General features: G+C 54.4%; 52 protein-coding genes and 1 other RNA gene (2 of these 53 cut by a window edge). 35 read left to right on the top strand and 18 right to left on the bottom strand.

Features of this window, described 5'->3' with window-relative positions:
* The 3 genes from RAC65_RS15795 to metK form a co-directional block, all read right to left on the bottom strand.
* On the bottom strand, nt 1-138 hold the 5' portion of the coding sequence (locus tag RAC65_RS15795) for a methyl-accepting chemotaxis protein (protein WP_162285981.1). Its footprint begins 1,797 nt before the window's first position; only the first 138 of its 1,935 coding nucleotides appear in the window; its start codon is at nt 136-138; its stop codon lies beyond the left edge, outside the window.
* Nucleotides 139-372: 234 nt separating this feature from the next.
* Entirely contained in the window at nt 373-1,764 is a 1,392-nt protein-coding gene (locus tag RAC65_RS15790) for a sugar porter family MFS transporter (RefSeq protein WP_006120845.1), read from the bottom strand.
* A 444-nt stretch (nt 1,765-2,208) separates the two neighbouring features.
* Nucleotides 2,209-3,360, bottom strand: coding sequence for a methionine adenosyltransferase (gene metK, locus RAC65_RS15785; RefSeq protein WP_006120844.1), 1,152 nt, complete (start codon nt 3,358-3,360; stop codon nt 2,209-2,211).
* An 801-nt stretch (nt 3,361-4,161) separates the two neighbouring features.
* Here metK and speA point away from each other — a divergent pair.
* Entirely contained in the window at nt 4,162-6,141 is a 1,980-nt protein-coding gene (gene speA, locus RAC65_RS15780; protein ID WP_033739647.1) for a biosynthetic arginine decarboxylase, read from the top strand.
* A gap of 160 nt (nt 6,142-6,301) precedes the next feature.
* Nucleotides 6,302-7,222, top strand: coding sequence for an agmatinase (speB, locus tag RAC65_RS15775; protein ID WP_033739645.1), 921 nt, complete (start codon nt 6,302-6,304; stop codon nt 7,220-7,222).
* Between the two features lie 42 nt (nt 7,223-7,264).
* On the opposite strand, the gene RAC65_RS15770 is transcribed toward speB, so the two are convergent.
* Entirely contained in the window at nt 7,265-8,020 is a 756-nt protein-coding gene (locus RAC65_RS15770) for a M48 family metallopeptidase (RefSeq protein ID WP_006120841.1), read from the bottom strand.
* Nucleotides 8,021-8,289: 269 nt separating this feature from the next.
* Here RAC65_RS15770 and tkt point away from each other — a divergent pair, with 269 nt between their 5' ends.
* The 7 genes from tkt (at nt 8,290) to RAC65_RS15735 (ending at nt 16,871) form a co-directional block, all read left to right on the top strand.
* Nucleotides 8,290-10,284: a transketolase gene (gene tkt / locus RAC65_RS15765; protein WP_054633204.1), complete on the top strand. Its 1,995-nt coding sequence runs from the start codon at nt 8,290-8,292 to the stop codon at nt 10,282-10,284.
* 307 nt (nt 10,285-10,591) lie between these two features.
* Nucleotides 10,592-11,611, top strand: coding sequence for an erythrose-4-phosphate dehydrogenase (gene epd / locus RAC65_RS15760; RefSeq protein WP_033739643.1), 1,020 nt, complete (start codon nt 10,592-10,594; stop codon nt 11,609-11,611).
* A 51-nt stretch (nt 11,612-11,662) separates the two neighbouring features.
* The gene (gene pgk / locus RAC65_RS15755) at nt 11,663-12,826 is read left to right on the top strand and encodes a phosphoglycerate kinase (RefSeq protein WP_033739641.1); all 1,164 of its coding nucleotides are present in this window, start codon (nt 11,663-11,665) and stop codon (nt 12,824-12,826) included.
* 109 nt (nt 12,827-12,935) lie between these two features.
* Nucleotides 12,936-14,015, top strand: a complete 1,080-nt coding sequence (fbaA, locus tag RAC65_RS15750) for a class II fructose-bisphosphate aldolase (RefSeq protein WP_039339288.1) — start codon at nt 12,936-12,938, stop codon at nt 14,013-14,015.
* A 361-nt stretch (nt 14,016-14,376) separates the two neighbouring features.
* Nucleotides 14,377-15,252, top strand: coding sequence for a small-conductance mechanosensitive channel MscS (gene mscS / locus RAC65_RS15745; RefSeq protein ID WP_006120836.1), 876 nt, complete (start codon nt 14,377-14,379; stop codon nt 15,250-15,252).
* 122 nt (nt 15,253-15,374) lie between these two features.
* On the top strand, nt 15,375-15,998 hold the full coding sequence (gene argO, locus RAC65_RS15740; RefSeq protein ID WP_375096869.1) for an arginine exporter ArgO: 624 nt from the start codon (nt 15,375-15,377) through the stop codon (nt 15,996-15,998).
* Between the two features lie 141 nt (nt 15,999-16,139).
* A complete protein-coding gene (locus tag RAC65_RS15735; protein WP_006120834.1) occupies nt 16,140-16,871 on the top strand; it encodes an oxidative stress defense protein in 732 nt (243 codons plus the stop codon).
* A gap of 456 nt (nt 16,872-17,327) precedes the next feature.
* Here RAC65_RS15735 and RAC65_RS15730 read toward each other — a convergent pair whose 3' ends face one another.
* Nucleotides 17,328-18,230: a LysR family transcriptional regulator ArgP gene (locus tag RAC65_RS15730; RefSeq protein WP_006120833.1), complete on the bottom strand. Its 903-nt coding sequence runs from the start codon at nt 18,228-18,230 to the stop codon at nt 17,328-17,330.
* Nucleotides 18,231-18,411: 181 nt separating this feature from the next.
* On the opposite strand from RAC65_RS15730, the gene rpiA reads away from it, so the two are divergent.
* Both rpiA and serA read left to right on the top strand, forming a co-directional pair.
* Nucleotides 18,412-19,071 carry a ribose-5-phosphate isomerase RpiA gene (gene rpiA, locus RAC65_RS15725; protein WP_375096868.1) on the top strand — a complete coding sequence of 220 codons (660 nt, stop codon included), beginning with the start codon at nt 18,412-18,414 and terminating at the stop codon, nt 19,069-19,071.
* A gap of 279 nt (nt 19,072-19,350) precedes the next feature.
* Nucleotides 19,351-20,589 carry a phosphoglycerate dehydrogenase gene (gene serA / locus RAC65_RS15720; protein ID WP_006120831.1) on the top strand — a complete coding sequence of 413 codons (1,239 nt, stop codon included), beginning with the start codon at nt 19,351-19,353 and terminating at the stop codon, nt 20,587-20,589.
* A gap of 42 nt (nt 20,590-20,631) precedes the next feature.
* Here serA and RAC65_RS15715 read toward each other — a convergent pair whose 3' ends face one another.
* From RAC65_RS15715 to zapA, 3 genes are all read right to left on the bottom strand, one after another.
* A complete protein-coding gene (locus RAC65_RS15715; protein ID WP_033739632.1) occupies nt 20,632-21,228 on the bottom strand; it encodes a 5-formyltetrahydrofolate cyclo-ligase in 597 nt (198 codons plus the stop codon).
* Nucleotides 21,229-21,305: 77 nt separating this feature from the next.
* A non-coding RNA gene (ssrS, locus tag RAC65_RS15710) (6S RNA) lies at nt 21,306-21,489 on the bottom strand.
* 39 nt (nt 21,490-21,528) lie between these two features.
* Nucleotides 21,529-21,858, bottom strand: a complete 330-nt coding sequence (zapA, locus tag RAC65_RS15705) for a cell division protein ZapA (RefSeq protein WP_006120829.1) — start codon at nt 21,856-21,858, stop codon at nt 21,529-21,531.
* Between the two features lie 170 nt (nt 21,859-22,028).
* On the opposite strand from zapA, the gene RAC65_RS15700 reads away from it, so the two are divergent.
* From RAC65_RS15700 to RAC65_RS15665, 8 genes are all read left to right on the top strand, one after another.
* Nucleotides 22,029-22,607, top strand: a complete 579-nt coding sequence (locus tag RAC65_RS15700; protein ID WP_006120828.1) for a YecA family protein — start codon at nt 22,029-22,031, stop codon at nt 22,605-22,607.
* A 33-nt stretch (nt 22,608-22,640) separates the two neighbouring features.
* Nucleotides 22,641-23,963: a Xaa-Pro aminopeptidase gene (pepP, locus tag RAC65_RS15695; protein ID WP_375093934.1), complete on the top strand. Its 1,323-nt coding sequence runs from the start codon at nt 22,641-22,643 to the stop codon at nt 23,961-23,963.
* Nucleotides 23,960-25,138: a 2-octaprenyl-6-methoxyphenyl hydroxylase gene (gene ubiH, locus RAC65_RS15690; RefSeq protein WP_375093933.1), complete on the top strand. Its 1,179-nt coding sequence runs from the start codon at nt 23,960-23,962 to the stop codon at nt 25,136-25,138. Before pepP ends, ubiH begins: the two co-directional genes overlap by 4 nt.
* A 13-nt stretch (nt 25,139-25,151) precedes the next feature.
* Entirely contained in the window at nt 25,152-26,354 is a 1,203-nt protein-coding gene (ubiI, locus tag RAC65_RS15685) for an FAD-dependent 2-octaprenylphenol hydroxylase (RefSeq protein ID WP_006120825.1), read from the top strand.
* A gap of 431 nt (nt 26,355-26,785) precedes the next feature.
* Nucleotides 26,786-27,883, top strand: a complete 1,098-nt coding sequence (gcvT, locus tag RAC65_RS15680) for a glycine cleavage system aminomethyltransferase GcvT (RefSeq protein ID WP_375096867.1) — start codon at nt 26,786-26,788, stop codon at nt 27,881-27,883.
* A 24-nt stretch (nt 27,884-27,907) separates the two neighbouring features.
* Entirely contained in the window at nt 27,908-28,294 is a 387-nt protein-coding gene (gene gcvH / locus RAC65_RS15675; RefSeq protein ID WP_033739626.1) for a glycine cleavage system protein GcvH, read from the top strand.
* 81 nt (nt 28,295-28,375) lie between these two features.
* On the top strand, nt 28,376-31,249 hold the full coding sequence (gcvP, locus tag RAC65_RS15670) for an aminomethyl-transferring glycine dehydrogenase (RefSeq protein WP_033739624.1): 2,874 nt from the start codon (nt 28,376-28,378) through the stop codon (nt 31,247-31,249).
* A gap of 59 nt (nt 31,250-31,308) precedes the next feature.
* Nucleotides 31,309-32,052, top strand: a complete 744-nt coding sequence (locus tag RAC65_RS15665) for an SDR family oxidoreductase (protein ID WP_033739622.1) — start codon at nt 31,309-31,311, stop codon at nt 32,050-32,052.
* 34 nt (nt 32,053-32,086) lie between these two features.
* Here the strand turns inward: RAC65_RS15665 and RAC65_RS15660 are convergent, their stop codons facing one another.
* Together RAC65_RS15660 and RAC65_RS15655 are read right to left on the bottom strand one after the other, a co-directional pair.
* Nucleotides 32,087-33,514, bottom strand: a complete 1,428-nt coding sequence (locus RAC65_RS15660; protein WP_375096866.1) for a 6-phospho-beta-glucosidase — start codon at nt 33,512-33,514, stop codon at nt 32,087-32,089.
* A 114-nt stretch (nt 33,515-33,628) separates the two neighbouring features.
* Complete coding sequence (locus RAC65_RS15655; RefSeq protein WP_205950725.1) at nt 33,629-34,348, bottom strand: MurR/RpiR family transcriptional regulator; 720 nt, start codon at nt 34,346-34,348, stop codon at nt 33,629-33,631.
* Between the two features lie 163 nt (nt 34,349-34,511).
* Here RAC65_RS15655 and RAC65_RS15650 point away from each other — a divergent pair, with 163 nt between their 5' ends.
* The gene (locus tag RAC65_RS15650) at nt 34,512-35,165 is read left to right on the top strand and encodes a hemolysin III family protein (protein ID WP_033739618.1); all 654 of its coding nucleotides are present in this window, start codon (nt 34,512-34,514) and stop codon (nt 35,163-35,165) included.
* Between the two features lie 32 nt (nt 35,166-35,197).
* Here RAC65_RS15650 and ygfZ read toward each other — a convergent pair whose 3' ends face one another.
* Entirely contained in the window at nt 35,198-36,184 is a 987-nt protein-coding gene (gene ygfZ, locus RAC65_RS15645; RefSeq protein ID WP_162285990.1) for a tRNA-modifying protein YgfZ, read from the bottom strand.
* Nucleotides 36,185-36,408: 224 nt separating this feature from the next.
* Between ygfZ and sdhE the strand changes: the two genes are divergently transcribed.
* Together sdhE and RAC65_RS15635 are read left to right on the top strand one after the other, a co-directional pair.
* On the top strand, nt 36,409-36,675 hold the full coding sequence (gene sdhE / locus RAC65_RS15640; RefSeq protein WP_006120816.1) for an FAD assembly factor SdhE: 267 nt from the start codon (nt 36,409-36,411) through the stop codon (nt 36,673-36,675).
* Nucleotides 36,650-37,066: a protein YgfX gene (locus RAC65_RS15635; protein ID WP_375096865.1), complete on the top strand. Its 417-nt coding sequence runs from the start codon at nt 36,650-36,652 to the stop codon at nt 37,064-37,066. The genes sdhE and RAC65_RS15635 overlap by 26 nt, the downstream gene beginning before the upstream one ends.
* A gap of 10 nt (nt 37,067-37,076) precedes the next feature.
* Here RAC65_RS15635 and fldB read toward each other — a convergent pair whose 3' ends face one another.
* Entirely contained in the window at nt 37,077-37,595 is a 519-nt protein-coding gene (fldB, locus tag RAC65_RS15630; protein WP_006120814.1) for a flavodoxin FldB, read from the bottom strand.
* Between the two features lie 102 nt (nt 37,596-37,697).
* Here fldB and xerD point away from each other — a divergent pair, with 102 nt between their 5' ends.
* The 6 genes from xerD (at nt 37,698) to RAC65_RS15600 (ending at nt 44,504) form a co-directional block, all read left to right on the top strand.
* Nucleotides 37,698-38,591, top strand: a complete 894-nt coding sequence (gene xerD / locus RAC65_RS15625; protein ID WP_033739613.1) for a site-specific tyrosine recombinase XerD — start codon at nt 37,698-37,700, stop codon at nt 38,589-38,591.
* 21 nt (nt 38,592-38,612) lie between these two features.
* Nucleotides 38,613-39,326 carry a bifunctional protein-disulfide isomerase/oxidoreductase DsbC gene (dsbC, locus tag RAC65_RS15620; protein ID WP_039338429.1) on the top strand — a complete coding sequence of 238 codons (714 nt, stop codon included), beginning with the start codon at nt 38,613-38,615 and terminating at the stop codon, nt 39,324-39,326.
* A gap of 3 nt (nt 39,327-39,329) precedes the next feature.
* Nucleotides 39,330-41,069, top strand: coding sequence for a single-stranded-DNA-specific exonuclease RecJ (gene recJ, locus RAC65_RS15615; protein WP_375096864.1), 1,740 nt, complete (start codon nt 39,330-39,332; stop codon nt 41,067-41,069).
* Nucleotides 41,070-41,259: 190 nt separating this feature from the next.
* Nucleotides 41,260-42,358 (top strand): peptide chain release factor 2 gene (gene prfB, locus RAC65_RS15610; protein WP_100208631.1). Its coding sequence is split into 2 segments (ribosomal slippage): nt 41,260-41,334 and nt 41,336-42,358, totalling 1,098 coding nucleotides; the frame shifts between segments, so codons are not numbered across the junction.
* Nucleotides 42,359-42,367: 9 nt separating this feature from the next.
* The gene (gene lysS, locus RAC65_RS15605) at nt 42,368-43,888 is read left to right on the top strand and encodes a lysine--tRNA ligase (protein ID WP_033739607.1); all 1,521 of its coding nucleotides are present in this window, start codon (nt 42,368-42,370) and stop codon (nt 43,886-43,888) included.
* A 124-nt stretch (nt 43,889-44,012) separates the two neighbouring features.
* Nucleotides 44,013-44,504, top strand: coding sequence for a cupin domain-containing protein (locus RAC65_RS15600; protein WP_375096863.1), 492 nt, complete (start codon nt 44,013-44,015; stop codon nt 44,502-44,504).
* On the opposite strand, the gene RAC65_RS15595 is transcribed toward RAC65_RS15600, so the two are convergent.
* A complete protein-coding gene (locus RAC65_RS15595) occupies nt 44,501-45,127 on the bottom strand; it encodes a hypothetical protein (RefSeq protein WP_006120808.1) in 627 nt (208 codons plus the stop codon). The two genes, RAC65_RS15600 and RAC65_RS15595, sit on opposite strands and share 4 nt — an antisense overlap.
* Before the next feature lie 368 nt (nt 45,128-45,495).
* On the opposite strand from RAC65_RS15595, the gene RAC65_RS15590 reads away from it, so the two are divergent.
* Entirely contained in the window at nt 45,496-46,659 is a 1,164-nt protein-coding gene (locus tag RAC65_RS15590) for an MFS transporter (protein ID WP_375096862.1), read from the top strand.
* Here the strand turns inward: RAC65_RS15590 and RAC65_RS15585 are convergent.
* On the bottom strand, nt 46,656-47,576 hold the full coding sequence (locus RAC65_RS15585; RefSeq protein WP_006120806.1) for a LysR family transcriptional regulator: 921 nt from the start codon (nt 47,574-47,576) through the stop codon (nt 46,656-46,658). The genes RAC65_RS15590 and RAC65_RS15585 overlap by 4 nt on opposite strands.
* Nucleotides 47,577-47,677: 101 nt before the next feature.
* Here RAC65_RS15585 and lysA point away from each other — a divergent pair, with 101 nt between their 5' ends.
* Entirely contained in the window at nt 47,678-48,934 is a 1,257-nt protein-coding gene (gene lysA, locus RAC65_RS15580) for a diaminopimelate decarboxylase (RefSeq protein ID WP_375096861.1), read from the top strand.
* Nucleotides 48,935-48,985: 51 nt separating this feature from the next.
* Here lysA and RAC65_RS15575 read toward each other — a convergent pair whose 3' ends face one another.
* The 4 genes from RAC65_RS15575 to mutH all read right to left on the bottom strand — a co-directional run bounded on the left by RAC65_RS15575 (nt 48,986) and on the right by mutH (nt 51,990).
* On the bottom strand, nt 48,986-50,026 hold the full coding sequence (locus RAC65_RS15575) for an NADP(H)-dependent aldo-keto reductase (protein WP_006120804.1): 1,041 nt from the start codon (nt 50,024-50,026) through the stop codon (nt 48,986-48,988).
* 139 nt (nt 50,027-50,165) lie between these two features.
* Nucleotides 50,166-50,384 carry a YgdI/YgdR family lipoprotein gene (locus RAC65_RS15570; protein ID WP_058708963.1) on the bottom strand — a complete coding sequence of 73 codons (219 nt, stop codon included), beginning with the start codon at nt 50,382-50,384 and terminating at the stop codon, nt 50,166-50,168.
* Nucleotides 50,385-50,503: 119 nt separating this feature from the next.
* Nucleotides 50,504-51,214: a TerC family protein gene (locus RAC65_RS15565; RefSeq protein ID WP_006120802.1), complete on the bottom strand. Its 711-nt coding sequence runs from the start codon at nt 51,212-51,214 to the stop codon at nt 50,504-50,506.
* A gap of 98 nt (nt 51,215-51,312) precedes the next feature.
* Nucleotides 51,313-51,990, bottom strand: a complete 678-nt coding sequence (mutH, locus tag RAC65_RS15560; RefSeq protein WP_006120801.1) for a DNA mismatch repair endonuclease MutH — start codon at nt 51,988-51,990, stop codon at nt 51,313-51,315.
* Nucleotides 51,991-52,675: 685 nt separating this feature from the next.
* Between mutH and rppH the strand changes: the two genes are divergently transcribed.
* The 5 genes from rppH to RAC65_RS15535 form a co-directional block, all read left to right on the top strand.
* Nucleotides 52,676-53,203 carry an RNA pyrophosphohydrolase gene (gene rppH / locus RAC65_RS15555; protein ID WP_006120800.1) on the top strand — a complete coding sequence of 176 codons (528 nt, stop codon included), beginning with the start codon at nt 52,676-52,678 and terminating at the stop codon, nt 53,201-53,203.
* A 12-nt stretch (nt 53,204-53,215) separates the two neighbouring features.
* On the top strand, nt 53,216-55,462 hold the full coding sequence (ptsP, locus tag RAC65_RS15550; RefSeq protein WP_006120799.1) for a phosphoenolpyruvate--protein phosphotransferase: 2,247 nt from the start codon (nt 53,216-53,218) through the stop codon (nt 55,460-55,462).
* A 108-nt stretch (nt 55,463-55,570) separates the two neighbouring features.
* Entirely contained in the window at nt 55,571-56,452 is an 882-nt protein-coding gene (gene lgt, locus RAC65_RS15545) for a prolipoprotein diacylglyceryl transferase (RefSeq protein WP_033739682.1), read from the top strand.
* Complete coding sequence (gene thyA / locus RAC65_RS15540; RefSeq protein WP_375096860.1) at nt 56,449-57,243, top strand: thymidylate synthase; 795 nt, start codon at nt 56,449-56,451, stop codon at nt 57,241-57,243. The genes lgt and thyA overlap by 4 nt, the downstream gene beginning before the upstream one ends.
* A gap of 189 nt (nt 57,244-57,432) precedes the next feature.
* On the top strand, nt 57,433-57,671 hold the 5' portion of the coding sequence (locus RAC65_RS15535) for a prepilin peptidase-dependent protein (protein ID WP_033739681.1). 232 nt of this gene lie beyond the right edge of the window; only the first 239 of its 471 coding nucleotides appear in the window; its start codon is at nt 57,433-57,435; the stop codon falls past the right edge of the window.

Below are 57,671 nucleotides of genomic sequence, written 5' to 3'. Positions count from 1 at the left end.
CAGAGATTTTTGCGCTTTTGAAGACTGCCAGCTGAGCAATCCGATGGTCGCTGCAAAGCCCACGACAATCGTCATTCCCCCTGCCAGCAGCATCTGAGCCCGGGTGCTCATTGTCTTTTTTACGCTGGGGTTGTTCATTGGATTTCCTGATGAAAATAAAGTCTGAAAACGGGTTTTTATAAGGGAAACGTCAGGTCATTTATCGGCGTATATTTTTTCGACTTTAACGAAAGAAAAGCGAAGCGGGGCGGCGCAAGCCAGGCGTGGCAGGGTTTGAGCGTGAATACGCTGAGCTGTTGGCGTGGGTAAAAGGTTAAAAAAAGCCAGTCAGTTTACACTGACTGGCTTTCACGGACGCGGGCGCGAAGGAATTTACTGGCCGATATCGCGCAGTTTTTTGCCCGCCATCAGGTTACGTTCAATATGTTCCAGCGACACGTTTTTGGTCTCCGGAATGAGCATAACGGTGAGCACAATAAAGAACACGTTCAGCAGCGCGTAAACCCAGAAGGTCGGTGCATTACCCAGCGTGTTCAGCATGGTCAGGAAGGTTGCGCCAACGATCATATTGGCAATCCAGTTGGTGGTGGTTGAAACCGTGATACCAAAATCACGCCCTTTCAGCGGCTGAATTTCGGAACACAGTACCCAAATCAACGGACCGGCTGACATGGCGAAGCCCACGATAAACATCAGCAGCATACCAATGGCGAAGTACTGCGCGCCTGGTGTATGGATGCCCATGTGCAGCATAGTGCCCAGGATGCCCATACCGGCAGCCATGACCAGGAAGCCCAGAATCAGCGTAGGCTTACGGCCCCAGCGATCCACCAGGCCAATGGCGATGAAGGTGGCCAGTACGTTAACCAGACCGACAATAACCGTTCCCCACATCTGCTGAGTCGTATTCGCAAAACCGGCGATCTCAAAGATTTTCGGCGCGTAATACATGATGACGTTCATCCCGGTGAACTGCTGCATCACCTGAAGCAGAATGCCGAGGAAGACCGCGCGGCGGAAGTTGGCGTTATTGGTAAACAGGCCCCAGCCAGACTGCTTCACTTTCAGGCTTTCGCGGATCTCATCCAGTTCGCGTTTTGCCTGTTCACTGGTGTCACGCAGACGATCCAGAACACGCTGTGCATCGCGGAAGTTGCCTTTCGCCGCCAGCCAGCGCGGGCTGTTCGGCAGGAAGAACACACCAATCAGCAGCAGAATGGCAGGGATCGTGATCACGCCCAGCATCCAGCGCCAGTTTCCGGTAAAGCTAAATGCGGTATCGGAGAGATACGCACCCAGAATACCGATGGTAATCATCAGCTGGTACAGCGAGATCATGCTGCCGCGGATTTTCTCTGGTGCGATTTCAGAAAGGTAAAGTGGCGCGGTATACGAGGCGACACCCACGGCGAGACCTAACAGGACGCGCGCGCAGATCAACATTTCCGGATTAGGTGCCATCGCTGACCAGAGTGATCCAATGACAAACAGAATCGCACCGGCCATCAGGCTTTTTTTACGGCCCAGACGTGATGACATCCAGCCGCTGCCGATAGCACCAATGGCTGCACCAAACATCATGGAGCTGACAATCCACTCCTGTTGGTGGGCAGTAACATTAAAGTCCTTAGCGATAAAGGGCAGGGCACCTGCGATAACGCCGATATCCAGCCCAAAGAGCAGGCCTGCGAGCGCTGCCAGAAAGCAGACAAATAAGGTCATTGCCTTATTTGAGGTTCTGCTTTTATGTGAGTTGCCAGGCATGGTTGCCTCCAAATTATCCATCATTGTTGTTATCGATGTTAAAAAACCTTATCTGGGTTAAAAGTGAGCCCGATCACATTGATGTAATCGCTTACACATGCTGAAACCCTGAAATCCAGCATTTACAACCCAGAAAGGTCAAGTAACCAGTGAGGTATAGTACCCTCGAAGTTTCTGACAATGTCCTGATTAACGCCTATCAGATGACGCTGAAAATAACGCATTTTTAAAAGAATAACTACGGCGATAAATTCCTAAATAGCCGATATTTAAAGCGTTTCAAATTGTAATCGTTAACACAAGGGCAGGGTACAAACTGAAAGAAAGTGTAGTTGAGTTAAAAAAATGTGCCGCAGGAAAAAAGCGGAGGTCGAATGCGGGATAAAGCCCATAAAAAAGCCCCGCCATCGGGCAGGGCTTTCAGGTGCACTTACTCAACGATGCTTACAGGCCAGCGGCCTCGCGCAGCTGTGCCGCTTTGTCGGTTTTTTCCCATGGGAAATGTTCGCGGCCAAAGTGACCGTAAGCAGCCGTTTCTTTATAGATTGGGTGCAGCAGATCCAGCATCTGAATCAGACCGTATGGACGCAGATCAAAGAATTCACGGACCAGCAGCGTCAGCTGTTCAGTAGAGACTTTCTCGGTACCAAAGGTTTCCACCATGATAGATGTCGGCTCTGCCACGCCGATGGCGTAGGAAACCTGAATCTCACACCGATCGGCCAGGCCAGCCGCCACGATATTTTTGGCAACATAGCGCGCAGCGTACGCCGCGGAGCGGTCAACTTTTGAGGGATCTTTACCTGAGAATGCGCCGCCACCGTGACGCGCCATCCCGCCGTAGGTATCGACAATGATTTTACGACCGGTCAGGCCACAGTCACCCATTGGACCGCCGATAACAAAACGGCCGGTTGGGTTGATGTGGTATTTGGTGGACGCGTTCAGCCACTCAGAAGGCAGTACCGGCTTGATGATTTCTTCCATCACCGCTTCCTGCAGATCGTTCTGGCTGATGGCTTCGCTGTGCTGAGTCGAGAGCACGACCGCGTCGATGCCTACAATCTTGCCATTGTCATACTGGAAAGTGACCTGGCTTTTCGCATCCGGGCGCAGCCATGGCAGCGTGCCATTTTTGCGGACTTCAGCCTGACGCTGAACCAGACGATGCGCATAGGTTACCGGGGCGGGCATCAGCACGTCGGTTTCGTTGGTCGCGTAGCCGAACATCAGGCCCTGATCGCCTGCACCCTGTTCCAGCGGATCGCTGCGGTCAACGCCCTGGTTGATGTCCTGAGATTGTTTACCGATGGCGCTTAACACAGCGCAGGAATTGGCATCAAAGCCCATATCGGAATGAACATAGCCGATTTCACGTACGGTATTACGGGTGATTTCTTCGATATCAACCCAGGCGCTGGTCGTGATTTCGCCGCCGACCAGAACCATACCGGTCTTCACGTACGTTTCGCAGGCCACGCGCGCTTTAGGATCCTGCTCCAGGATCGCATCAAGCACCGCATCGGAAATCTGGTCAGCGATTTTATCAGGATGTCCTTCTGATACGGACTCGGATGTAAAAAGATGTTTAGCCATTATGTTCTTTACCTTACCAATGGTTTGAGTTCGACTGCGTAGCGCAAGTGAGTGTTAGCTGACTTAACGCCCCTTAAGGCAAAGCCGAGAGCAGTCAGGTAGTGTCAGCACGCCAGGCCAACACCGCCTGGATATTAACCTGTTTAGATGGAAAACCATCTGGACGTCTATTTTAGGTTACGAGATGAGCGAATTACCAGCCCTTTTTTCTGATGCACTGCCGGCCTGGTGCTGAGTAGTGAATAATGCTGCGGGCAGGGCCAGCATTAAGCGAATAATCTCTTTGCATTTTTCAGGCGCAAATTGTATAAAACGCCGCTGCGTTTGCAGCAGAAAAAGGATGACGCGCTATCGCGTCGCGCCCGTCAGACCACTGTCTGGCTTTCACCCTGATGGTTTGCCACATGACGGCGTCATGTGCGGAGGTGATACACGTCATGAGCCTTATCTTCTCCTTCACGGCTTCTTTGCGTGCTGGCTTTGCGTCAGCGTTATCCTGTTTCCCGTCTTTATTTCTTTCCTGCCACCCTTTTATTCGCTTCGGTAATTATCCCGACACAAGCGCTGGCTAACCTCTGACACGTCAACGTGGGCAAGTGGCCCGACCGACGTGGTGTGAATTATTCGCGGCCCTTTTTTCCCCTGTCGTGGCGGAGTGTTTTACACTTAGGTCATGCAAGGGGATTATCTGGGCGCGTGACGCTGACAGAGCATGACGTAATATGTGGCAACGAATTTCCCTACATCCGGCTGTTGAGTCGGATTACAGTATTATCTTTCAACGGAAAATTGAGGTTCGTGATGTCTGACGGCATGAAGAATATCAAGGGTTCGTCAGCTGGCGAACAAGGTGCTCTCCGCTCTATGCAGGAGGTGGCGATGAACGATCAGGATGCCAGCCTGATGCTGCGGACCTATAACATTGCCTGGTGGGGCAATAACTATTATGACGTGAATGAACTGGGTCATATTAGTGTCTGTCCCGACCCGGATCGCCCGGACGTGCGCGTTGATCTGGCAAAACTGGTGAAAGAACGTGAGGCGCAAGGCCAGCGTCTGCCGGCGTTGTTCTGTTTTCCGCAGATCCTTCAGCACCGCCTGCGCTCAATCAACGCCGCGTTCAAACGCGCGCGTGAATCCTATGGCTATACCGGTGACTACTTCCTGGTTTATCCCATCAAGGTTAACCAGCACAAACGCGTGATTGAATCGCTGGTGAACTCCGGTGAGCCGTTGGGCCTTGAAGCCGGATCAAAAGCGGAACTGATGGCGGTGCTGGCGCATGCCGGCCACACCCGCTCAGTGATTGTCTGTAACGGTTATAAAGATCGTGAATACATTCGTCTGGCGCTGATCGGCGAAAAAATGGGGCACAAGGTTTATCTGGTTCTGGAGAAGATGACCGAAGTGCGCCTGGTGCTGGAAGAAGCGGAACGCCTGAATGTGGTGCCCCGCCTCGGCATTCGTGCGCGTCTGGCGTCGCAAGGTTCCGGTAAATGGCAGTCGAGCGGTGGCGAGAAATCCAAATTTGGCCTGTCTGCCACGCAGGTGCTGAAGCTGGTTGAAATCATGCGCGAAGCCGGACGCATTGACAGCCTGCAACTGCTGCACTTCCACCTTGGCTCTCAGATGGCGAATATTCGCGATATCGCCACCGGCGTGCGCGAGTCGGCACGTTTTTACGTGGAGCTGGCGAAGCTGGGCGTTAACATTAAGTGCTTCGACGTCGGCGGCGGCCTGGGCGTGGATTATGAAGGGACGCGTTCACAGTCTGACTGCTCGGTAAACTACGGGCTGAATGAATACGCTAATAATGTTATCTGGGCCATCGGTGCCGCCTGCGACGAACACGGACTTGAACATCCTACCGTCATCACCGAGTCAGGTCGCGCCGTAACGGCGCACCATACGGTGCTGGTCTCTAATATCATTGGTGTTGAGCGGAACGAATTCAGCAAACCTGAAGCGCCCGATATCGATGATGCGCCACGTCCTATCCTGAGCATGTGGGAAACCTGGCAGGAGATGCACGAGCCGAATACGCGCCGCTCTCTGCGTGAATGGCTGCACGACAGCCAGATGGACCTGTTTGATATTCACACCGGCTATTCGTCAGGCATTTACAGCCTTAAGCAGCGCGCCTGGGCTGAACAGCTGTACCTGAGCATTTGCCATTATATTCAGCAGCATCTGGATCCCAGCAACCGCGCACATCGCCCGATTATTGATGAGCTGCAGGAGCGCATGGCGGATAAGATCTATGTGAACTTCTCGCTGTTCCAGTCGATGCCGGACGCGTGGGGCATCGATCAGCTCTTCCCGGTGCTGCCACTGGAAGGCCTGAATAAAAAGCCCGAACGTCGGGCCGTGCTGCTGGATATCACCTGTGACTCCGATGGCACCATCGATCACTACGTGGACGGCGACGGCATCGCGACGACCATGCCGATGCCGGAATATGATGTGGAGAACCCACCGATGCTGGGCTTCTTTATGGTCGGCGCGTACCAGGAAATTCTGGGCAACATGCACAACCTGTTTGGTGATACCGAAGCGGTGGATGTCTTCGCATTCCAGGATGGCGAAGTGGAAGTACAGCTTTCCGATGAAGGCGATACCGTGGCCGACATGTTGCAGTATGTGCAGCTGGACCCCAATGAGCTGATGACGCTGTTCCGTAAACAGATTCAGACCTCTGAACTGGACGAAGACCTGCGTGAGCAGTTCCTGCAGGAGTTTGAAAGCGGTCTCTATGGCTACACGTATTTAGAAGACGAATAACGCCCTGCGAAGCGCTTGCAGCCGGGCGGGACATTGTTGATAATCGGCGGCAACACATCCCTTCCTCGTCGGGCCTAACGACGCGGAGGGGATTTTTTTTATCTCAACCTGAAAAGGTGTGCGGGCCCGGCCCGGTTCAGACATTAACAGAGGACGACTTATGTACAATACCCTCGGTAATCAGTACGACAATTCACTGGTTTCTAACGCCTTTGGTTTTATGCGTTTTCCAGTCAATTTTCAGCCTTACGACAGCGACGCAGAGTGGGTGATCACCGGCGTTCCGTTTGATGCAGCAACCTCTGGCCGTCCAGGCAGCCGTCTTGGCCCTGGTGCCATCCGTCAGATTTCAACGAATCTGGCCTGGGAAGGCTGTCGCTGGCCGTGGGATTTTGACCTGCGTCAGCGCCTGAATGTCGTCGACTGTGGCGATTTGGTTTATGCCTTTGGCGACTCTCAGGACCTGTCTGACAAGTTGCAGGCTCACGCAGAGAAGCTGCTGGCTAACGGTAAACGTATGATGACGTTTGGCGGCGATCACTACGTCACGCTGCCGCTACTGCGTGCCCACGCGAAGCACTTCGGTAAAATGGCGCTGGTGCACTTCGACGCGCATACCGATACCTATTCTAACGGCCCCACGTTTGACCATGGCACCATGTTCTTTACGGCGCCAAAAGAGGGCCTGATCGATCCGCAGCACTCCGTCCAGATCGGTATCCGTACCGAGTTCGATAAGAGCCTGGGCTTTAACGTGCTGGATGCGGCACAGGTTAACGACCGCAGCGTGGACGATATCCTGGCGGAAATTAAGCGCACCGTTGGCGATCTGCCGGTTTACCTTACCTTTGACATTGACTGCCTGGACCCTGCGCATGCGCCGGGTACCGGTACGCCAGTGATCGGTGGTTTAACGACCGACAAAGCGACCAAGTTGATTCGGGGTTTGCAGGGCATGAATATTGTCGGGATGGATCTGGTGGAAGTGGCCCCGGGCTATGATCACGCCGATCTGACCGCGCTGGCTGCCGCAACGCTGGCACTGGATATGTTACACGTTCAGGCCGCCAACAAAGGCTAATGCCACAGCGGGATAACGCAGCGTTATCCCGCTGATTCAGGCTTACTTGCTGTCTGCCGCGATACGATCGCGAATGTGTTGTGCGCGGGCTTCAGAATCAGGGTGCGAATCGAACATAGAGCTCTGGCGACCCTGTTCCAGTTTCGCCAGTTTTTCAAAGCTGGTCGCTAATCCGACAGGGTCAATTCCCCGTTTTTTAAGCAGATCGTAAGAGTAGTCATCCGCCTGCGTTTCCTGAGTCTGGGAGAACTGCGCATTCACCAGTTTTTCGCCCATATCGCCCAGTTGTGACTGCGACAGCGAGCCAATGATGCCTCCTACGGACGCGGCAGCGGTGCGCGCGGCGGTCGTGGTAAAGGCAACCTGCATCGCTTTACGTGTATGGCCCAGCGCGACGTGACCCATTTCGTGCCCCAGCACCGCCTCCACTTCATTGTCGTTCATCATGTCCATCAGGCCGCTGTAAACGCGAATACAGCCGTTGGCCATCGCCCAGGCATTCACATCTTTGGTCTGGTAGACCTTATAGTTAGCCGGCGTACCGTTAATGTTGTCGCCCAGTGCGGCCGCGATTTTATTCAGACGTTGCTGGTATTCGCTGTTCGCCGGCGCGACCTGATTGTCTTTGTCCATCTGGGCACAGGATTGATCGCTCAACTGCTTCACCTGGGCATCGCTTAATGTGTACGCCTGGAAAGCCTGTGCACCTGACTGCAGCAGGCCGTTGTTATTCATCCCCTCGCAGCCGCTTAACAGCGCGATCATCCCCAAAGCCAGTACCGTTTTCTGAATTTTCATTCCATCTTCCCAATAGTAACAAGATAAAAAACAATCACCTGACGCGGTGGCTGGTGATCGAACTTACTGGTTATAGTCGGCGGTAAACCGTTTTGCTAGCAGACATTACCGGAAAAGCCAAACGCGCCGGGCATATTTCGCGTTTTACGACATTACTTTTAGGCCGTTTTTCATGTACATTGTTGTGAAAGTTTCCCCTCGCTTTGCCCGATAACTGATTAATTACAAAAGGTTAAGGCGCAAATCGTTAATCCGAAATGGAGTAGAAGATGCCCTCTCGTAAAGATCTTGCCAATGCCATTCGCGCGTTAAGTATGGATGCAGTGCAAAAAGCTAAATCGGGACATCCGGGTGCCCCTATGGGCATGGCGGATATCGCCGAAGTGTTATGGCGTGGCTACCTGAATCATAATCCAACTAACCCATTGTGGGCTGACCGCGACCGTTTTGTGCTGTCGAATGGTCACGGTTCGATGCTGATCTACAGCCTGCTGCATCTGACCGGTTACGATTTGCCCATCAGCGAACTGGAAAACTTCCGTCAGCTGCACTCTAAAACCCCGGGTCACCCTGAGTACGGCTACACCGTTGGTGTGGAAACCACCACCGGTCCGCTGGGCCAGGGCATTGCCAATGCCGTGGGTTTTGCCATCGCTGAGCGCACATTAGCGGCGCAGTTCAACCGTCCGGGTCATGACATCGTAGACCATAACACCTGGGTGTTTATGGGCGATGGTTGCATGATGGAAGGCATCTCACACGAAGTCTGCTCACTGGCCGGTACGCTGAAGCTCGGTAAGCTGGTGGCCTTCTATGACGATAACGGTATTTCAATCGATGGCCATATCGACGGCTGGTTTACCGATGACACCGCTAAGCGTTTTGAAGCCTATGGCTGGCATGTGGTGCGCGGTGTGGATGGGCATAACGCGGATGCGATCGCGAAAGCCATCGAAGAAGCGAAAGCCGTAACCGATAAGCCTTCACTGCTGATGTGCAAAACCGTGATTGGTTTCGGTTCACCAAACAAAGCGGGCACCCATGATTCACATGGCGCGCCACTGGGTGACGACGAAGTGGCCTTGACCCGTAAGCAACTGGGTTGGGAGTATCCGCCATTTGTTATCCCGTCTGAGATTTATGCCGAGTGGGATGCTAAAGAAGCGGGCAAGGCGAAAGAAGCCGCGTGGAATGAAAAATTTGCCGCTTACGCCAAAGCCTTCCCGGAACTGGCTGCCGAATTCAAACGTCGCATGAGCAACGAACTGCCAGCTAACTGGCAGCAAGAGTCGCAAAAATTCATTGAGCAGTTGCAGGCGAACCCGGCGAAAATTGCCAGCCGTAAAGCTTCGCAGAATGCGATTGAAGCGTTTGGTAAGATCCTGCCGGAATATCTGGGCGGTTCAGCGGATCTGGCACCCAGTAACCTGACTATCTGGTCGGGATCTAAGCCAATCAATGAAGATGCTGCGGGTAACTACATCCATTATGGTGTGCGTGAGTTTGGTATGACCGCGATTGCTAACGGTCTGGCCCTGCACGGCGGTTTCCTGCCTTATACCGCAACCTTCCTGATGTTCGTGGAATATGCGCGTAACGCGGCACGTATGGCTGCGCTGATGAAGATCCGTCAGATCATGGTGTATACCCATGATTCAATCGGTCTGGGTGAAGATGGCCCGACGCACCAGCCTGTTGAGCAGATGGCAAGCCTGCGTACGACGCCGAACATGAGCCTGTGGCGTCCGTGTGACCAGGTTGAATCTGCCGTGGCGTGGAAATATGCCATTGAGCGTAAAGACGGCCCAAGCGCCCTGATCTTCTCGCGTCAGAACCTGGCACAGCAGGAGCGTACACCCGAACAACTGGCCAACGTGGCCCGCGGTGGTTATGTCCTCAAAGACAGCGCAGGCACGCCAGAACTGATTCTGATTGCCACCGGTTCCGAAGTGGAACTGGCCGTCGCGGCTTACCAGAAGCTTACCGAAGAAGGTCGCAAGGTGCGCGTGGTGTCTATGCCATCGACCGATGCTTTCGATAAACAGTCCGAAGAATACCGTGAATCTGTTCTGCCAAAAGCCGTTGCGGCGCGCGTCGCTATTGAGGCTGGTATCGCCGATTACTGGTTTAAATACACCGGGCTGAACGGGGCTATTGTTGGGATGACCACCTTTGGTGAGTCGGCTCCTGCTGAGAAGCTGTTCGAAGTGTTCGGTTTCACGCTCGACAACGTTGTCGCAAAAGCAAAAGCGTTGCTGGCGTAATGCCACAATCCTGACGCGTGCCTGCGCGTCAGGATAGCAATAAAAAGGGGGCGCTTTCTGCCCCCTGACTGACGCAATTATTCCTGGAGTAATCGCTCATTTTTGCTCAATTATGTGATGCAGATCCAAAAATTCGCAGCTCGCTTGATCGCAGTCATTCCTGTTATTCCTCACTTCTATTATTCTCGCTGAACCGTTTCAGTTATGGCGCGTTCACCCTGCATCGGGTAAGAATCTCCTGTACAAAACGTGGTGAAACGCTCAGGCTATCTGCACCTTTTTTTCAGTCTGGTTTGGCAGGAGAAAGATGACCATTCGGGTTGCAATAAACGGCTTTGGTCGCATTGGACGCAACGTGTTGCGTGCACTGTATGAAACGGGACGCCGTGCTGAAATCACCGTGGTGGCGATTAATGAGCTGGCGGAAGCCGCAGGCATGGCGCACTTATTAAAATACGACACCAGTCATGGCCGTTTTGCACTGGATGTTCGCCAGGAGCGGGACCTGCTGTGGGTGGGAGAAGATACCATTCGTATTCTGCACCACGCCGGACTGGACGCGCTGCCCTGGCGCGAACTCAATGTCGATGTGGTACTGGACTGTACCGGCGTTTATGGTTCCCGCCAGGATGGTGAAGCCCATCTGCGCGCTGGCGCTAAAAAAGTCCTGTTTTCCCATCCGGGTGGTCACGATCTTGATGCCACCGTCGTGTACGGTGTTAACGAGCAGGAACTGAAACAAACGGACTGTATTGTCTCGAATGCCTCCTGCACCACCAACTGCATTATTCCCGTGATTAAGCTGCTGGATGATGCGTTTGGGATTGAGTCGGGCACGGTGACGACGATCCATTCGGCGATGCACGATCAACAGGTGATCGATGCCTATCACAGCGATCTGCGCCGCACGCGTGCAGCCAGTCAGTCTATTATTCCGGTGGACACGCGCCTGGCGGCAGGCATTACGCGTATTTTTCCGAAATTTAACGATCGCTTTGAAGCCATTGCAGTGCGTGTGCCGACGATCAACGTGACCGCCATTGATCTCAGCGTTTCTGTGCGTCAGCCGGTTAAGGCCTGTGAGGTTAACGCCTTGTTGCTGAGCGCGGCAGAAGGGGCGTTTCGTGGTATAGTTGACTATACGGAGTTGCCGTTAGTCTCAATAGATTTCAACCATGATCCGCACAGTGCCATTGTGGACGGTACACAAACGCGGGTCAGCGGTCAGCATCTGATCAAAACCCTGGTCTGGTGCGACAACGAATGGGGCTTTGCTAACCGAATGATCGACACGACGTTAGCGATGGCCGCAAGCGGTTTCAGGTAAGACGCGGTTTGCGTCTGGCAAAACTTATGAGAATCAACGAGAGGGTTCACCATGTCCGTAATTAAGATGACCGATCTGGATCTTGCTGGCAAACGCGTTCTAATCCGCGCCGATCTCAACGTGCCGGTAAAAGAAGGGAAAGTGACGTCAGATGCACGTATCCGTGCGTCTCTGCCTACCATCGAAGCAGCCCTGAAGCAGGGCGCTAAAGTGATGGTTACCTCTCACCTGGGTCGTCCGACCGAAGGTGAATACAACGACGAATTCTCACTGCTGCCTGTAGTGAACTACCTGAAAGAAAAACTGAACGGCACCCCGGTAACGCTGGCGAAAGACTACCTTGACGGCGTCGATATCGGCGCGGGCGAGCTGGTTGTGCTGGAAAACGTTCGCTTTAACAAAGGCGAAAAGAAAGACGACGAGGCGCTGGCAAAAAAATACGCAGCACTGTGTGACGTGTTCGTGATGGATGCTTTTGGCACCGCGCACCGCGCCCAGGCCTCTACACACGGCGTGGGTAAATTTGCGCCTGTCGCCTGTGCGGGCCCGCTGCTGTCGGCTGAGCTGGACGCGCTGGGTAAAGTGATGAAAAACCCTGAGCGTCCGCTGGTGGCCGTCGTCGGTGGTTCAAAAGTCTCAACCAAATTTGATGTGCTGCAGTCGCTGGTCAAGATTGCGGACACCGTGATTGTCGGCGGTGGCATTGCGAACACCTTCGTCGCTATCGATAACAAAGTGGGTAAATCGCTGTATGAGCCAGACTTTGTTGAAGCGGCAAAAGGCCTGCGCGATCAGTACGGGATTCCTGTCCCAACCGACTCACGCGTTGGCACGGAATTCTCTGAAACTGCCCCGGCAACCGTGAAAAAGGTTTCGGAAGTGGCAGATAACGAAGAGATTATGGACTTCGGCGACGAAACCGCTCAGGCCATGGCAACCATCCTCAAGAATGCGAAAACCATTCTGTGGAATGGCCCGGTTGGTGTGTTTGAGTTCCCGAACTTCCGTAAAGGCACCGAGATTGTCGCTAACGCGATTGCAGACAGTGACGCGTTCTCTGTTGCAGGTGGCGGTGATACGCTGGCTGCTATCGATCTGTTTGGCATTGAAGACAAAATCTCCTATATCTCGACGGGCGGCGGCGCGTTCCTTGAGTTCGTTGAAGGCAAAAAACTGCCTGCCGTTGCCATGTTGGAAGAGCGTGCGAAGCAGTAATCCTTTGGGGGCGGTGCCTGGCGGCACTGCCTGAAAACTCGCCCGATACCGGGCGTTTAAATCGCTGTCCCCATGTTGGGGATAACCGGTCACGAAACAGGACACAATCATGTCTAAAATTTTTGATTTCGTAAAACCCGGCGTTGTCACTGGTGACGACGTTCAGAAGATCTTCAAAGTAGCGAAAGAGAATAAATTCGCTCTGCCAGCGGTTAACTGCGTCGGTACTGACTCAATTAACGCTGTGCTGGAAGCCGCCGCGAAAGTTAAAGCCCCGGTTATCGTACAGTTCTCTAACGGCGGTGCTGCGTTCATCGCCGGTAAAGGTTTTAAAACCGACAAGCCACAGGGCGCCGCCATTTTCGGTGCGATCTCTGGCGCACAGCACGTGCATCTGATGGCTGAACAGTATGGCGTGCCGGTTATCCTGCACACCGACCACTGTGCCAAAAAACTGCTGCCGTGGATCGACGGTCTGCTTGACGCAGGCGAAGAGCACTTCAAAAAAACCGGCAAGCCGCTGTTCTCTTCTCATATGATCGACCTGTCTGAAGAGTCACTGGAAGAAAACATCGAAATCAGCAGCAAATACCTGGCGCGCATGGCGAAAATCGACATGACCCTGGAAATCGAACTGGGCTGCACCGGCGGTGAAGAAGATGGCGTGGACAACAGCCACATGGACGCTTCTGCCCTGTACACCCAGCCAGAAGACGTGAACTACGCGTACGAAAAACTGAATGCGATCAGCCCGCGTTTCACCATTGCGGCATCCTTCGGTAACGTCCACGGCGTTTACAAACCCGGTAACGTGAAACTGACCCCAACCATCCTGCGTGACTCCCAGAAATTTGTCTGTGAAAAACATGGCCTGCCGCACAATGCGCTGGATTTCGTGTTCCACGGTGGTTCAGGTTCTTCTGCTGCAGAAATCGAAGAGTCTATCAGCTACGGCGTGATCAAGATGAACATCGATACCGATACTCAATGGGCGACCTGGGACGGTATTCTGCAGTACTACAAAAAGAACGAAGGCTATCTGCAGGCGCAGCTGGGTAACCCAGAAGGCGCTGATAAGCCGAACAAGAAATACTACGATCCACGCGTCTGGCTGCGCGCTGCGCAGGCATCCATGGTGGTGCGTCTGGAGCAGGCGTTCAAAGAACTCAACGCCGTTGACGTTCTGTAAGTAGCGTTGCTCAGCGCTGAGGTCGTCAGGACGTCAGCGTGACTGACTCTGTCCCGATCAGCCGATCGGGACTTTTTTTATCCCGCCTTTGCACACCTTTCTCTTTGCGCTTTTGATAAGTCGACGTCCGGTTACAGCGGCATCGCTCACCACCTTTTATGCTCAAAAACTTCTCAACAGGGAAGGGCGAAGCGAGGGGAGTCAAACGCATTGTGGCGACGATTCAGGCTGCCCGTCCTCATTATGGTGCCATGTAATTTGGCACCAGGCTAAATAATTGATTACCCTTAATCCCTGGGTGTCGGATTACATCTGGCAGTTTTTGTTTTTCCCCTCGGGGATTCATCAACAGGGCTTACAAATGGAAGACTTGAATGTTGTGGATGGTATCAACAGTGCCGGTGGCTGGTTAGTACACAACCAGGCGCTGATTCTGAGTTATGCCGTGAATATTGTTGCGGCTGTTGCCATCATTATTGTCGGGATGGTCATCGCCAGAGTGATTTCAAACGCCGTTAATCGTCTGCTCATCGCGCGTCATATTGACGCCACCGTGGCAGACTTTCTTTCCGCGCTGGTTCGTTATGGCGTCATTGCGTTTACGGTGATTGCTGCGCTGGGACGCGTTGGCGTGCAAACCGCGTCGGTCATTGCCGTGCTGGGTGCGGCGGGTCTGGCCGTCGGCCTTGCGCTACAGGGCTCATTGTCCAATCTGGCAGCCGGTGTACTGCTGGTCACGTTCCGTCCTTTCCGTACCGGTGAGTTTGTTGATCTGGGCGGCGTGATGGGCACCGTACTGAATGTGCAGATTTTCTCGACCACACTGCGGTCGGCGGATGGCAAGATTGTGGTGGTGCCCAATGGCAAAATCATCAGCGGGAATATCATCAACTTCTCGCGTGAACCCGTGCGCCGTAATGAATTCATTGTCGGCGTGGCCTATGAAGCCGATGTGGATGAGGTGATTGCCCTGCTGCGTGAAGTGGTGGAAGCCGATCAGCGTGTCTTAAAAGATCGTGGCATCCAGATTGGCCTGAATGAATTGGGCGCTTCATCGCTGAATTTCGTTGTGCGTTGCTGGAGCAACAGTAGCGATCTGCAGGACGTTTACTGGGATCTGCTCAAGAACTTCAAACGTGCGCTGGATAACAAAGGCATTGGTATTCCTTACCCACAGATGGATGTCCATCTGCATCAGGTGAACAAACCTGACGCGGAAACTGCGGTCACCCGTTAAGCCGATGGGCGGCAGCCGCCGCCCATTAAAATGGCTAATGACGTATTAATTTTTTCCATTTCCGCTAATCATATCGGCTTCCCTATAATGCCTGACATCTGACTGATGTAAGGATATTTCCCGTGTTATCGATTTATTTTCAAGGGCTTGCTCTTGGGGCCGCGCTCATTCTGCCGCTGGGGCCGCAAAATGCTTTCGTGCTTAATCAGGGCGTGAAACGGCACTATCATCTGATGACCGCCACGCTCTGCTCGCTGAGCGATGTTGTGCTGATCTGCGCGGGGATTTTCGGGGGAAGTGCGCTCCTGCAGCAGTCGCCACTGCTGCTGACCGTGATTACCTGGGCAGGTGTGGCCTTTTTGCTCTGGTATGGCTGGGGCGCATTACGGACCGCTTTTAGCCGCGAGCTGGCGCTGGCGTCTGGCCTGGATATCCGGCAGAGCCGAGGCCGGATCATTGCCACCCTGCTGGCAGTCACCTGGCTCAATCCCCACGTTTATCTCGATACCTTTGTTGTGCTTGGCAGCCTGGGAAGCCAGTTTCCTGATACCCACGCGAGTCAGTGGTTCGCCCTGGGGACCGTCAGTGCCTCTGTGTTGTGGTTTTTTGGCTTAGCCCTGTTGGCGGCCTGGCTTGCGCCGTTACTGCAGACAACGCGCGCGCAACGCCTCATCAACCTGCTGGTCGGCGCGGTCATGTGGTTTATCGCGTTTCAACTCGCACAGCAGGCTATCACAGGATTTTGAGCAAAAGGTAAACGGAAACGGGTTATCCAGACCCGTTTTCCGAACTTTTGTCATTACCTTCACTCCAAGCAAGGCGTAATATGATGCGCGTGCCGGCTTCGGACCCGAAGCCACCGAACTGACCTTTCAAGGAGGACTTTCATGAAACTGAAAGCATTGGCGCTTGTCGCGATGATGAGCGCAGGGGCATTGCCTTTAAGCGCACAGGCTGATGAACTGCCAAACGGACCGCATGTTGTGACGTCAGGCAAAGCGACGGTTGATGCCCGCCCGGATATCGCGACGCTGTCAATTGTGGTGAATGTCTCATCGAAAGATGCCGCAGAGGCAAAGAAACAGGTCGACAGTCGTGTTGCGCAGTATTTTGATTTCCTGCAGAAAAACGGCATCGAGAAAAAGGATATTGAAGCGGCCAACCTGACCACGCAGCCAGAATACGATTATACCAAAGACGGTAAATCACAGCTGAAAGGTTACCGTGCGGTACGTCAGGTTCAGGTGACCGTCCGCCAGCTGGACAAGCTGAATGAGCTGCTTGACGGCGCGCTGAAATCGGGCCTGAACGAAGTTCGCAGCGTCGAGTTAGGCGTCGCCAATCCTGAGCGCTACAAGCAGCAGGCGCTGAAAGCCGCCATCAAAAATGCGACTCAGCAAGCCACAGAACTGGCAGAAGGCTTTAACGCCAAACTGGGGCCAATCTACAGCATTCGCTATCAGGTCGCTAACTACCAGCCTATGCCGATGAATCGCATGTTTAAAGCCTCCGCGGCAGCGGCCGATACTTCCGCGCAGGAAACCTACGACCAGCAAAGCATTAACTTCGATGACCAGGTTGATGTGGTTTTTGAGATGAAACCCAATACGGCACAGTAAGCCTATCGATGCTGTCGTGAAGCCATCAGCGGCCGTGTTTACCAGGTGCGCTTTGCGCCGCTGATGCGGTGCCTTTCCATCGCTCAGCAACCTGACGGACTGTCGCAGTCGGCCTGTTCCTTTGCCGGCGGCGCTTTTCCCCCGCATCCCTGCGGGGGCAATCTCTGGTTGATTCCCGCTTTTCAGCGCCCGGTATCACCTGCTGAAATCACGCCCCTGATGGCCATGGAGCCGTGCTGCTTTTAGCAGGGTAAACTCTCACTGCAACGCCTGACGCTTGCTGCGGCACAGGGGATTATTCTCTTTAGTTCAGCAGAAGCCCGGACAGGCTGCCCGGTTCCGGGCGGTTTGTCAGGAGAATCAGCAGACCGGGAATGCTGCCCGGTAGCGGCAGAGAGTCGCGTTTGACACGCACCGTCCCCCAGTTTATCCGGCCTTCACTTTCGCCTCTGGCCGCTATTCCATCGTGTCCTGACGCAGAACCCGATGACCATGCGCAATCAGCGCATCGGTTACCCGACGCATCAATCGGCTTTCCGGTGCAAAACGGTGCCAGTACAACATCCGGCGCTGATACAGCCCCGGTGTCAGATCGATCAGCTCACCGCTCGCCAGTTCGCGCTCAATCTGCAGATGCGGGATCATACAGCAGGTCGAGCCCTGCCGGGCCATCTGCACAAAGGCTTCAGAAGAGTTAACGATATGGCAGGGCACGCTGCCCGGCGAAAGATCGAAGTTCTGCTGTAAAAAGGCCTGATGCATATCATCCAGATGGTCAAATGCGACGGCAGGCGCTTTCAGCAACGCGGAGCGGGTGACGCCGTTGGGAAAAAAGCGCTCGGCAAAGTCACGTGAAGCCACAAACAGGTAATCCAGGGCACCCAGTTGATCAACCAGACAACTGGGTAAAGGCTGGGGCTGGATACTGACTGCGCCGACCACTTCGCCACGTCTCAGACGTTCCTGCGTACGGGTTTCATCTTCAACCTGGAGGTTAAGGCGCACCGGCGAATCGGCCAGCACGTCTTTTAATGCAGGCAACAGCCAGGTGGCCAGACTGTCGGCGTTCACCGCCAGGGAGAGCAGTAACGGCGTCGTACCGCTGATTTCATCTCCCAGCCACTCTTCCTCCAGCAGTTCAACCTGGTGCAACAGCGCAAGCAGCTTTTGCCCCTGCTCAGTGGGACGAGGGGGCACGGTGCGAACCAACAGCGGCTGACCAAACAGGTTTTCCAGCTGTTTGATGCGTTGCGATACGGCCGACTGGGTGATGCACAGTTTTTGCGCAGCACGTTCAAAGCCTCGTTCACGTATCACTGCGTCCAGCGCCTGAAGCGTTCTGTAGTCCGGGCGTTTCATTATTCTTTTCTCTCCTTCAGGGTGGACGTTACGATGCCACAAATGTGCCTGAGCAAAAGTCTGGGGTATTTTTGTGGGCTGGCTTCCAAAGCATTAAATCCGCCCAATGCATCCGAGCATTTTCAGCAAACCTTGCTTTATACTACGCGCATTTTCTTATCGCACAGGTTCTAAACATACCATGACGCAGGATGAACTGAAAAAAGCTGTTGGTTGGGCTGCACTTAATTATGTCCAGCCAGGTACGATCGTCGGCGTGGGAACAGGCTCTACCGCTGCCCATTTTATTGATGCGCTCGGCAGCATCAAACACCAGATTGAAGGTGCCGTGTCCAGTTCTGAAGCCTCCACGCAAAAGCTCAAAAGCCTCGGTATTCAGGTGTTTGATTTGAATGAAATCGATGACCTGGCCATCTATGTTGATGGTGCCGACGAAATTAATCCCCAGATGCAGATGATCAAAGGCGGCGGTGCCGCGCTGACCCGCGAAAAAATCGTCGCGGCCGTGGCTAAAAAGTTTATCTGTATTGCCGATGCATCGAAAGAAGTCGACGTGCTGGGGCGTTTTCCGTTGCCCGTTGAAGTGATTCCCATGGCACGCAGCTACGTCGCGCGTGAACTGGTCAGGCTGGGCGGTTTGCCTGAGTATCGCCAGAATGTCGTCACTGACAACGGTAATATCATCCTGGACGTGCATAATCTGCGTATTCTGGATCCCATTGAGCTGGAAAAAACCATTAACGCGTTACCGGGCGTCGTCACCGTCGGGCTCTTCGCTACCCGGGGTGCCGATGTGGCGTTGATTGGCGGACCGGATGGGGTCAAAACGCTGAAAAAATAACGCGACGGGCGCATAATTTGCGCCCGCGTTTTTTAATTAAAAAAAAACTTTTCTCGCCAGGCTGAAATTTGGTGACTTATGTCACATAAGCGTCATCAACAGCGGGTTCATTCTCCCCGATGCGGCCAACCCACGATTTTGTCCGGCAAAGTTTGGCTTCTGAATCCAGCCAGCCAGCCGGTCAGGCAATCGTTTGTATTGCTGCTGGCGTTTTTTTTGATATTTTGACTGCTGGCTGACTGCGTTCAGTCCTCGTTGAATTCTGAATAGGGTTGGGAAATGGCAAAGGTTTCACTGGAAAAAGACAAGATTAAGTTCCTGCTGGTGGAAGGTGTCCACCAGAGCGCGCTGGACAATCTTCGTGCTGCAGGTTACACCAATATTGAATTCCACAAAGGCGCACTGGATAGCGAGTCATTAAAGGCTTCCATCCGTGACGCGCACTTTATCGGTATCCGTTCCCGTTCCCAACTGACTGAAGAGATTTTTGCCGCAGCAGAAAAACTGGTCGCTGTGGGCTGTTTCTGTATCGGTACCAACCAGGTTGATTTAAATGCGGCGGCAAAGCGCGGTATTCCCGTTTTTAACGCCCCGTTTTCTAACACGCGATCGGTCGCCGAACTGGTGATTGGCGAAATGCTGCTGATGCTGCGTGGCGTGCCAGAAGCGAACGCCAAAGCCCATCGCGGTGTCTGGAATAAGATTGCTAAAGGCTCATTCGAAGCGCGCGGTAAGAAGCTGGGCATTATCGGCTATGGTCACATTGGTATGCAGTTAGGCGTGCTGGCTGAGGGCCTGGGCATGCACGTGTATTTTTACGATATTGAAAATAAGCTGCCGCTGGGTAATGCCTCGCAGGTGCGAAGCCTGACGCAGTTGCTGAATATGAGCGATGTCGTCAGTCTGCATGTGCCTGAAACCGCCTCGACACAAAATATGATCTCTGCTGATGAGCTGGCGCAGATGAAACCTGGCGCGCTGTTAATCAACGCCTCACGCGGCACCGTCGTGGATATTCCGGCACTGTGTGACGCGCTGGCCAGCAAGCAGGTCGGGGGCGCGGCCATTGACGTGTTCCCGGTTGAGCCAGCCACAAACAGCGATCCGTTTGTCTCGCCACTGAGTGAGTTCGATAATGTCATTCTGACGCCACACATCGGGGGTTCCACCGAAGAAGCGCAGGAAAACATTGGTATCGAAGTCGCAGGCAAACTGGCGAAATATTCCGATAACGGTTCAACGCTGTCTGCAGTGAACTTCCCTGAAGTGTCCTTGCCGATGCACGGCGTCAGCGCAAGCCGTCTGCTGCACATTCATGAAAACCGTCCGGGTGTGCTGACCGCAATTAACCAGATTTTTGCCGAACAGGGCATCAATATCGCCGCGCAGTACCTGCAAACCTCACCCATGATGGGGTATGTGGTGATTGATATCGATGCCGAGCATGAACTGGCAGAGAAAGCGTTGCAGCTGATGAAGGCTATCCCTGGCACTATCCGCGCCCGTCTCCTCTACTGATTTATCGACATAATCAACCCAGGCGCACAACAGTGCCTGGGTTTATTCTTCCCACAACCACAGCGTTGACGGCGTCAGCACGGCGGGCAAAGGAATATCCCAGGCCGCCACAGGCAGCGAATCGACCAACTGGCAGTCGTGCGCGATGCCAACCGGTAAAAAAGCGTGCTGTTTCCAGTTTTGTAACGTGCGGTCGTAAAAGCCGCCCCCCATGCCCAGACGCTGACCACTGCGATCAAAGGCCACCAGCGGCACCATCATCACATCCAGTTCGTCCAGCGTAACCATATGCCGGATATCGAGTGGCGGTTCAGGAATACGTAGCTTGTTCGGGCTCAGCGGCGTTTCTGGCGTATAGCGCAGAAAAAGCAGATGACCGGCAGAGAAGGGATGAAGCACAGGAAGATAAACGCGTTTGTTCTGCTGCCATAATTTTGCGATAAGCGGACGCGTATTAATTTCCCCATCGACGGATAAGAACAGCGCGACGTTTTGGGCGTCGGAGACAGGCGCAAAGTTAATCGCGTGTTCCGCAAGCTGTTCGGCGGCAGTATGTTGCTGTTCCGGGGTTAAGGCGCGACGTAAATGACGAACATGCTGACGAATGTCCTGTCGCTGAAGTAAAGAGGGTTCTGACATGGTGTCCCCCAGAAGAAGTCGCCTGAGCGACGCACTATATCATGTCTGGTGGGGGATAATGCAGTACAACCAGAAAGGAGATCTCCGAGATGCCGCCGTAGGCTGTAACCCTTGAACCCTTGGTTCAAGGTGAACATGCCGTCGCAACCATCAGGCTTCTCGGACGGACCGAGCATGCTCACAGGTTGCGGAGCGTCACATTCTGTTGGTATGAAATATCGGCTCAGGGGACTGGCCCACTTGCAAACATCTCAGAGAAAATTGACTTCACCGTCAGTGTAGCACAGTGACCATGAAGTATTATTCGAACTTCGCATCCTGACGATCAGTTATGCGACCTTGCTCAACTAATGCCTGCTCTATCGTCTGCTGTAACATACGGATTCGTTGTTCCATATTAGCAGCATAGTCGCGCGTCTTGTTTTTTTCTTGTGCCAGTTCATGGCAAATGTTTAACGCGGCAATGAACACCAGTTGCTCTGTATTGGTGACTCTAGTGCGAACTTTTAAATCTTGCAACCGTTGATTGAGATCTTCCGCCGCCGCGTTCAGCGCATCTTGCTGTTCAGGCGGACAATTTACTCTCAAAGAACGACCAAAAATTTGTAAATCTACCGGTTGTGCAGACATGCCACCTTCCTGACTGATTACCTGGCTCGCCATTCCCTTAGCCTTCAATGGCCTGGGAGGCGGGCAACTATATAGACCTGAGAAATAAGATACAACCCCTTTTCTGGAAACCTTGAGGCAGCTAGTGGTAGCATACCACGAACTCTTACAGCCAACGACGATGAAAAATGATGTCTTCACAGAACGCAACCCCTGATTACAATGCGCTGGCGGCGGCGCTCTCACAGCACGGCGTCGGAATGACACCTGCCGAAATGCACGGATTACTCAGCGGTATTCTGTGTGGCGGTAATCAGGATACCAGCTGGAAAACGCTGGTCCACGATCTCGCGAATGAAGGCATGGCTTTTTCGCACACGCTGGCCCAGCCGCTGCAGGATTTGCATGCAAATATTACGACGGCGCTTGAAGAAGATGGCTTTCTCTTTCAACTGATGCTGCCCGACGATGATGACATCACCGTGTTTGATCGGGCGGACGCCCTGGCTGGCTGGGTAAACCATTTTTTACTCGGCCTGGGCGTAACTCAGCCTAAACTGGATAAGGTCACCGGCGAAACCGGCGAGGCCATTGATGATCTGCGTACTATCGCGCAGCTTGGCTATGACGAAGACGAAGATCAGGAAGAGCTGGAGCAGTCGCTGGAGGAGGTGATCGAGTACGTCCGCGTCGCGGCGCTACTTTGTCATGATACGTTCACGCGCCCGCAGCCAACCGCACCTGAAGTACAGAAGCCAACGTTACACTAAGCCAGATATCTCAGTTCAACAGGGAGTGCAGACATGATTTCACTGGAGACCTTCCAGCAGCGTCGTCAGGCGCTGTTAGCGAAAATGGTTCCGGGCAGCGCAGCGTTAATTTTTGCGGCGCCTGAAGTAACGCGCAGTAACGACAGCGAATATCCGTTTCGTCAAAACAGTGATTTCTGGTACTTCACAGGTTTTAATGAGCCTGAAGCCTTACTGGTGCTGATCAAAAGTGATGAGAACCACAACCACAGTGTGCTGTTTAATCGTGTCCGCGACCTGACCGCAGAAATCTGGTTTGGTCGCCGTCTGGGCCAGGAGGCGGCACCGGCAAAACTGGGTGTGGATCGCGCACTGCCCTGGAACGATATCGGTGAGCAGCTTCATCTTTTGTTGAACGGTCTGGATGAGGTTTATCACGCGCAAGGGTTATATCCTGAGGCTGACAAGCTGGTGTTCAGTGCACTGGATAAACTACGTCGCGGTTTCCGCCAGAACCTGAGCGCCCCTGCCAGCCTGACAGACTGGCGTCCCTGGGTGCATGAGATGCGCCTGTTCAAAAGTCCGGAAGAAATCGCCATTCTGCGCCGTGCAGGTGAGATCAGTGCGCTGGCCCATACGCGCGCTATACAGGCCTGTCGCCCCGGCCTGTACGAATACCATCTGGAAGGCGAAATTCATCATGAGTTTAACCGCCACGGTGCGCGTTTTCCCTCCTACAACACCATCGTCGGTTCCGGTGAAAATGGATGTATTCTGCACTATACCGAGAATGAATGTGAGCTGCGGGATGGCGACCTGGTGCTGATTGATGCGGGATGTGAATGGCAGGGGTACGCAGGCGATATTACCCGCACCTTCCCGGTAAACGGTAAATTCTCACCCGCTCAACGTGCTGTCTACAACATCGTGCTGAAATCGTTAGAGACGGCATTATCCCGTTTCCGGCCTGGCGTCAGTATTCGCGAGGTGAATGATGAGGTGGTGCACATCATGGTGACCGGTCTGGTTGAACTGGGCGTGTTGCAGGGCGAGGTTGACGCGTTAATTGCTGAAGACGCGCATCGCAAATTCTTTATGCATGGCCTGAGCCACTGGCTGGGGCTGGATGTCCATGATGTGGGGCACTACGGCACGCCAAGCCGGGATCGCATTCTGGAACCGGGCATGGTCATTACTATTGAACCAGGCTTATACATTGCCCCCGATGCCGACGTGCCGGTGGAATACCGCGGTATCGGCATTCGCATTGAGGATGACATTGTGATCACTGAAACAGGTAACGAGAACCTCACTGACAGCGTGGTGAAAGATCCAGATGCTATTGAGGCGCTGATGGCGGCGGCACGCGCAGGATGACCGTCCTCATCGCGGGTGGCGGAATGACCGGTGCCACGCTGGCGCTGGCTATTTCGCACCTGACACAGGGCGCGCTGCCCGTCACGCTGATCGAAAGCAGCGAACCTGCCAGCCGCGCGCATCCAGGTTATGACGGCCGTGCCATTGCGCTGTCTGCCGGCACCTGTCAGCAACTGGCCAATATTAATCTCTGGCAGCGCATTGCCCCCTGCGCAACGCCGATCACAACGATCCATGTTTCCGATCGGGGTCATGCGGGTTTTGTCTCACTGGCGGCCAGCGACTATGCGATTCCCGCGCTGGGCCAGGTCGTCGAATTGTTCGACGTAGGCCAGCGTTTATTCGCGCAGCTTAAACAGGCTCCCGGCGTCACCCTGCGCTGTCCGGCACGGGTCACCAATGTGAACCGTACTCAGGCGCACGTGAAGGTCACGCTGGATAATGATGAACAGCTGGACGCTGATGTGCTGGTGGCGGCTGATGGCTCGCGTTCGGCTGTCGCGGCAGCCTGCGGTATTCAGTGGCAAACCGAAACTTATCAGCAGCTGGCACTCATTGCGAATGTCACCAGCGAGATACCGCACCAGGGGCGGGCCTTTGAACGGTTTACTGCGTTCGGCCCGCTCGCCCTGCTGCCGATGTCTGACAACCGTCTGTCGCTGGTGTGGTGTCATTCATTGGATAAGCGCCCGCAGCTTGAGCGCTGGGACGACGAGACGTTTCTCAGCGAACTTCAGCACGCGTTCGGCTGGCGACTGGGGAAATTTACCCACACCGGTAAACGCGATATCTATCCGCTGGCATTGCAACAGGCCGAACCGGTCGTTTCACATCGTGTTGCCACCGTGGGCAACGCAGCCCAGACGCTGCACCCTATTGCCGGGCAGGGATTTAACCTGGGCCTGAGGGATGTCATGTCCTTAGCCGAAACCCTGGCCACCGCGCACCGGCAGCAACAGGACCCTGGCAGCTATGCTGTCATGCAGCATTACCGTCAGCGTCGCCAACAGGATCGGGCCACGACCATCGGTCTCACCGACGGTCTGGTGCGCCTGTTTGCCAACCGCCATGCACCGCTGGTCGTCGGGCGCAGCCTTGGCCTGCTGGCAATGGATCATCTGCCGTTGCTGAGAAATCTTCTGGCCGAGCGCACGCTTGGCTGGGTTAAGCGTTAACTGAGAGGCACTGATGCAAACTTATGATGTGGTAATCGCCGGTGGCGGTATGGTAGGACTGGCCGTGGCCTGCGGTCTGCAGGGCAGTGGCTTGCGTATCGCCGTACTCGAACAAGCGCCCGAGCCGCAATTTGATGCCACCGCTTCTCCGTCTGTCCGCGTATCGGCTATCAATGCGGCCAGTGAACGTCTTTTACAAAAACTGGATGTCTGGTCGACGATCCTGTCGCTCAGAGCCAGCCCTTATCAGGCCATGGAAGTCTGGGATCGTGACAGCTTCGGTGCTATCTCATTTGACGGTGAGCAGCAGGGCTTAACCCATCTCGGGCACATTATCGAAAACCCGGTGATTCACTGCGCCTTATGGCAGCGAGCCAGGCAGTGCAGTGACGTGACGTTGCTGCCGTCGTCACACCTTCAGCAGGTGGCATTTGGCGATAACGAAGCCTTCATTACGCTACAGGATGGCGGCATGATGAGCGCACGGCTGATGGTTGCCGCAGACGGTGCCAATTCCTGGCTGCGCAATAAAGCCGATATTCCGCTGACTTTCTGGGATTATGAACACCATGCCCTGGTGGCGAACATCCGTACCTCCATGCCACATGATGGCGTCGCGCGTCAGGTATTCCATGGCGATGGCATTCTGGCGTTTCTGCCGATGCAGGATCCGCATCTGTGCTCCATCGTCTGGTCGCTGTCGCCCCAGGAAGCCACCCGGCTGGAAACGATGCCTGAGGCGCTCTTTAATCAACAGTTGTCGGTGGCGTTTGATATGCGCCTTGGCCTGTGCGAACTGGAAGGCGAACGGAAGGCATTCCCCCTCACGGCACGCTATGCGCGCAGCTTTGCTGCACATCGCCTGGCGCTGGTGGGCGATGCTGCGCATACCATTCATCCGCTGGCCGGGCAGGGTGTCAATCTCGGTTTTATGGATGCCGCAGAGTTGATTGGTGAAGTTCGCCGCCTGCATCAGCAGGGCAAAGATATCGGGCAGCACCTCTATCTGCGCCGCTATGAACGCAGCCGTAAACACAGTGCCGCCATGATGCTCGCGGGCATGCAGGGATTTCGTGAGCTGTTTGCGGGCAATAATCCGGCTAAAAAGCTGCTTCGCGATGTCGGGCTAAAATTGGCCGATAATTTACCGGGCGTGAAACCTGTCATGTTGCGGCAGGCGATGGGCCTGAACGACATTCCCGCCTGGCTTCGCTGACGCGAATCCCTTTCTTAAAGCCAGCGTAATTGCTGGCTTTTTTATTTTAAAAAAGGACTGCACCGTAAAAATGCAGTCCTGCACCGTTGCAGCGCCTCATTTGATTTATTCTAATTTTGCGTGATGTTTCGCATTACTTATTTTTATTCGACGCCATTTTTGCTTCGCTATTTTTTTAACATCTTGCGTGTCGGTACGAATAAAATGGCTGTAAAAAAATGAATAGGTCGTATTTGTTGTGTGTCTAATCACAAAATTACAGTCTTTTGTCCTGCTTTTTCTTTTGCGCGATTAGGCTGTGCGTCTGCGTTCGACCTCGCTTTGCTTATGGTTAATCGACCCGTTCAGTGGTAACGTCATTGCAAAGAGAACGTTTGCGTCGGCTCCCGGCGGCGTGGTTTCAAACTTACTTGTTTCAGCACAGGATAGTTATGACTCAGCACACACCTCTGTTTGACCAGCATCAGGAAAACGGTGCGCGTATGGTGGATTTCCATGGCTGGATGATGCCGCTGCACTATGGCTCCCAACTGGATGAACATCATGCTGTTCGCAACGACGCAGGCATGTTTGATGTTTCGCACATGACCATCGTCGATCTGCACGGTGCACGTACGCGTGAGTTTTTGCGTTTTCTGCTGGCAAACGATGTCGCGAGGCTGACGCAACCCGGCAAAGCGCTTTACACCGGCATGCTGAATGCGTCGGGCGGCGTGATTGACGATCTGATCGTGTATTTCATGGATGAGACGTTTTTCCGCCTGGTCGTGAACTCTGCGACGCGTGAAAAGGATCTGGCATGGATCAATGAACATGCGCAGGGTTATGGCGTGGAAGTCCGGGAGCGTGACGATCTGGCGATGATCGCCGTGCAGGGCCCACAGGCCCAGCAAAAAGCACAAACGCTCTTCAGTGATGCACAGCGTCAGGCTGTACAAGGTATGAAGCCGTTCTTTGGTATCCAGGCCGGGGAGCTGTTTATCGCCACCACCGGTTATACCGGCGAAGCGGGTTATGAGATCGCGCTACCTGCGGCGCAGGCCGTTACATTCTGGCAGCGCCTGCTCGCCGCGGGCGTCAAACCCGCCGGGCTGGGCGCACGCGATACATTGCGTCTGGAAGCGGGCATGAATCTTTACGGTCAGGAAATGGATGAAAGCGTCTCACCGCTGGCCGCCAACATGTGCTGGACCCTGTGCTGGGAACCGGCGGACCGCAATTTTATCGGGCGCGAAGCACTGGAAATTCAGCGCGAAAAAGGCACTGAAAAACTGGTTGGCCTGATCCTGACAGAAAAAGGCGTACTGCGTAACGGCCTGCCCGTGCGTTTTACGGATAGTCAGGGGCAGATGCAGCAGGGCATTATTACCAGCGGATCTTTCTCACCAACGTTGGGTTACAGCATTGCGCTGGCCCGCGTGCCTGCGGGCATTGGCGAAGACGCTATCGTTGAAATCCGCAACCGTGAAATGCCCGTAAAAGTGACTAAACCCGTTTTCGTTCGCGCCGGCAAGCCGGTTGCGCAGTAAAACATAATTACAGGAGAAAGGGCGATGAGCAATGTGCCAGCTGAGTTGAAATACCGCGACAGTCATGAATGGCTGCGCAAAAATGCGGATGGATCTTACACCGTCGGCATCACCGAACACGCGCAGGAATTACTGGGCGATATGGTCTTTGTGGACCTGCCAGAAGTAGGGGCGACGTTCGCTGCCGGCGAAGAGTGCGCCGTCGCCGAATCCGTAAAAGCGGCTTCCGATATCTATTCTCCTGTCAGTGGCGAAATTATCGCCGTGAACGACGCGCTGAATGATTCCCCAGAGCTGGTTAACAGCGAGCCTTATCAGGACGGCTGGTTATTCCAGATCAAAGCCAGCGATGAGTCAGAACTAGACTCACTGCTGGACGCGGATGCCTATAAAGCATCTATTGACGAGTAATCGTTGCGCGGCCTCCAGATGAGGCCGCCGATATCTGACCAGCACTCTCTGTTCCCCAGCCCGATTCAGGATTTACAGCTCATGACTCAGACTCTCAGCCAGCTTGAACACAACGGTGCGTTTATTGAGCGCCATATTGGTCCGTCGCCAGAACAACAGGCCGTTATGCTGGAGGCGATTGGTGCCAGCTCTCTGGCGTCGTTGATTGGTTCTATTGTTCCCGCCGACATTCAGTTGCCCGGTCCGCCCGCCGTTGGCGATGCGGCAACTGAACAGCAGGCGCTGGCAGAGTTAAAAGCGATTGCCGCGCAAAACCTGCGCTACAAATCCTGGATCGGCATGGGATACAGTGCGGTGATAACGCCGCCCGTTATCCTGCGGAACATGCTGGAAAATCCGGGCTGGTACACGGCTTACACGCCGTATCAGCCCGAAGTTTCTCAAGGGCGCCTGGAGGCGCTGCTAAACTTCCAGCAGGTCACCATTGATCTGACCGGCATGGATATCGCGTCCGCTTCACTGCTGGATGAAGCCACCGCGGCGGCCGAAGCGATGGCGATGGCAAAACGCATCAGCAAACTGAAAAATGCCAACCGGTTCTTTATCGCTGATGATATCCATCCGCAAACGCTGGATGTGGTACGGACCCGCGCCGAAACCTTTGGTTTTGAACTGATTATCGACAGCGCGGAGAAAGCCCTGGAGCACGATAATCTGTTTGGTGTCCTGCTTCAGCAGGTAGGCACCACGGGCGAGGTCCACGATTACACCAGCCTGATTGCCGAGCTGAAAACCCGTAAGGTGGTCGTCAGCGTGGCCTCGGATTTTATGGCCCTGGTGTTACTTGAATCGCCGGGCAAGCAGGGCGCGGATATTGTGTTCGGTTCCGCTCAGCGCTTTGGTGTACCAATGGGCTATGGCGGTCCTCATGCGGCCTTCTTTGCCAGCCGTGATGAACACAAGCGTTCTATGCCTGGCCGTATTATCGGTGTCTCACGCGACGCCGCTGGCAACACCGCGTTGCGTATGGCGATGCAAACTCGCGAGCAACATATCCGTCGGGAAAAAGCCAACTCCAATATCTGTACCTCTCAGGTGCTGCTGGCCAATATCGCGGGACTGTATGCCGTGTTCCACGGACCTGTTGGGCTGAAACGTATCGCTTCACGTATTCACCGCTTCACCGATATCCTGGCTGCCGGACTGCAACGTGGCGGGCTGAAGCTGCGTCATCACCACTGGTTCGACACGCTGACAGTGGACGTGACCGATAAAGCCGCCGTGTTAAACCGTGCGCTGAGTTTCGGCGTTAACCTGCGTAGTGATATTCATAACGCTGTCGGTATCACGCTGGATGAAACCACATGTCGTGAAGACGTTGCGACATTGTTCGCCATCCTGCTGGGCGATGATCATGGTCTGGATATCGATCAACTTGATAGCCAGGTTGCGGCAGACAGCCAGTCAATCCCTGCAAGCCAGCAGCGCGTCAGCGACATCCTCTCTCACCCTGTGTTCAATCGCCATCACAGTGAGACCGAGATGATGCGCTATATGCACAGCCTGGAGAAAAAAGATCTGGCTCTCAACCAGGCGATGATTCCGCTGGGTTCATGCACGATGAAGCTTAACGCTGCCGCAGAGATGATTCCCATCACCTGGCCTGAATTTGCCGAAATGCATCCGTTCTGCCCGGCAGAACAGGCGGGCGGCTACCTGCAAATGATTGGCCAGCTTTCCCAGTGGCTGGTTCAGCTTACCGGTTACGATGCGCTCTGCATGCAACCGAACTCCGGTGCACAGGGGGAATACGCGGGGCTGTTAGCGATTCGTCGTTACCATGAAAGCCGTGGTGAAGGTGAACGTCACCTTTGCCTGATTCCCAGCTCAGCACACGGGACCAACCCGGCCTCAGCCCAGATGGCGGGCATGGATGTGGTGGTCGTGGCCTGTGACAAACAGGGTAATATCGATCTGGGCGACCTGCGCGAAAAAGCCGCACAGGCGGGCGATAAACTGTCATGCATCATGGTGACCTACCCATCCACGCACGGCGTGTACGAAGAGACTATTCGTGAAGTGTGCCAGATCGTGCATCAGTACGGCGGCCAGGTGTACCTGGACGGTGCGAACATGAATGCCCAGGTGGGCATTACGACGCCGGGTTATATTGGCGCTGACGTTTCGCACCTTAACCTGCACAAAACTTTCTGTATTCCGCACGGCGGCGGCGGCCCGGGCATGGGACCTATTGGCGTGAAAGCGCATCTGGCACCGTTTGTACCCGGTCACAGCGTGGTGCAGATTGATGGTGTGCTGACACAGCAGGGCGCTGTCTCTGCTGCACCGTTTGGCAGTGCTTCCATTTTACCAATCAGCTGGATGTACATCCGCATGATGGGCGCGGAAGGGCTCAAGCAGGCCAGTTCGGTGGCGATTCTCAATGCCAACTACATCGCCAGCCGTCTGAAATCAGCTTATCCGATTCTGTATACCGGGCGCGATGGTCGTGTGGCGCACGAATGTATTCTGGATATTCGTCCGCTGAAAGAGCAGACCGGGATCAGTGAACTGGATATTGCAAAACGCCTCATTGACTACGGTTTCCATGCGCCAACCATGTCATTCCCGGTCGCGGGCACGCTGATGGTAGAACCTACCGAATCGGAAGGCAAACTGGAGCTGGACCGCTTTATTGATGCCATGCTGGCGATTCGTATGGAAATTGGGCGGGTGGAAAAGGGCGAGTGGCCAATGGATGATAATCCGCTGGTTAACGCGCCTCACACACAAATGGAAGTGACTGGCGAATGGACGCATCCTTACAGCCGCGAGCTGGCCGTTTTCCCGGCAGGCAGCCACAATAAATACTGGCCAACAGTGAAGCGCCTGGATGATGTTTTTGGTGACCGCAACCTGTTCTGCTCATGTGTACCGATGAGCGACTATGCCTGAGTCGGGTTAACACAACTGTTTTGAGGGCCGGTTTTCGGCCCTTTTTTATGGAGGCTCAGATGAAACTCGCGCTTGTTACTGGCGGTAGTCGCGGCATTGGCCGTGCGACCGCCGTTTTACTGGCGACACGGGGCTACCGTGTGGCCGTGAATTATCGCGCGCGCGAAAGTGAAGCGCAGCGGGTGGTGGATGAGATTGTGCGTAACGGCGGAGAAGCCTTTAGCGTACAGGCCGATATCAGTGAGGAGGCGCAGGTCATGGCGCTGTTTCAACGGCTGGATCAGGAGAACCTGCCGCTCTCGCTGCTGGTAAATAACGCCGGTATCCTGTTTCAGCAATGCCGTCTTGAGCAACTGGACGCGGCGCGCATTCAACAGGTTTTTGCGACAAATGTCACGGGCACCTTCCTCTGCTGTCGTGAAGCCGTCCGGCGCATGGGAACGCACCTGGGAGGACTGGGCGGCAGTATCGTGAACGTTTCCTCCGCGGCAGCCCGTACGGGGTCTCCCGGTGAATATGTCGACTATGCCGCATCAAAGGGCGCGATGGATACGCTGACGAAAGGTCTGTCACTGGAGGTCGCGCAACAGGGAATTCGCGTCAATGGCGTGCGGCCCGGTCTGATCTACACCGGGATGCATGCCGATGGCGGGGAGCCCGGCCGCGTCGACCGACTGGCGAGCGGCGTTCCGATGGGACGTGGTGGACATGCCGAAGAAATTGCAGAAGTGGTGGTCTGGCTGGCCAGCGATGCGGCCTCTTACATCACCGGCAGCATAATTGATGCCGCCGGCGGGCGGTAAATTCATGCCGCAGCGTGACGCTGCGGCAGCCGACTTACAGCTTTTCACCGTTACTGGCGATAACCTGCTGATACCAGGCAAAGCTTTTCTTTTTCGCGCGTGAGAAATCACCGCTGCCATCGTCGTTTTTATTAACGTGAATGAAACCGTAGCGCTTGTCGTACTGGCCGGTCGTAAAGGATACACAATCGATGCAGCCCCACGGCGTATATCCCATCAGATCCACACCATCATGAATGACGGCTTTTTTCATCTCTGCGATATGCGCCGCCAGATACGCAATGCGGTAATCATCTTCGATCACGCCCTGCGCATTCGGTTTGTCGATCGCGCCAAAGCCGTTTTCCACGATAAACAGCGGCTTCTGGTAGCGTTCGTACAGATCGTTCAGCACATAACGCAGGCCAACGGGATCGATCTGCCAGCCCCAGTCTGAGGCGCTGACATGCGGGTTTTTGACCACCCCGTCAAAACCGGTAATGGGGTCGTCAACACCGCTGGCGCTGTGCTGCACGGCATTACTCATGTAATAGCTGAAACCGATGTAATCGGCACAGCCCTGACGCAGGGTATCTGCATCCTCTGGTTGCATCTCAATGTGGTAGCCTTTGCGTTCCCACTCTTTCAGCGCGTAGGCAGGGTAGTAACCGCGCATTTGTACATCGCTAAAGACATAGCGTTGATGCATCGCTTCTTTAGCCAGCATGACATCGTCCGGATGGCAGGAGAACGGATAAACCGGCACCATGGCGATCATGCAGCCAATTTTGAAGTCCGGGTTGATCTCGTGTCCGCGCTTCACCACCCGGGCACTGGCAACGAACTGATGGTGCATGACCTGATACATCGCCTGTTCAGGTTTTTCATGGTCGGTGAAAATAACGCCGGAACAGCAGTAGCCAAACAGCGGATATTGCCAGTTACGTTGGTTATTAATTTCGTTAAAGGTCATCCAGTATTTAACTTTATTTTTGTATCGTTCCAGCACGACTTCACTGAAACGCACAAAGAAATCGACGACTTTACGGTTATGCCAGCCGCCATACTCTTTTACCAGGTGGTAGGGCATTTCAAAATGGGAAAGGGTAATTACTGGTTCGATGCCATATTTCAGTAATTCATCAAACAGGTCATCATAAAACTGCAGGCCGGCTTCGTTAGGTTGCTGCTCATCGCCATTAGGGAATATACGCGTCCACGCAATCGAGGTACGGAAGCATTTAAATCCCATCTCCGCAAATAACGCAACATCCTGCTTATAGTGTGAGTAAAACTCGACGGCCTGATGATTAGGGTAAAATTTTCCGGGCTGAACGCCATCGGTAATGACACGATCCACGCCGTGTGCACCCCCTGTCAGCACGTCAGCGATGCTAATACCTTTTCCACCCTGATCCCACCCGCCTTCAACCTGGTGAGCCGCGACGGCACCGCCCCACAAAAATGTGTCTGGTAAGCTCATTACCCACTCTCCAATACAGATAAAATTGGGCTGAGTGTAGCAAAGCACTTTATAAAGTCACGGTATAACACCGTGCGAAAAAAGGGATTTGTCACAGCTAAAAAACGCTGTGTTTTACTGGCTTAACCGTCGGCCAAGCGATTCGATAATATAAATCGCCGGTACCTGAGTGGTAATATCGCAGTTATCCGCCAGGCGGATAACCGGGACGTGATAGGAAACCGTAAAGTCGCTCATTTTTGCCAGCGAACAGTTTTCACTGTTGGTGACCGCAATAATTTTGCATTTATTCAGGCTAAACTGGCTGGCGATACGCAGTACTTCTTCTGTTTCGCCCGAGACAGAAAGGATGATCGCCAGGGCATTTTCATACAGGCTCGGACTGACGGGATAATAAGGATCATCAATAGCATGACTGAATTTCCCCACATTCGAAAAAAAACGTGCACCGTATTTTCCCAGGCTCCCTGATGTGCCCACACCAATAAAAAATACCCGCTCAGCCTGCCTGATCATCGCGGCTGCCTGGGTGATGACCTGCTCAAATTCAGCATTATTGATGCTTTTAAAAAAACTCAGCATATCGGCCGGGCCAGAGACCGGTAAAGCTGGGGCCGTGTGTTCCTGGGCCAGCCGCAGACGGATACGAAACTCAGACCAGCCTTCACAGTGCATTTTGCGACAGAAACGCAGCACGGTGGTAGTTGACACGGCGGCCTGCTCCGCCAGTTCACGAATGGTCATGTAACCGACACTTTCACGATGTCTGATGATGTACTGATAAACCTGCAATTCCAGATCGTTGAGCGTGGCAAGATCGTGATGCGCGAACATGAAAAAATCACCAGATAGTTGACCAGTCAGCATTTTAACAGAATTTGAACCGGCGTTGACCGCATTAATTAATTTAAGCTTACACTTGTACACTGAAAGTTTTTCTGATTAATTTGTCTGGTGATTAATCTGCAATGGCTCTCACTTTTCAGGCAGGAAGGTTATGACGCATAAACATTTTTCCACGCAGGGCTATCCACTGGCAGAGGAAATTGCCAACAGTATCAGTCACGGGCTGGGTTGCCTCTTTGGAATCGTTGGGTTAGTGCTGCTACTGGTTAAAGCAACAGCGATCCATGCGGATGTCACCACCATCGTCAGCTCAAGCCTGTATGGCGGCAGCATGATCGTGCTGTTTCTGGCGTCCACGCTTTATCACGCTGTCAGTCATCCACGCGCCAAACGCGTGCTGAAAAAAGTGGATCACTGCGCCATTTATCTGTTGATTGCGGGCACTTATACGCCGTTTTTGATGACAGGGCTGCAGTCACCGCTGGCTCACGCATTAATGGCGGTCATCTGGGGACTGGCGCTGCTGGGCATCCTGTTTAAACTGACGATCGCTGAACGCTATAAGGTGCTGTCACTGGTCACGTATCTTTGTATGGGATGGCTGTCGCTGGTGGTGGTCTATCAACTGGCGATGAAACTGTCGCCGGGGGGAATCTGGCTGTTGGCGCTGGGAGGCATCATCTATTCCCTGGGGGTGATCTTTTATGTGGCGCGCCGCGTGCCGTTTAATCACGCCATCTGGCACGGTTTCGTGTTAGGCGGCTGCATCTGTCATTTCTGCGCCATTTATTTCTACGTCATGTAGAAACAGGGCGGGAGAGGTTCCCGCCCCGACACTCAGTTTTCGTCCAGCGAATAAGGCAAAGGCTGAATAGTGAGTTTGCCTCCTTCATCCCCTTCGACGCGCAATACGCTGTCTGGCTCCAGATCGTTATTCATCACGACCTGCACCCAGGTCACGCCATCATCAAGCTGCACGGCGGCGAGAACGGTACCTGTGCGACGCCAGCGTTCACCCATCTGCAATTCCAGCGAGTCGTTTGCGGCAGGCAGATGGCTGGCCTGGCCTGACAGCCAGTACAGGGCGCGCTTATTGGCGCCACGGTATTTCGCGCGGGCCACCATCTCCTGCCCGGTGTAGCAGCCTTTTTTGAAGCTGATCGCGTCCAGTGCCTGCAAATTAGTCGCCTGGGGAATAAACTGCGCGCTGGTCGCAGGTTCAATCACCGGAATACCGGCTTCAATGTCCAGGGCCAGCCACTGTGTGCTGTCTGTTAACTGAGCATCCTCGGCCAGCTTCTGTTTCAGTGCTTCTGCCTCAGCAAGCGAGGTGACCAGTAAAAAGCGCTCTGCGGGCTGGGCAAACCACAGCAGGGTGGTTTCGCCCTGGTGCACCACGGGAGTGGTACTGTCAGGAAGGGCTTCAAACCGGTCGGCCAGCGCCGCCCGAGCCTGGAAACCGGCAACGCCCAGTAACACCACATCGTCATCGGCGGCCAGCGTCACTTTAGAGAATACGGCGTATTTTTTTAGCTCCGGCAACTGAGTATCACGCAGTGCCCGGCGCACTAAATAGGCATAACCTTCGCCGCGGTGAAACAGACGCAGATTGCTCCACATTTTGCCTTTCGCATCGCAGTGGGCGGCGGGCAGATGATGAGCGGCATCCAGCGCGGCGACATCCAGCGTCAACTGACCCTGCAAATAGGACGTACTGTCAGGGCCCACTACAGACACCAGAGCCCAGGTATCCAGAGACATTAACGTGAGCGGCAGACGCGATGAGGCCGCAGGTTGACGTGGGGGAAGCGTAAATGTTGGCATTGATAAATCCTGAGTATGAAGGTTCATCCGGAACAATATCTTCAATGGTAAAAGAGCAGACTGGCATTGCAACCTGTTTACTGAACAGGGCGCACAAAACGCGTGATGAACGCCATAAAAAGCGTCATCCTGCGGCGTTGTGCACATGACGAAGTCTGGAGCCTGCAGCCGCTGTTAATCCAGGTTACACTAGTCGCCACGATGTGAAACAGGAAAACTGATGCATGGATATTCATGATAAATCGCGCGTTCAATGGGCCTGCCGTCGTGGCATGCTGGAACTGGATGTCGCTATTATGCCGTTCTTCAAGTACGAATATGACACGTTAAACGATACCGACAAGCAGGTTTTCATTGCCCTGCTGAAAAGTGACGATCCGGACCTTTTCAACTGGATGATGAACCACGGCGAGCCAGCCGATCCCGAGCTGAAACGCATGGTGAAGCTTATTCAGCAGCGTAATCGTGAACGCGGCCCGGTGGCAATGTAACCTTCATCCCTCGTTGCAGGCGCGCACAATCCTTGCCCTGACGCTGGTGGTAACGCTAGCCGGCGTCGGGCTGATGCCCTTGCCTGCGGCAGAGTGGGTGATAAAGCCGGTGCTGTTCGCCCTCATCGTGTGGGAAGGATGGCGGCAGGACAGGCGCTTGTGTCTGCGCTGTGGAGCGCTACGACGCGACAGTGCCCGTAACTGGCACTGGCAGGATGAACACTGGCAAACGCAGCAACCGCTTTACTGGTTACCTGGCGCGGTGTTGCTGGTCATGAAGAACCCTCAGGGCAGGATAACGCGGTTTTGGCTCATGCAGGATAATATGCAGCCTGCTGAATGGCGCGCCTTACGCGCCTGCTGTTTTCGCGACAGACAACGCGCGCGTTAACACCGACAGCCTACAGGCGTTCGGCCGTTTCCGTCAGAATCTGCTCGCACCACTGCTCAACGCGCTCATCCGTCACGTCAAACTGATTGACGTCATCCAGCGCCAGCCCCACAAACTGTTTGCCATCCGCGCTAAGCGGTTTGGGGCTGGTAAATTCATAGCCATCCAGCGGCCAGTAGCCGACAAACTGCACGCCCATGGGTTGCAGCAGGTCGTGCAGCATACCCAGCGCGTCGAGAAACCATTCACCATAGCCAATCTGGTCGCCCATGCCGTAAAGCGCCACTATCTTGTTATGCAGATTGAGGGTGGGCAACTGCGGCCAGATGGCCTCCCAGTCTTCCTGTAGCTCGCCAAAGTCCCAGGTCGGAATGCCCAAAATCAGCAGGTCGTACTCTTCCATCAGACGCGGATCGTCATCTTTCACGTTGTGCAACGTCACTAACTCGTCGCCAATAAAATCCCGAATCTTCTCCGCTACGATTTCGGTGTAGCAGGTACTGGAACCGTAAAAAAGACCAATTTTCATGCAGATAGTGCTCTGTTAATCCAGACTTTGGCGTAATTGTATCAGAAGCAGGGGTGAATCAGGCATAATGAGCACGATTTCAGACTGAACGGCGGGGAAAACGTGCAAGACAGCGAGCTGACAGAACAGTTTCTTGACGCGCTGTGGATTGAGCGCAATCTGGCGCAAAATACCTTGTCCTCCTATCGACAGGATCTGCAAACGCTCACCGGCTGGCTGGCGCATCACGGCCTGACGCTGGTGTCATTAAGCCCGCAGGATCTGCAACAGTTTCTCGCAGAGCGACTGGAAGGCGGCTATAAGGCCACCAGCTCAGCGCGTTTGCTCAGCGCTATGCGCCGCCTGTTTCAGTACCTGTACCGAGAAAAGATCCGTGTGGACGATCCCAGCGCCCAACTGGCCGCGCCAAAGCTGCCCCAGCGGCTGCCCAAAGATCTGAGCGAGGCACAGGTCGAGCGTTTACTGCAGGCTCCGGATGTCAACGTGCCGCTGGAACTGCGCGATAAAGCCATGCTGGAATTATTGTATGCCACCGGGCTGCGTGTTTCGGAGCTGGTGGGATTAACCCTGAACGACGTCAGCCTGCGTCAGGGCGTGGTGCGGGTGATCGGTAAGGGCAATAAAGAGCGCCTGGTGCCATTAGGTGAAGAGGCGGTTTACTGGCTGGAATATTATATGGAACATGGTCGTCCGTGGTTGCTCAACGGGCAAACGCTGGATGTGTTCTTCCCCAGTAGCCGCGCGCAGCAAATGACGCGGCAGACGTTCTGGCACCGAATCAAGCACTACGCCACGCTGGCAGGCATTGACAGCGAAAAGCTGTCGCCCCATGTGCTGCGCCACGCTTTTGCCACACATTTGCTGAACCACGGAGCAGACTTGCGTGTCGTACAGATGTTACTGGGACACAGCGATCTCTCCACGACCCAGATTTATACTCACGTCGCCACGGAACGTCTGCGACTGTTACATCAACAGCATCATCCGCGTGCATGACCGACGGATATAAGGAAAACAATGAACAAACATGTTGCCACGCTGGCGCTGCTGGTCAGCGCCTTTTCCGGTTTAACCCACGCTGATGACAGCGCTATTCAGCTTTCCCTGAAAAAACTGGGTTTACACCAGACCGAGATTCAGCCGTCTCCGCTGCCAGGCTTCAAAACCGTGCTCAGCGAAAGCGGCGTCCTGTATGTGACCGATGATGGTAAGCACATGATCCAGGGTCCCCTTTATGATGTCAGCGGCACGCAACCGGTGAACGTGACCAATACGCTGCTGGATAAAAAGGTCGACGCGCTGGTTCCGGAGATGATCATCTATAAAGCGCCAAAAGAGCAGCATGTGGTCACGGTGTTCACGGACATTACCTGTGGCTATTGTCACAAGCTGCACGAGCAGATGGCCGATTACAATGCGCTGGGCATCACGGTTCGTTATCTTGCTTTCCCACGCGAAGGGATGAACGGTAATGTCGCCAGCGCCATGAAAGCGGTTTGGTGCAGCGCCGATCGTAACAAAGCCTTCGATGACGCGATGAAAGGTGATGCGCCGAAGATGGAGGCGCCTGCGTCATGCAAAACTGACATTGGTCAGCAGTATAAACTCGGCATTCTGTTCGGCATTCAGGGCACGCCCGCCATTCTGACCGATAGCGGAATGATGATCCCGGGCTACCAAAGCCCTCAGGAACTCAAACAGGTACTGGATAATCAAAAGCGTGGTGGTTAAGGCGTGGTAAAGCACGAAGTCGAATTACGTCGTCGTGAGGCGGTACCGGATTTGCCCGGGCTCCCTGCTGATTTGCCGCCGCTTCTGCGTCGGCTTTATTTGCAACGCGGCGTCAGTGATGCCGCTCAGCTTGAAAGAGGCGCGAAAAACCTGCTGCCGTTTAGTGCGCTGAGCGGTATTGATAAGGCCGTCGCCTTGCTGCATGAAGCGCTGCTGGATGGACGCTGTATTATGGTCGTCGGCGATTTTGATGCTGACGGTGCCACCAGTACCGCGCTTACCGTGCTGGCTCTGCGCAGCATGGGATGCAGCAATGTTCAGTATCTGGTACCTAACCGGTTTGAGGATGGATACGGCCTCAGTCCTGAGGTTGTCGAACAGGCGAAAGCGCGCGGCGCGGAGATTATCCTCACTGTCGATAACGGTATTTCCTCTCATGCTGGCGTCGCCGTCGCGCATGCGCACGGGATTGCGGTGCTGGTGACCGACCACCATTTACCCGGCGAAACGCTGCCTGACGCGGACGCTATCGTTAACCCAAACCTGCCTGATTGCACTTTCCCGTCGCGTGCGCTGGCAGGCGTTGGTGTGGCCTTTTACCTGATGATGGCGCTGCGTGCCCATCTGCGAACCCAGGGCTGGTTTGGCGTCACGCGGGCAGAACCTAACCTGGCTGACCTGCTCGATCTGGTGGCGCTGGGCACGGTTGCGGATGTCGTGCCGCTGGATGCAAATAACCGTGTTTTGGTCTGGCAGGGCCTGAGCCGCATTCGTGCCGGTAAATGCCGACCGGGCATCAAGGCGCTACTGGAAATCGCCAATCGCGATGCGCGCCAGCTGGCCGCCAGCGACCTGGGGTTTGCGCTGGGACCGCGGCTGAATGCGGCCGGAAGGCTCGACGATATGTCGGTCGGCGTCGCGCTGTTACTGACGGACGATCTCAGCCAGTCGCGTATGCTAGCCAGCGAGCTGGATGCGCTCAATCAGATGCGTAAAGAGATTGAACAGGGTATGCAAAGCGAGGCGCTGGCGCTCTGTCAGACGCTGGAGCGTGAGCAAACCGATTTGCCGCTGGGGCTGGCCTTTTATCATCCCGAATGGCATCAGGGCGTGGTAGGTATTCTGGCTTCCCGGCTCAAAGAGCGTTTTCACCGTCCGGTCATCGCCTTTGCGCCTGCGGGCGACGGCATGCTCAAAGGCTCGGGACGTTCGATTGCGGGCCTGCACCTGCGGGATGCCCTGGAACGGCTTGATACGCTCCACCCCGGGCTGATGCAGAAGTTTGGTGGTCACGCCATGGCGGCCGGGCTGTCGCTGGAGGAGGCGCGCTACGAGGAGTTTCGTCAGCGGTTCGCTGAACTGGTCGGCGACTGGCTGGCTGGCGAAGCGCTGCAAGGGGTGATGTGGTCTGATGGCGCGTTACAACCCGCTGAGTTTTCTCTGGAGACCGCCGAAATGCTGCGCGATGCCGGTCCCTGGGGACAGGCCTTTCCGGAGCCTGCGTTTGACGGCAAATTCCGGCTGTTGCAGCAGCGGCTGGTGGGGGAACGTCATCTGAAAGTCATGGTGGAGCCACTGGGCGGCGGGCCACTGATCGACGGCATCGCGTTTAACGTAGATACCACGCTGTGGCCTGACAGCAGCGTTCGCGAGGTTGAACTGGCGTACCGGCTGGATATCAATGAATATCGCGGTAACCGCTCAGTGCAGTTGATTATTGAACATCTCTGGCCGCTCAGTTAACGGATGAAGGTGGACGGACGGGAGTCCGTCCGCCAGGCCTTTCTGACGTTGCCTCCCTCCCTTTCAGCACAGCCTGCCCCAAACGTTTACACCCTGCGCATTTTCTCAACGCTACAAACTGTCGCCGGTTTCGGGTAAACTCGCAGGTTACATTTCTTATTCCATCAAACGTTAAAAAGACGCTAAACACATGTTTGAAATTAATCCGGTCAAATACCGTATTCAGGACCTCACCGAGCGCAGCGACGTTCTTCGGGGGTATCTTTGACTACGATGCCAAGAAAGAACGCCTTGAAGAAGTAAACGCAGAACTCGAACAGTCTGACGTCTGGAACGAACCTGAACGCGCCCAGGCGTTGGGTAAAGAGCGCTCCTCTCTCGAAGCAATCGTGAATACGCTGGATCAGATGACGCAGGGGCTGGAAGACGTACAGGGCCTGCTTGATCTGGCTGTGGAAGCCGATGACGAAGAAACCTTTAACGAAGCGGTCGAAGAACTGGACGCGCTGGACGTTAAACTGGGTGAACTCGAATTCCGCCGTATGTTCTCGGGTGAGTACGACAGCGCAGACTGTTATATCGATTTGCAGGCTGGCTCTGGCGGCACCGAGGCGCAGGACTGGGCCAGCATGCTGATGCGTATGTATCTGCGTTGGGCCGAAGCGAAAGGCTTCAAAACCGAGATTATTGAAGAGTCCGAAGGCGAAGTGGCGGGCATTAAATCGGTAACCATTCGCGTGTCGGGCGATTATGCGTTTGGCTGGTTACGCACCGAGACAGGCGTTCATCGCCTTGTTCGTAAGAGTCCGTTTGACTCCGGTGGTCGCCGCCATACGTCATTCAGCTCCGCGTTTATCTACCCGGAAGTCGATGACGATATCGATATCGACATTAACCCGGCAGACCTGCGCATTGACGTTTACCGTGCCTCCGGTGCCGGTGGTCAGCACGTTAACCGGACGGAATCTGCGGTGCGTATCACCCATATTCCGACCGGTACGGTCACGCAGTGTCAAAATGACCGCTCTCAGCACAAAAACAAAGATCAGGCGATGAAGCAGATGAAGGCGAAGCTGTACGAGCTTGAGATGCAGAAAAAAAATGCCGAGAAGCAGGCGCTGGAAGACAATAAGTCGGATATCGGCTGGGGAAGCCAGATCCGTTCTTACGTTCTGGACGACTCACGAATTAAAGATCTGCGTACCGGTGTGGAAACGCGTAATACGCAGGCGGTTCTGGATGGCGATCTGGACCGTTTCATTGAAGCAAGTTTAAAAGCAGGGCTATAAGGAACCGACATGTCTGAACAACAACCGCAGAGCGCTGACGTCGCACTTGAGTTAAATAACGAACTGAAAACGCGTCGCGAGAAACTGAGCGTGCTGCGTGAAAACGGCGTGGCGTTTCCTAACGATTTTCGTCGTGATACCACCTCCGATCGGCTGCACGCCAGCTATGACGAGAAGAGTAACGAAGAGCTGGAAGACTTAGGCATTGAGGTCAGCGTGGCGGGCCGTATGATGACGCGCCGTATTATGGGCAAAGCGTCTTTCATCACCCTGCAGGACGTTGGCGGCCGCATTCAGCTGTACGTAGCACGTGACGATCTGCCTGAAGGCATCTATAACGAGCAGTTCAAAAAGTGGGATCTGGGCGATATCCTCGGCGCACGCGGTAAGTTGTTCAAAACTAAAACCGGCGAGCTGTCTGTTCACTGTTCAGAACTGCGTTTACTGACCAAAGCGCTGCGTCCGTTGCCTGATAAGTTTCACGGCCTGGCCGATCAGGAAACACGTTATCGTCAGCGTTATCTTGATCTCATCGCCAACGATGAATCACGCAACACCTTCAAAATTCGCTCTCAGATTATGGCCGGTATTCGCCAGTTCATGGTCGCTCGCGACTTTATGGAAGTGGAAACGCCAATGATGCAGGTGATCCCGGGTGGCGCATCAGCGCGTCCGTTTATCACGCATCATAATGCGCTGGATATCGATATGTACCTGCGTATTGCGCCAGAGCTGTATCTGAAACGTCTGGTTGTGGGCGGTTTTGACCGCGTGTTTGAGATCAACCGTAACTTCCGTAACGAAGGGATTTCACCACGTCATAATCCAGAGTTCACCATGATGGAACTCTATATGGCGTATGCGGATTATAAGGATCTGATCGAACTGACCGAAAGCCTGTTCCGCACGCTGGCGCAGGATGTGCTGGGCAGCACCGTCGTGCCTTATGGTGAGCAGGAATTCGATTTCGGCAAGCCGTTTGAAAAGCTCACCATGCGTGAAGCCATCAAAAAATACCGTCCGGAAACCGATCTGGCCGATCTTGACGATTTCGATAAAGCCGTGGCAGTCGCCCAGGCCATCGGCATCAAAGTCGAGAAAAGCTGGGGCTTAGGCCGCGTGGTGACCGAGATTTTTGAGGAAACCGCAGAAGCGCACCTGATTCAGCCTACCTTCATTACCGAATACCCGGCGGAAGTTTCTCCGCTGGCTCGTCGTAACGATGAAAACCCGGAAATCACCGACCGTTTCGAGTTCTTTATCGGCGGACGTGAAATCGGCAACGGTTTCTCTGAGCTTAACGATGCGCAGGATCAGGCTGATCGCTTCCTGCAGCAGGTTAATGCCAAAGACGCGGGCGATGATGAAGCCATGTTCTACGACGAAGACTACGTTACCGCACTGGAACACGGCTTACCGCCAACGGCAGGTTTAGGCATTGGTATCGACCGGATGGTGATGCTGTTTACCAACAGCCATACCATCCGTGACGTGATCCTGTTCCCGGCGCTGCGTCCTGGCGCTAAATAAGTCTTGTTGTTCTGTAAAAAGGCCGGGTTATCCCGGCCTTTTTTCTTTCTGCTGTTCGCGATGCCGTGCTTGAGTCATCCCGCTCCCTCTGCCAGACTGAAATCTCAACAGGGAGCCAACCACGATGACACAACGTCCCGACTGTATTCGCCACTGGCAGACGCTGGAAGGCGACGATAACGAACACTATTCTGACAGCGATGAGCGCATGTCGATTGGCGCGCCACTGGGGCGGTTACTGGGGTTAACCCGCCTCGGCATTCACCATGAAAGGCTGTTGCCCGGACGCCGCATGTCCTATCCGCACACGGAGAGCGCGGAAGAAGAGTTCATCTTTGTGCTTGAAGGTCATCCTGACGCCTGGATAAACGGTGAGTTGTACCCGCTGTCGCCGGGCGATGCCGTTGCTTTTCCGGCCGGAACAGGCATCTGCCACACCTTTATCAACAACCGCGACCATGAGGCGCGCTTTTTAGTGGTGGGCGAGGTGAGCAAACCCGAAAACCGTATTACTTATCCGCTCAATCCGGACTACGAAGCAACCCGTGAGGACAGGTGGCTGAATCCGCCTGAACAGACGATGGGCAAGCATCCCGGTTTGCCCGACAAAAATTAAGATTTTACGGCGTCATCCAGCCAGTGCTGAAAGCGAGAGTAAGGAACATAAAGGGCGACGTCTTTATACAACGTCTTGCCGCTGTGGTTATCGTTAATGCGCTGGCTGTAGCCGACAATCACGCCAGCCAGTGTGTCGTCAGAGGCATTGTAAACCGCGCCACCAGACATCCCTTTCACTACGCCGGCATTCGCTGCCACCACCACACAGTTAGCTTTGTTCCAGTCATTGGCCAGCGTGGTATTCACCAGATTCTGACCGGTTGAGCTGACCGGCATGGCCGAGATAAAGCTGTACCCGTAAAGGTTCACCTTGTCGCCAATGTGGCTGTTACGGAAGGCGGGAGGAAGGTTGGCTTCGCTGTTCTTGTGGTAGACCACCGCCAGGTCGCACTCCGGATGCCAGGCTTTCACCCGGTAAAGCGAATATTTCGCCACGTGGGCCGCCGTGAGGCTGTAGTCCGGGGTCAGGGGAATGGTCGTACCCAGCGTGCCCAGCCCCATGATGGTTGGAATGCCGGTAACGGTCATATCAACCCGCTTTTCAGCTTCTTTACTGTACTCATAGTGACCGACTGAGCAACCCGTTAAGCCCAGTACCAGTAAGAGGGTAAGCCGTTGCATTATTCTCTCTCCGCGTCAGTTGGACTGCATTTCATCTGGCGATTCATAAGAGCTTTATCGGCAACGCTAATACTTTATTGATAACTAAAATCGGTATTAGCTAAAAAACGGCTACTTCGCTGGCAACCTTTCTGATTGTTTTAAGTGGCGGGCTATCCCTTTCTCCTTAACCTCATGTTTAATAAGCATAGTTCATCTTACTGTCAATTATTGCCTTTCCTGCAATACAGTGTTGCCTCTGTGTGAGTATCCGATGACAGTCAGCTATGGTGTAATACAGAATGTGACAGAGATCATAAATTATAGCCTGTTCATCGCGATGCACGCGGAAGCAACCGCGTCGCAATAATCATATTTGGGAGAGTGTTATGCCTGTGGCATTACTGGCATTGGCGCTGAGTGCGTTCGCCATCGGAACCACTGAGTTCGTTATTATGGGATTACTGCCGGAAGTGGCAAACGATTTACAGGTGACCATTCCGTCAGCGGGCTGGCTCATCAGCGGCTATGCCTTGGGCGTGGCGATTGGCGCGCCGGTCATGGCACTGTTGACCGCGAAACTGCCACGCAAGAAAACGCTGATTCTGTTAATGGCCATCTTCATCATCGGTAACCTGTTGTGCGCGCTGGCGTACAGCTACAACCTTCTGATGCTGGCGCGGGTGATTACCGCCCTCTGTCACGGTGCGTTTTTTGGCATTGGCGCTGTGGTGGCTGCCAGTCTGGTGGCTGCCGATCGCCAGGCATCCGCCGTGGCGCTGATGTTTACCGGCCTGACGTTAGCCAACGTATTAGGCGTGCCATTGGGGACCTGGTTTGGTCAGCTGTTTGGCTGGCGTGCCACCTTCTGGGGCGTTGCGGTAATTGGTGTGCTGGCCTTTATTGCGTTGATCACCAGCCTGCCGGGAAATAAAAACGAGAAGCCCGTCAATCTGGCCAGCGAAATCAGCGCGCTGGCAAACGGTAAACTGTGGCTGTCGTTACTGATGACGGTCTGTTTTGCTGCCGCCATGTTTACGCTGTTCAGCTATATTGCGCCGTTGCTGTTGCAGGTCACCGGCATCAGCGATCATGGCGTGAGCTGGACTCTGTTCCTGATTGGGGCGGGGCTGACGGCAGGCAATATTTTGGGCGGCAAACTGGCCGACCGCAATGTGGCGCTCAGCCTGACAGGCAGTTTCCTGCTGATCGCGCTGTTCTCACTGCTGTTTAGCTGGACCAGCCATGCGCTGTGGCTGGCGGAAATCACCTTGTTCCTTTGGGCGATGGCTACCTTCGCTACGGTACCCGGCTTGCAGATAAATGTCGTGCGCCACGGTAAGGAGGCACCAAATCTGGTGTCGACCCTGAACATTTCGGCCTTTAATATCGGGAATGCACTGGGTGCCTGGGTAGGCGGAGCGGTTATTGCCCGGGGCTATGGGCTGACCAGCGTGCCGGTTGCCGCGGCTGCGCTGGCGGCGGTGGGGCTGATCGTCTGCGTGATCACCTTCCGTAAATCAGGCGGCGCGGCGGCCAGCGTACACGCCTAAACCAGTCTGGCCGCAATCAGCGCCGGAAAACGGGCAATCTGATGTTGAAGATGCGCCGCAAAGGCGTCAACCAGCGCTGAAGCCGGCCGGTGGCGCGGCCGGACCAGACTGACGGTAAAGGGCACCGCCACGCTAAACGGACGCATGACGATCCCGCTGTCAGCATAATCGAGTGCTGTCAGCGGATTAACGACAGAAATACCCACGCCAGCCTGCACCATCGCGCACACCGAGGCTGCGCTATGGGTTTCCATCACCATCCTGCGTGTCACGCCTTGCTCATGAAACAGTGCATCCAGTAACTGCCGATAGCTGTCCGTACGTGACAGGCTGACATAGTTCTCACCCGCAAAATCCTGCGGCGTAAGTAAGTTGCGCTGCGCCAGAGGATGCTGTTTCGGTAAGACACAGACTTCATCGCAGGTCAGTAAAGCCTGGCGATCGGTACCGGCAGGTGCGTGCAGCGTTTCTGTCAGGCCCAAATCATAGCGCTGCGCCGACAGCCACTCTTCCAGCAGCGGTGAATCCTGCGGAATGATGTTCAGGCTGACGTCGGGATAGCGTTGTAAAAACGTCTGACAAATGGGCGGCAGCAACGACTGTGAGAAGGCCGGCAGACAGGCAATCGACAGCTCGCCCTGACGAAACTGCCGCAAACCTTCTGCCGCATCCATAATGCGGTCCAGCCCATACCACGAGCGCTGCACCTCTTCAAACAGGCGTAATCCCTGCACCGTCGGTTGCAGGCGGCCACGCACGCGCTCAAACAGTTGCAGACTCAACTGCCGTTCAAGCCGCGCCAGTTCACGGCTGACCGTGGGCTGTGAGGTTTGCAGCAGCGTGGCGGCCTGGGTGAGGTTGCCGCTGGTCATCACGGCATGAAAGATCTCGATGTGGCGCCAGTTAATCGTGGCCATGGGATATCCCATATCATTTATGCATAGATGCTATTAAAACAGATATTTTTCGACATGGCACGAATCTGGCTTAATAGGAGGATTGCCACAGGAGACATGCCATGCCGCGTCCGTTAAACACCACAGAAACCGCCCTCAACGTTGATCATCTGCTGCCGCTTGCCCGCCAGTATTCTGGCCCGTTCTGGGCTTATGATGCGCAGGTGATTCAGCAGCGTATTGCACAGCTCCACGCTTTTGATGTGGTGCGCTTTGCTCAAAAAGCCTGTTCAAATACGCACATCCTGCGCCTCATGAAATCGGCCGGGGTTAAGGTGGATTCCGTTTCGCTGGGCGAAATTGAGCGCGCCCTCGTGGCTGGTTTTACGCCCGGCGGTGACGACATCGTGTTTACGGCTGACGTGCTGGATGAACCTACACTCGCCAGAGTTGCAGAACTAAAGGTGGCGGTGAATGCCGGTTCGGTCGATATGCTGCATCAGCTGGGTGCGGTTTCGCCAGGGCACGCGGTCTGGCTGCGTATCAATCCGGGATTTGGTCATGGCCACAGCCAGAAAACCAATACCGGCGGTGAAAACAGTAAACATGGCATCTGGCCGAGTGATTTGCCTGCTGCTCAGGCGGCGATTGAGCAATATGGATTGCGCCTGATCGGCATTCACATGCATATCGGCTCGGGTGTGGACTATGCGCACCTGCAGCAGGTCTGCGATGCCATGGTCGATCTGGTGGTGGCGTTCGGTCAGGATCTGGAGGCGATTTCTGCGGGCGGCGGTTTATCCATTCCCTATCACTATTGGGAGGAAGCGATTGATACCGATCACTATTTTGGCCTGTGGGACGCCGCGCGCCAGCGTATTGCCTCACATCTGGGCCACGCCGTGAAGCTGGAAATTGAACCGGGCCGTTTCCTGGTAGCGGAGTCAGGCGTGCTGGTGTCGCAGGTGCGGGCCGTTAAAGAGATGGGCAGCCGTCACTTTGTGCTGGTGGATGCCGGATTCAGCGATCTTATGCGCCCATCGATGTACGGCAGCTATCACCATATCTCCCTGATGGCTGGCGACAACCGACAGATTGATGAACAGGATACGCGTGAAAGCGTTGTCGCGGGGCCACTTTGCGAGTCCGGCGATGTGTTTACTCAGCTTGAAGGGGGCAAAGTGGAAACGCGGGCGATTCCCGACGCGAAAGTCGGCGACTATCTGGTGTTCCACGATACCGGGGCGTACGGTGCGTCCATGTCCTCTAACTACAACAGTCGACCGCTGATTCCGGAAATCCTGTTTGAAAACGGCACGCCACGCGAGATTCGTCGCGCGCAGCGTATCGAGGATCTGCTGGCTCTGGAACTGGGTTAATGCAGGCTGTCAGTCAGGACTGCCAGCCGCACTTGCGGCTGGCACATGGCATCAAGGTGCAGGGTAGGTATAACGGCGGTGAATCGCCTCAAGCTCTTCCAGAATCTCACTACTGAGCGTCAGGTTGGCGCTGTCGATATTGATCTTTAACTGATCCAGCGTGGTGGCGCCCAGCAGCGTGCTGGAAACAAACGGCTGCTGGCGAACAAACGCCAGGGCCATTTGCGAGGGATCGATCTGATGCTTGTTTGCCAGCGCCACATATTCTGCGACTGCCAGCTGAGACTGCTCGCCACTGTAGCGGGTAAACCGGCTAAACAAGGTATTACGTGCACCAGCAGGCTGTGCACCGTTCAGGTATTTCCCACTTAGCGTACCAAAAGCCAGGCACGAATAGGCCAGCAGTTCCACGCCTTCATGCTGGCTGATTTCCGCCAGGCCCACCTCAAAACTGCGGTTCAGCAGGCTGTAGGGATTCTGAATAGAAACAATGCGCGGTAACTCATGCTTTTCTGCCAGTTGCAGGTAACGCATCACGCCCCAGGGGGTTTCATTAGAGACGCCGATGTAGCGAATTTTACCGGCCCGCACCTGTTCTGCCAGCGCTTCCAGAGTTTCCAGCAGGGTCACCGGGACGCTGGAGGCGCTGTACTGATAGCCAAGTTTGCCAAAGAAGTTGGTCTGGCGCTGCGGCCAGTGCAGCTGGTACAGGTCGATATAATCGGTATTCAGGCGCTTCAGGCTGGCATCCAGCGCTTCGCGAATGTTCTTACGATCCAGCGCCATATTAGGGCGAATGGAGGCATCGTTGCCGCGGGTCGGCCCTGCGACTTTACTGGCGAGAATGATTTTATCGCGGCTACCGGTCTTTTTTAACCAACTGCCAATGTACTTTTCGGTCAGGCCCTGGGTTTCCGGGCGAGGCGGCACCGGATACATTTCGGCAGTATCGATCAGGTTGATGCCGGAACTGATCGCAAGATCCAGTTGCGCGTGGGCGTCGGCTTCGCTGTTTTGCTCACCAAACGTCATGGTGCCCAATCCAAGCTGACTCACTTCCAGCGTGCTATGGGGGATACGGTGATAATGCATTGCCGGCTTCCTTTTCTCTGAGGATGGATATTGTGTCTTAAGGGACTATAGCGCGAGGCGTAGCGGCTAAGAAAGGGAAACAACAAGGAGAAACAGCCTGCCGGGGAGGGAAAGGTCGACAGGCCTGCTCGTTTCGCATTTAACGCTCAATGATGGTTGATACTTCATCACTGTTAATCTGTACCGTATGGCCTGACTGATCGGTGTACTGTACCAGTCCGGTCTCCTTATCAATGCTCGGTTTGCCTTCCGTCATAATCATGCGACCGTCTTTTGTCGCCATCACATAATCAGAACTACAACCACCTAATGTCACTGCGGCAACGGCCACCAATATAATCTTACTCAGCCCTTTCATTGTGCTTATCCTCGCAACGCGTCCACTGTAAAAAAGTGTAGTAATAAATCCTTTTACCGATTGGGTTAATCGTATCAATCTGAAAATAGGTGGGCGGCAGGCCGCCGCCCTTGACAACGCTAGCTGACTTTTTTCTTACTGCGCATCAGGTTAAGGCACTCAACGGCCATCGAGAAGAACATGGCAAAATAAATGTAACCTTTTGGTACATGCACGCCGAAACTCTCCAGAATGAGGGTGAAACCCACCAAAATCAGGAAAGAAAGCGCCAGCATTTTGACCGACGGATGACGGTCAACAAATTCGCCAATACTGCGTGCCGCAAACATCATCATTAAGACGGCAATCACCACGGCGGCCATCATAATAAACAGATGGTCGGAAAGGCCGACGGCTGTAATAACCGAGTCGAGGCTGAAAATAATGTCGAGCAACATAATCTGCACAATCGCTCCCAGGAACGAATGCACATTGGATTTGTGTTCGGTTTCCTCACCTTCGATGGTTTCATGGATTTCCATGCTGGATTTCCAGAGCAGAAATAAGCCACCAAACAGCAGAATAAGATCGCGCGCGGAGAACGGATGATCCATCAGGGTAAACAGGGGATTGGTCAGTTTTGCTACCCAGGCAATCGAGGCCAGCAGTCCCAGCCGCATCAGCATCGCGCCCATCAGACCAATGCGCCGTGCGCGGGCCTGCTGATGTTTAGGCAGTTTTGCCACCACTAATGACAAAAAGATAATGTTATCAATGCCCAAAACCACTTCCAGAATGGTCAGGGTGCCCAACGCCAGCCAGGCGTTAGGATCGGAAATCCACTCGAACATACCTGCACTCGTATCCTAAACGAAAAGTAAACGAAGATTATACGCACCTAATCTGTCGAACTCACATTTAAATAGTGCATGGCCTGGGGAAAGGGGATTCAGAGAAGAAAATGGCGGGCAAGCAGCGGGGCGGTAAAGCTTTTCTTGAGATAAAACCCGCGCGGTAACGTCATAATGGGCTGTCCCTGTTCGCCGATCCCTTCGGTCAGGGCCCGGCTGTTAGCCGCTTTGGGACGAATTTGCAGCCAGGCACCATGACGGGCAGTAATACGTTCCACCTGACCCAGCACAATCATATCCATAAGTTCTTCCCAGTCCTGACGCAGCATGTCTTCTTCTTGTGCCGTCGGGCTCCACAGCAAGGGCGCGCCTACCCGGCGCTCGCCAGGGGGAATATCACGCTCACCCTCAACCGGCATCCACAGTACGCGAGCCAGCTTATGGCGAACATGACTGTTTTCCCACGTCACGCCGCTGTTACCGGTCAGCGGTGCAACGCAGACAAATGTGGTTTCCAGCGGTTTGCCTTCACGATCGACAGGGATAGTTTTCAACTCAATGCCCAGATGCGCAAAATCCTGCTCGGCTTTACTGCCTGCGCTGGCCCCCAAATGCCATTCCAGCAGCATGCCCACCCAGCCTTTATCGCGCTTCAGATTGGCTGGCGTTGGAATGCCGGCCTGTTCTGCCAGACAGTGTAAAGGTAAACCTGCCAGTGCCTGCGCCCGCGCGAACAGTACCGATTCGTTTTCAGGTGGCTCTGGAAGAGTGATCATATGCGTAACCCGGTATGGTTAAAAAATAAGCGCCCTGCGGCCTGTCAGGTTTTCCACAGGAATGAGCAGGGTAGGGCGCGCATAATAACATGAAACATAGTGCTTTTTTAAGAATGCACCGCCTCATGCTGTTAACGACGGGTCAGGTTATCCCAACTTGCTATCAACAATGAACAGGATCTTATGACCAGTTATCCACAGAAAGATGGGATAACCTGGCATCAGACGGGTTACTGGTTCGATTTACAGCCTTGACTTTGCTGTTTTTTAGCAAAAATTAGCCGGTTTGCTGCAAGCTTGAACCGATCTCTGTGGATAAAAAGCCGGGTGGTGGATCTTTAGCCAATTGTCAGCGGCAGGACATTATACAATGTCACTCAGACGAATTTATTCAAACCTCAGCAGAGAAATAGTCTTATATTTCAATGGCTATTTCGGAATCACAGTAAAGCGTATTCAGATTCCTCCCAACGGGTTATTCAGTTAACTCCCGTGTTCTACACAAAGCTATCCACAGAAAACGTGAATAAGATCGATGTTTTCTCGGTACTTTGTTTATAACTTTGCATTCTTCTGTGAGTTATCCCGAGATTACGGTCCCCATTGCCCGCGAATCCAGTGGTTTACCGCCTGTAAGGAGTGTGAAACAATCAGACCATTCAAATTTAGCTTTTGAGGTAGTCCAGTGATCGATGATGATGGCTACCGCCCGAATGTTGGTATCGTAATTTGTAACAGGCAGGGACAAGTGTTATGGGCCAGGCGCTTTGGACAGCACTCCTGGCAATTTCCTCAGGGAGGCATCAATCCCGGTGAAACCGCAGAACAGGCGATGTATCGCGAATTGTTCGAAGAAGTAGGGTTACACAGAAAGGATGTCCGAATACTTGCATCTACCCGTAACTGGTTGCGCTACAAATTGCCAAAACGTTTGGTGCGTTGGGACACAAAACCGGTTTGTATTGGTCAGAAACAAAAGTGGTTTCTTCTGCAGTTGATGTGCAGTGATGCAGATATTAATGTGCAACACAGTAGCACGCCGGAATTCGACGGCTGGCGCTGGGTGAGCTTTTGGTATCCGGTACGTCAGGTTGTCTCTTTTAAACGCGATGTGTACCGTCGGGTGATGAAGGAGTTTGCAGGCGTTGTCATGTCCATGCAGGAGAGTGCGGTGCAGCGAAATCATCCTGCCCATCGACGTAAAAGAGGATAGGCCACGCCCTTTATGCTCACTCAGTTGCGAGAAATTGTTGAAAAGGTGGCGAGTGCGCCCCGTCTGAACGAAGCACTCGACATCCTGGTTAATGAGATCTGTCTGGCGATGGAAACGGAAGTCTGTTCCGTTTATCTGGCCGATCACGATCATCGCTGTTATTACCTGATGGCGACGCGCGGTCTGAAAAAACCGCGTGGCCTGACGGTGAAACTGGCGTTTGATGAAGGGATTGTGGGCCTGGTCGGTCGCCTGGCCGAGCCTATCAACCTGGCTGATGCGCAGAGCCATCCGAGCTTTAAATACATCCCCTCCGTTAAGGAAGAACGCTATCGCTCTTTCCTTGGTGTGCCCATCATTAGTCGCCGCCAGCTTCTGGGTGTGCTGGTGGTGCAGCAGCGCGAGCATCGCCAGTTCGACGAAAGCGAAGAGTCTTTTCTGGTTACGCTCGCCACCCAGCTAGCGGCCCTGCTGTCACAATCGCAGCTGAGCCAGCTTTTTGGCCAGTATCGGCAGGCCCGTGTTCGCGCCATCGCGGCCGCGCCGGGTGTGGCGGTTGCGCCGGGCTGGGTGGATGAAACTCAACCCCTGCTCGATCAGGTCTCCGCGGCCTCCACGCTGGATCCACTGCGCGAACGTGAGCGCTTGTCACTGGCGATGAGCGAAGCCGCTAGTGAGTTTCGTCGCTTCAGTAAACGCTTTTCTGCCAGCGCGCAGAAAGAAAGCGCGGCAATCTTCGATCTCTACTCGCACCTGTTAACGGATGCCCGCCTGAAAAAAGATCTCTTCGATGAGATCGAACGCGGATCCGTGGCCGAGTGGGCAGTCAAAACCGTGATTGAAAAGTTTGCCGCGCAGTTTGCCAGCCTGACGGATAGCTATCTGAAAGAGCGCGCGGGCGATCTGCGGGTGCTTGGACAGCGGTTGCTGTTCCACCTTGATGATTCCCTGGTGGGCGTCAATGCCTGGCCCGAACGCTTTGTATTGGTAGCCGATGAGCTGACAGCGACAACGCTCGCCGAGATCCCGCATGATCGCCTGGCCGGTATTGTGGTGCGTGACGGCGCCGCGAATTCGCACGCCGCGATCCTGACCCGCGCCATGGGGATCCCCACGGTCATGGGCGCAGACATTCAGCCCGGCCAGCTCAATAAGCGCCTGCTGATTGTCGATGGCTATCGTGGTGAACTGCTGATCGACCCTGAACCGGTGATCGTGCAGGAGTACCAGCGGTTAATCAATGAAGAAAATGCCCTCAGCAAGATGGCTGAAGGCGGTGTAGACAGACCGGCAGAACTGAGAAGCGGTCAGCGCATACAGGTGATGCTTAATGCGGGACTGAGCCCGGAGCATGAGCAAACGCAGGGCAGTTGGGTTGACGGCATCGGTCTTTACCGTACGGAAATCCCGTTTATGCTGCAAAGCGGATTCCCGTCAGAAGAAGAGCAGGTGGCACAGTATCAGGGCATGTTACAGCTCTTTCACGACAAGCCCGTTACGCTGCGTACGCTGGATATCGGGGCCGATAAACAACTGCCTTACATGCCGATTAGCGAGGAGAACCCGTGTCTGGGCTGGCGCGGAATCCGATTGACGCTCGATCAACCGGAAATTTTTCTGGTGCAGGTGCGCGCGATGCTGCGTGCGAATGCCGCCTCCGGCAACCTGAGCATCTTACTGCCGATGATCAGCCACATTGATGAGATCGACGAGGCCAAACGGCTGATTCAGCGTGCCGGGGCAGAAGTGGAAGAGATGCTCGGCTATGCGATTCCGAAGCCGCGCATCGGCATCATGATTGAAGTGCCCTCGATGCTGTTTATGATCCCGCATCTGGCCTCGCGTGTTGATTTTATCTCGGTAGGCACCAACGATCTGACCCAGTATTTGCTGGCGGTCGATCGTAACAATACGCGCGTGGCGAATCTGTACGATTCCCTCCATCCGGCCATGTTGCGCGCACTGCAGGCCATTTCTGTTGAAGCCCATTTGGCGAATCTGGAATTGTGTTTGTGTGGTGAAATGGCGGGCGATCCGACCTGCGTGGCGCTGTTGGTGGGAATGGGATATCACCACCTCAGTATGAACGGGAAAAACGTCTCGCGTGTTAAATACCTGCTGCGTCATCTGGATTACGAAGAAACGCAGAAGCTCAGCACCCAGGCGCTTAAAGCCTCGTCAGCGACGGAGGTACGCCAGATGATGTCGGCGTTTATGGAACAGCGTGGTCTGGGCGGTCTGATCCGCGGCGGGCGTTAACCCAGGTTACATTTCTGCGACTACGCAAAAAACTGGCTGTGCTATGATGCACAGCCTTAATTTATGTGCATCACGTCCCCTTTCAGGGCAGAAAAAAAACGGTGAATGATGAATAACGGCTACATCGCATTTCCACAGTTTGATCCGGTGATTTTCTCAATCGGACCGCTTTCGCTTCACTGGTACGGGTTGATGTATCTGGTGGGATTTGTGTTCGCCATGTGGCTGGCGGTGCGCCGCGCGAACAAACCCGGCAGCGGCTGGAAAAAAGAGGAAGTCGAAAACCTGTTGTATGCCGGCTTCCTGGGGGTTTTCCTGGGCGGACGTATCGGTTACGTGCTGTTTTATAACCTGCCGCTGTTCCTGGAAAATCCGCTTTACCTGTTCAAAGTCTGGGATGGCGGCATGTCGTTCCACGGCGGTCTGATTGGCGTCATCCTGGTGATGCTGATTTTTGCGCGCCGTACCAAACGTCATTTCTTCCAGGTTGCTGATTTTATTGCCCCTCTGATTCCGTTCGGCCTCGGCGCCGGTCGTCTGGGCAACTTTATCAATGGTGAACTGTGGGGCCGCGTCGATCCCAATTTCCGTTTCGCCATGCTGTTCCCCGGCTCACGCAGCGAAGATATCGCGCTGGCGGCTAACAACCCACAATATCAGGCACTGCTGAACACCTATGGCGTCCTGCCGCGCCATCCTTCACAGCTCTATGAACTGTTCCTTGAAGGCATTGTGTTGTTCATTATCCTGAACCTGTTTATTCGCAAACCCCGCCCGATGGGCAGCGTGTCCGGCCTGTTCCTGATCGGCTACGGTTGCTTCCGCTTTATTGTTGAATTCTTCCGTCAGCCCGACGCGCAACTGGGTTTGCTCACCGGCGGCCTGAGCATGGGACAAATACTGTCTCTGCCGATGATCATCGCCGGTGTGATTATGATGATTTGGGCGTACCGTCGACGTCCGCAGCAACAACTTCACGAGGAAAAATGAAACAGTATCTGGACTTAATGCGCTACGTGCTGAACGAAGGCACACCAAAATCTGACCGTACCGGTACAGGCACGCTTTCAATTTTTGGTCACCAGATGCGTTTTAATCTGCAGGATGGCTTTCCCCTGGTCACGACTAAAAAGTGCCATGTTCGCTCCATCATTCATGAGCTGCTGTGGTTTCTGCAAGGGGACACCAACGTTGGTTACCTGAAAGAAAACAATGTCTCTATCTGGGATGAGTGGGCAGATGAGCAGGGCAATCTGGGACCGGTATACGGCAAACAGTGGCGTAGCTGGGGCACCGCCCGTGGCGAAGAGATTGATCAGATCACCAAAGTGATTGAACAGATCAAGCGCGATCCGGATTCCCGCCGCATCATTGTCTCGGCGTGGAACGTGGGCGAACTGGATGAAATGGCGCTGGCTCCGTGCCATGCCTTTTTCCAGTTCTACGTCGCGGATGGCAGGCTCTCCTGTCAGCTTTACCAGCGTTCCTGCGACATTTTCCTGGGGCTGCCGTTTAACATCGCCAGCTATGCGCTGCTGGTGCATATGGTCGCGCAACAGTGCGATCTGGAGGTCGGTGACTTTGTCTGGACCGGCGGCGATACGCACCTTTACAGCAACCACCTGGAGCAGGCGCGCCTGCAACTGACGCGCGAACCGCGTCCGTTACCGAAGCTGGTGATTAAACGCAAGCCTGCCTCGCTGTTTGACTATCGCTTCGATGATTTTGAGATTGAAGGTTACGATCCGCATCCCGCCATCAAAGCGCCGGTTGCGGTCTGAACACCCGCCGCCAGCATCCGCCCCGGTCTTGCCACAGCATGCCGGGGCGTTTTTTTTACAGCGATGTTGCGGCGCGGTGCACACTTGCACTGATCATGTCTTTATCCAGAGGAAAAATTCTGTAGCTTTGCTTCCAACCGGTGGCTTTCGGGCTTGCTGAAGCGCTCGCTGCTGCGGCACTCTGCCGCCATGAAAAGATCACAGTCAAAAGGGTTTACGCTGGCGGAGCTGCTGCTGGTGATGGTAATCGCTGGCATACTCAGCGCCTTTGCCACGCAAGGCTGGCAGCGCTGGCAGCAGCGTCAACAGCTTCGCGATACGGCGCTGCAACTGCAACACTTTCTGTTACGCGTCCGTGCTCAGGCCAATGCGCAAAACCGGGACCTGGTGCTGTGGCACCGCCCCACACAGCCCTGGTGTATCGGCGT

It is taken from the genome of Pantoea sp. BS_8 (genome assembly GCF_041954965.1).
Lineage (GTDB): Bacteria > Pseudomonadota > Gammaproteobacteria > Enterobacterales > Enterobacteriaceae > Pantoea > Pantoea stewartii.
Note: the sequence above shows the minus strand (reverse complement) of the source record. Positions and strands in the feature narration are given on the sequence as shown.

Bases quoted from the DNA above. Each gene is read 5' to 3' on its own strand.
- RAC65_RS15790 (WP_006120845.1), bottom strand. From the start codon at position 1,764: ATGCCTGGCAACTCACATAAAAGCAGAACCTCAAATAAGGCAATGACC.
- metK (WP_006120844.1), bottom strand. From the start codon at position 3,360: ATGGCTAAACATCTTTTTACATCCGAGTCCGTATCAGAAGGACATCCT.
- speA (WP_033739647.1), top strand. From the start codon at position 4,162: ATGTCTGACGGCATGAAGAATATCAAGGGTTCGTCAGCTGGCGAACAA.
- speB (WP_033739645.1), top strand. From the start codon at position 6,302: ATGTACAATACCCTCGGTAATCAGTACGACAATTCACTGGTTTCTAAC.
- RAC65_RS15770 (WP_006120841.1), bottom strand. From the start codon at position 8,020: ATGAAAATTCAGAAAACGGTACTGGCTTTGGGGATGATCGCGCTGTTA.
- tkt (WP_054633204.1), top strand. From the start codon at position 8,290: ATGCCCTCTCGTAAAGATCTTGCCAATGCCATTCGCGCGTTAAGTATG.
- epd (WP_033739643.1), top strand. From the start codon at position 10,592: ATGACCATTCGGGTTGCAATAAACGGCTTTGGTCGCATTGGACGCAAC.
- pgk (WP_033739641.1), top strand. From the start codon at position 11,663: ATGTCCGTAATTAAGATGACCGATCTGGATCTTGCTGGCAAACGCGTT.
- fbaA (WP_039339288.1), top strand. From the start codon at position 12,936: ATGTCTAAAATTTTTGATTTCGTAAAACCCGGCGTTGTCACTGGTGAC.
- mscS (WP_006120836.1), top strand. From the start codon at position 14,377: ATGGAAGACTTGAATGTTGTGGATGGTATCAACAGTGCCGGTGGCTGG.
- RAC65_RS15735 (WP_006120834.1), top strand. From the start codon at position 16,140: ATGAAACTGAAAGCATTGGCGCTTGTCGCGATGATGAGCGCAGGGGCA.
- RAC65_RS15730 (WP_006120833.1), bottom strand. From the start codon at position 18,230: ATGAAACGCCCGGACTACAGAACGCTTCAGGCGCTGGACGCAGTGATA.
- rpiA (WP_375096868.1), top strand. From the start codon at position 18,412: ATGACGCAGGATGAACTGAAAAAAGCTGTTGGTTGGGCTGCACTTAAT.
- serA (WP_006120831.1), top strand. From the start codon at position 19,351: ATGGCAAAGGTTTCACTGGAAAAAGACAAGATTAAGTTCCTGCTGGTG.
- RAC65_RS15715 (WP_033739632.1), bottom strand. From the start codon at position 21,228: ATGTCAGAACCCTCTTTACTTCAGCGACAGGACATTCGTCAGCATGTT.
- zapA (WP_006120829.1), bottom strand. From the start codon at position 21,858: ATGTCTGCACAACCGGTAGATTTACAAATTTTTGGTCGTTCTTTGAGA.
- RAC65_RS15700 (WP_006120828.1), top strand. From the start codon at position 22,029: ATGTCTTCACAGAACGCAACCCCTGATTACAATGCGCTGGCGGCGGCG.
- pepP (WP_375093934.1), top strand. From the start codon at position 22,641: ATGATTTCACTGGAGACCTTCCAGCAGCGTCGTCAGGCGCTGTTAGCG.
- ubiH (WP_375093933.1), top strand. From the start codon at position 23,960: ATGACCGTCCTCATCGCGGGTGGCGGAATGACCGGTGCCACGCTGGCG.
- ubiI (WP_006120825.1), top strand. From the start codon at position 25,152: ATGCAAACTTATGATGTGGTAATCGCCGGTGGCGGTATGGTAGGACTG.
- gcvT (WP_375096867.1), top strand. From the start codon at position 26,786: ATGACTCAGCACACACCTCTGTTTGACCAGCATCAGGAAAACGGTGCG.
- gcvH (WP_033739626.1), top strand. From the start codon at position 27,908: ATGAGCAATGTGCCAGCTGAGTTGAAATACCGCGACAGTCATGAATGG.
- gcvP (WP_033739624.1), top strand. From the start codon at position 28,376: ATGACTCAGACTCTCAGCCAGCTTGAACACAACGGTGCGTTTATTGAG.
- RAC65_RS15665 (WP_033739622.1), top strand. From the start codon at position 31,309: ATGAAACTCGCGCTTGTTACTGGCGGTAGTCGCGGCATTGGCCGTGCG.
- RAC65_RS15660 (WP_375096866.1), bottom strand. From the start codon at position 33,514: ATGAGCTTACCAGACACATTTTTGTGGGGCGGTGCCGTCGCGGCTCAC.
- RAC65_RS15655 (WP_205950725.1), bottom strand. From the start codon at position 34,348: ATGTTCGCGCATCACGATCTTGCCACGCTCAACGATCTGGAATTGCAG.
- RAC65_RS15650 (WP_033739618.1), top strand. From the start codon at position 34,512: ATGACGCATAAACATTTTTCCACGCAGGGCTATCCACTGGCAGAGGAA.
- ygfZ (WP_162285990.1), bottom strand. From the start codon at position 36,184: ATGCCAACATTTACGCTTCCCCCACGTCAACCTGCGGCCTCATCGCGT.
- sdhE (WP_006120816.1), top strand. From the start codon at position 36,409: ATGGATATTCATGATAAATCGCGCGTTCAATGGGCCTGCCGTCGTGGC.
- fldB (WP_006120814.1), bottom strand. From the start codon at position 37,595: ATGAAAATTGGTCTTTTTTACGGTTCCAGTACCTGCTACACCGAAATC.
- dsbC (WP_039338429.1), top strand. From the start codon at position 38,613: ATGAACAAACATGTTGCCACGCTGGCGCTGCTGGTCAGCGCCTTTTCC.
- lysS (WP_033739607.1), top strand. From the start codon at position 42,368: ATGTCTGAACAACAACCGCAGAGCGCTGACGTCGCACTTGAGTTAAAT.
- RAC65_RS15600 (WP_375096863.1), top strand. From the start codon at position 44,013: ATGACACAACGTCCCGACTGTATTCGCCACTGGCAGACGCTGGAAGGC.
- RAC65_RS15595 (WP_006120808.1), bottom strand. From the start codon at position 45,127: ATGCAACGGCTTACCCTCTTACTGGTACTGGGCTTAACGGGTTGCTCA.
- RAC65_RS15590 (WP_375096862.1), top strand. From the start codon at position 45,496: ATGCCTGTGGCATTACTGGCATTGGCGCTGAGTGCGTTCGCCATCGGA.
- RAC65_RS15585 (WP_006120806.1), bottom strand. From the start codon at position 47,576: ATGGCCACGATTAACTGGCGCCACATCGAGATCTTTCATGCCGTGATG.
- lysA (WP_375096861.1), top strand. From the start codon at position 47,678: ATGCCGCGTCCGTTAAACACCACAGAAACCGCCCTCAACGTTGATCAT.
- RAC65_RS15575 (WP_006120804.1), bottom strand. From the start codon at position 50,026: ATGCATTATCACCGTATCCCCCATAGCACGCTGGAAGTGAGTCAGCTT.
- RAC65_RS15570 (WP_058708963.1), bottom strand. From the start codon at position 50,384: ATGAAAGGGCTGAGTAAGATTATATTGGTGGCCGTTGCCGCAGTGACA.
- RAC65_RS15565 (WP_006120802.1), bottom strand. From the start codon at position 51,214: ATGTTCGAGTGGATTTCCGATCCTAACGCCTGGCTGGCGTTGGGCACC.
- mutH (WP_006120801.1), bottom strand. From the start codon at position 51,990: ATGATCACTCTTCCAGAGCCACCTGAAAACGAATCGGTACTGTTCGCG.
- ptsP (WP_006120799.1), top strand. From the start codon at position 53,216: ATGCTCACTCAGTTGCGAGAAATTGTTGAAAAGGTGGCGAGTGCGCCC.
- lgt (WP_033739682.1), top strand. From the start codon at position 55,571: ATGAATAACGGCTACATCGCATTTCCACAGTTTGATCCGGTGATTTTC.
- thyA (WP_375096860.1), top strand. From the start codon at position 56,449: ATGAAACAGTATCTGGACTTAATGCGCTACGTGCTGAACGAAGGCACA.